General features: G+C 61.5%; 59 protein-coding genes (2 of these 59 running past the window's edge). 24 read left to right on the top strand and 35 right to left on the bottom strand.

Translation table 11 applies throughout. The features are described 5' to 3' along the window. Positions 1 to 275, top strand: partial view of a dihydropyrimidinase gene (gene hydA / locus AC1D3C_RS13655; RefSeq protein ID WP_477483246.1) — the 3' end only. Its footprint begins 1,180 nt before the window's first position; 275 of the gene's 1,455 nt are visible here — the last part of the coding sequence; the start codon falls outside the window, past its left edge; the stop codon is at positions 273 to 275. Between the two features lie 28 nt (positions 276 to 303). Here the strand turns inward: hydA and AC1D3C_RS13650 are convergent, their stop codons facing one another. After that, the gene (locus tag AC1D3C_RS13650; protein WP_477483245.1) at positions 304 to 717 is read right to left on the bottom strand and encodes a cupin domain-containing protein; all 414 of its coding nucleotides are present in this window, start codon (positions 715 to 717) and stop codon (positions 304 to 306) included. A gap of 168 nt (positions 718 to 885) precedes the next feature. Between AC1D3C_RS13650 and AC1D3C_RS13645 the strand changes: the two genes are divergently transcribed. From AC1D3C_RS13645 to AC1D3C_RS13605, 9 genes are all read left to right on the top strand, one after another. Next, a complete protein-coding gene (locus tag AC1D3C_RS13645) occupies positions 886 to 1,266 on the top strand; it encodes a hypothetical protein (RefSeq protein ID WP_477483244.1) in 381 nt (126 codons plus the stop codon). After that, positions 1,263 to 2,054 carry an ABC transporter ATP-binding protein gene (locus tag AC1D3C_RS13640; RefSeq protein WP_477483257.1) on the top strand — a complete coding sequence of 264 codons (792 nt, stop codon included), beginning with the start codon at positions 1,263 to 1,265 and terminating at the stop codon, positions 2,052 to 2,054. Before AC1D3C_RS13645 ends, AC1D3C_RS13640 begins: the two co-directional genes overlap by 4 nt. A gap of 235 nt (positions 2,055 to 2,289) precedes the next feature. Then, positions 2,290 to 2,670: an endonuclease domain-containing protein gene (locus tag AC1D3C_RS13635; RefSeq protein WP_477483243.1), complete on the top strand. Its 381-nt coding sequence runs from the start codon at positions 2,290 to 2,292 to the stop codon at positions 2,668 to 2,670. Further along, positions 2,667 to 3,551, top strand: coding sequence for an ABC transporter permease (locus AC1D3C_RS13630; RefSeq protein WP_477483242.1), 885 nt, complete (start codon positions 2,667 to 2,669; stop codon positions 3,549 to 3,551). The genes AC1D3C_RS13635 and AC1D3C_RS13630 overlap by 4 nt, the downstream gene beginning before the upstream one ends. Then, positions 3,548 to 4,675 (top strand): ABC transporter permease, encoded by a 1,128-nt coding sequence (locus AC1D3C_RS13625; protein WP_247034838.1) that lies wholly within the window; start codon positions 3,548 to 3,550, stop codon positions 4,673 to 4,675. Before AC1D3C_RS13630 ends, AC1D3C_RS13625 begins: the two co-directional genes overlap by 4 nt. A 60-nt stretch (positions 4,676 to 4,735) precedes the next feature. Further along, on the top strand, positions 4,736 to 5,710 hold the full coding sequence (locus AC1D3C_RS13620; RefSeq protein ID WP_038544547.1) for an ABC transporter substrate-binding protein: 975 nt from the start codon (positions 4,736 to 4,738) through the stop codon (positions 5,708 to 5,710). A 293-nt stretch (positions 5,711 to 6,003) separates the two neighbouring features. After that, positions 6,004 to 7,242: an efflux RND transporter periplasmic adaptor subunit gene (locus AC1D3C_RS13615; protein WP_247034836.1), complete on the top strand. Its 1,239-nt coding sequence runs from the start codon at positions 6,004 to 6,006 to the stop codon at positions 7,240 to 7,242. 11 nt (positions 7,243 to 7,253) lie between these two features. Further along, positions 7,254 to 10,589: an efflux RND transporter permease subunit gene (locus AC1D3C_RS13610; protein ID WP_477483241.1), complete on the top strand. Its 3,336-nt coding sequence runs from the start codon at positions 7,254 to 7,256 to the stop codon at positions 10,587 to 10,589. A 196-nt stretch (positions 10,590 to 10,785) separates the two neighbouring features. Next, positions 10,786 to 11,469: a Crp/Fnr family transcriptional regulator gene (locus tag AC1D3C_RS13605; RefSeq protein WP_038549526.1), complete on the top strand. Its 684-nt coding sequence runs from the start codon at positions 10,786 to 10,788 to the stop codon at positions 11,467 to 11,469. A gap of 128 nt (positions 11,470 to 11,597) precedes the next feature. Here the strand turns inward: AC1D3C_RS13605 and ureG are convergent, their stop codons facing one another. From ureG to urtA, 18 genes are all read right to left on the bottom strand, one after another. Further along, positions 11,598 to 12,209, bottom strand: a complete 612-nt coding sequence (gene ureG / locus AC1D3C_RS13600; protein ID WP_038544550.1) for an urease accessory protein UreG — start codon at positions 12,207 to 12,209, stop codon at positions 11,598 to 11,600. A gap of 43 nt (positions 12,210 to 12,252) precedes the next feature. Further along, on the bottom strand, positions 12,253 to 12,885 hold the full coding sequence (locus AC1D3C_RS13595) for an urease accessory protein UreF (RefSeq protein WP_477483256.1): 633 nt from the start codon (positions 12,883 to 12,885) through the stop codon (positions 12,253 to 12,255). Positions 12,886 to 12,927: 42 nt separating this feature from the next. Then, complete coding sequence (ureE, locus tag AC1D3C_RS13590) at positions 12,928 to 13,392, bottom strand: urease accessory protein UreE (protein WP_477483240.1); 465 nt, start codon at positions 13,390 to 13,392, stop codon at positions 12,928 to 12,930. A gap of 14 nt (positions 13,393 to 13,406) precedes the next feature. Continuing rightward, positions 13,407 to 14,078 carry a TIGR02117 family protein gene (locus tag AC1D3C_RS13585; RefSeq protein WP_477483239.1) on the bottom strand — a complete coding sequence of 224 codons (672 nt, stop codon included), beginning with the start codon at positions 14,076 to 14,078 and terminating at the stop codon, positions 13,407 to 13,409. A 25-nt stretch (positions 14,079 to 14,103) separates the two neighbouring features. After that, positions 14,104 to 15,813: an urease subunit alpha gene (gene ureC, locus AC1D3C_RS13580; protein WP_477483238.1), complete on the bottom strand. Its 1,710-nt coding sequence runs from the start codon at positions 15,811 to 15,813 to the stop codon at positions 14,104 to 14,106. Between the two features lie 7 nt (positions 15,814 to 15,820). Further along, positions 15,821 to 16,231, bottom strand: coding sequence for a PIN domain-containing protein (locus AC1D3C_RS13575; protein WP_038544561.1), 411 nt, complete (start codon positions 16,229 to 16,231; stop codon positions 15,821 to 15,823). Beyond that, complete coding sequence (locus AC1D3C_RS13570) at positions 16,228 to 16,488, bottom strand: AbrB/MazE/SpoVT family DNA-binding domain-containing protein (RefSeq protein ID WP_007773816.1); 261 nt, start codon at positions 16,486 to 16,488, stop codon at positions 16,228 to 16,230. Before AC1D3C_RS13570 ends, AC1D3C_RS13575 begins: the two co-directional genes overlap by 4 nt. A 47-nt stretch (positions 16,489 to 16,535) precedes the next feature. Beyond that, entirely contained in the window at positions 16,536 to 16,916 is a 381-nt protein-coding gene (locus AC1D3C_RS13565) for a lysozyme inhibitor LprI family protein (RefSeq protein ID WP_436111714.1), read from the bottom strand. A gap of 29 nt (positions 16,917 to 16,945) precedes the next feature. Further along, the gene (locus AC1D3C_RS13560; RefSeq protein ID WP_038544563.1) at positions 16,946 to 17,251 is read right to left on the bottom strand and encodes an urease subunit beta; all 306 of its coding nucleotides are present in this window, start codon (positions 17,249 to 17,251) and stop codon (positions 16,946 to 16,948) included. An 11-nt stretch (positions 17,252 to 17,262) separates the two neighbouring features. Then, positions 17,263 to 17,514, bottom strand: coding sequence for a DUF1272 domain-containing protein (locus AC1D3C_RS13555; protein WP_477483237.1), 252 nt, complete (start codon positions 17,512 to 17,514; stop codon positions 17,263 to 17,265). 11 nt (positions 17,515 to 17,525) lie between these two features. After that, positions 17,526 to 17,828: an urease subunit gamma gene (locus AC1D3C_RS13550; protein ID WP_038544567.1), complete on the bottom strand. Its 303-nt coding sequence runs from the start codon at positions 17,826 to 17,828 to the stop codon at positions 17,526 to 17,528. Between the two features lie 18 nt (positions 17,829 to 17,846). Further along, positions 17,847 to 18,692: an urease accessory protein UreD gene (locus tag AC1D3C_RS13545; protein WP_477483236.1), complete on the bottom strand. Its 846-nt coding sequence runs from the start codon at positions 18,690 to 18,692 to the stop codon at positions 17,847 to 17,849. Further along, positions 18,629 to 19,786: a CE1 family esterase gene (locus tag AC1D3C_RS13540; RefSeq protein ID WP_477483235.1), complete on the bottom strand. Its 1,158-nt coding sequence runs from the start codon at positions 19,784 to 19,786 to the stop codon at positions 18,629 to 18,631. The genes AC1D3C_RS13545 and AC1D3C_RS13540 overlap by 64 nt, the downstream gene beginning before the upstream one ends. Positions 19,787 to 20,006: 220 nt before the next feature. Beyond that, a complete protein-coding gene (urtE, locus tag AC1D3C_RS13535) occupies positions 20,007 to 20,702 on the bottom strand; it encodes an urea ABC transporter ATP-binding subunit UrtE (RefSeq protein WP_007762131.1) in 696 nt (231 codons plus the stop codon). A gap of 1 nt (position 20,703) precedes the next feature. Next, positions 20,704 to 21,465, bottom strand: coding sequence for an urea ABC transporter ATP-binding protein UrtD (urtD, locus tag AC1D3C_RS13530; protein WP_477483234.1), 762 nt, complete (start codon positions 21,463 to 21,465; stop codon positions 20,704 to 20,706). A 12-nt stretch (positions 21,466 to 21,477) separates the two neighbouring features. Continuing rightward, positions 21,478 to 22,647, bottom strand: coding sequence for an urea ABC transporter permease subunit UrtC (urtC, locus tag AC1D3C_RS13525; RefSeq protein WP_477483233.1), 1,170 nt, complete (start codon positions 22,645 to 22,647; stop codon positions 21,478 to 21,480). Then, positions 22,644 to 24,275 (bottom strand): urea ABC transporter permease subunit UrtB, encoded by a 1,632-nt coding sequence (gene urtB / locus AC1D3C_RS13520; protein ID WP_247137778.1) that lies wholly within the window; start codon positions 24,273 to 24,275, stop codon positions 22,644 to 22,646. Before urtB ends, urtC begins: the two co-directional genes overlap by 4 nt. Before the next feature lie 77 nt (positions 24,276 to 24,352). Next, positions 24,353 to 25,657: an urea ABC transporter substrate-binding protein gene (gene urtA / locus AC1D3C_RS13515; protein ID WP_038544573.1), complete on the bottom strand. Its 1,305-nt coding sequence runs from the start codon at positions 25,655 to 25,657 to the stop codon at positions 24,353 to 24,355. Positions 25,658 to 25,941: 284 nt separating this feature from the next. Here urtA and AC1D3C_RS13510 point away from each other — a divergent pair, with 284 nt between their 5' ends. The 3 genes from AC1D3C_RS13510 (at position 25,942) to AC1D3C_RS13500 (ending at position 29,436) form a co-directional block, all read left to right on the top strand. Beyond that, a complete protein-coding gene (locus AC1D3C_RS13510) occupies positions 25,942 to 27,249 on the top strand; it encodes a flagellin N-terminal helical domain-containing protein (protein WP_038544575.1) in 1,308 nt (435 codons plus the stop codon). Positions 27,250 to 27,375: 126 nt separating this feature from the next. Beyond that, positions 27,376 to 27,684: a putative quinol monooxygenase gene (locus tag AC1D3C_RS13505; RefSeq protein ID WP_477483232.1), complete on the top strand. Its 309-nt coding sequence runs from the start codon at positions 27,376 to 27,378 to the stop codon at positions 27,682 to 27,684. A 90-nt stretch (positions 27,685 to 27,774) separates the two neighbouring features. Further along, positions 27,775 to 29,436 (top strand): alpha-amylase family protein, encoded by a 1,662-nt coding sequence (locus tag AC1D3C_RS13500; RefSeq protein WP_477483231.1) that lies wholly within the window; start codon positions 27,775 to 27,777, stop codon positions 29,434 to 29,436. Position 29,437: 1 nt separating this feature from the next. Here AC1D3C_RS13500 and AC1D3C_RS13495 read toward each other — a convergent pair whose 3' ends face one another. After that, a complete protein-coding gene (locus AC1D3C_RS13495) occupies positions 29,438 to 30,400 on the bottom strand; it encodes a GlxA family transcriptional regulator (protein WP_477483230.1) in 963 nt (320 codons plus the stop codon). Positions 30,401 to 30,513: 113 nt separating this feature from the next. Between AC1D3C_RS13495 and AC1D3C_RS13490 the strand changes: the two genes are divergently transcribed. The 5 genes from AC1D3C_RS13490 to AC1D3C_RS13470 all read left to right on the top strand — a co-directional run bounded on the left by AC1D3C_RS13490 (position 30,514) and on the right by AC1D3C_RS13470 (position 36,967). Beyond that, entirely contained in the window at positions 30,514 to 30,957 is a 444-nt protein-coding gene (locus AC1D3C_RS13490) for a DUF488 domain-containing protein (RefSeq protein ID WP_477483229.1), read from the top strand. Between the two features lie 87 nt (positions 30,958 to 31,044). Further along, complete coding sequence (locus AC1D3C_RS13485) at positions 31,045 to 31,641, top strand: LysE family translocator (protein ID WP_477483228.1); 597 nt, start codon at positions 31,045 to 31,047, stop codon at positions 31,639 to 31,641. Positions 31,642 to 31,799: 158 nt separating this feature from the next. Then, positions 31,800 to 32,531, top strand: coding sequence for an SDR family oxidoreductase (locus tag AC1D3C_RS13480; RefSeq protein ID WP_477483227.1), 732 nt, complete (start codon positions 31,800 to 31,802; stop codon positions 32,529 to 32,531). Positions 32,532 to 32,652: 121 nt separating this feature from the next. Then, positions 32,653 to 36,039: a hybrid sensor histidine kinase/response regulator gene (locus tag AC1D3C_RS13475; RefSeq protein WP_477483226.1), complete on the top strand. Its 3,387-nt coding sequence runs from the start codon at positions 32,653 to 32,655 to the stop codon at positions 36,037 to 36,039. Next, positions 36,032 to 36,967: a response regulator transcription factor gene (locus AC1D3C_RS13470; RefSeq protein WP_038544590.1), complete on the top strand. Its 936-nt coding sequence runs from the start codon at positions 36,032 to 36,034 to the stop codon at positions 36,965 to 36,967. The genes AC1D3C_RS13475 and AC1D3C_RS13470 overlap by 8 nt, the downstream gene beginning before the upstream one ends. A 76-nt stretch (positions 36,968 to 37,043) precedes the next feature. Here the strand turns inward: AC1D3C_RS13470 and AC1D3C_RS13465 are convergent, their stop codons facing one another. The 11 genes from AC1D3C_RS13465 to AC1D3C_RS13415 all read right to left on the bottom strand — a co-directional run bounded on the left by AC1D3C_RS13465 (position 37,044) and on the right by AC1D3C_RS13415 (position 48,593). Then, complete coding sequence (locus AC1D3C_RS13465; RefSeq protein WP_477483225.1) at positions 37,044 to 37,337, bottom strand: hypothetical protein; 294 nt, start codon at positions 37,335 to 37,337, stop codon at positions 37,044 to 37,046. 345 nt (positions 37,338 to 37,682) lie between these two features. Further along, a complete protein-coding gene (locus tag AC1D3C_RS13460; protein WP_247137235.1) occupies positions 37,683 to 38,807 on the bottom strand; it encodes a branched-chain amino acid ABC transporter substrate-binding protein in 1,125 nt (374 codons plus the stop codon). A gap of 139 nt (positions 38,808 to 38,946) precedes the next feature. Continuing rightward, positions 38,947 to 39,300: a DUF6867 family protein gene (locus AC1D3C_RS13455; protein WP_038544595.1), complete on the bottom strand. Its 354-nt coding sequence runs from the start codon at positions 39,298 to 39,300 to the stop codon at positions 38,947 to 38,949. Between the two features lie 39 nt (positions 39,301 to 39,339). Then, the gene (locus AC1D3C_RS13450) at positions 39,340 to 40,068 is read right to left on the bottom strand and encodes an ABC transporter ATP-binding protein (RefSeq protein ID WP_038544597.1); all 729 of its coding nucleotides are present in this window, start codon (positions 40,066 to 40,068) and stop codon (positions 39,340 to 39,342) included. After that, complete coding sequence (locus AC1D3C_RS13445) at positions 40,068 to 40,946, bottom strand: ABC transporter ATP-binding protein (RefSeq protein WP_038544599.1); 879 nt, start codon at positions 40,944 to 40,946, stop codon at positions 40,068 to 40,070. Before AC1D3C_RS13445 ends, AC1D3C_RS13450 begins: the two co-directional genes overlap by 1 nt. Further along, on the bottom strand, positions 40,946 to 42,334 hold the full coding sequence (gene livM, locus AC1D3C_RS13440) for a high-affinity branched-chain amino acid ABC transporter permease LivM (protein WP_038544602.1): 1,389 nt from the start codon (positions 42,332 to 42,334) through the stop codon (positions 40,946 to 40,948). Before livM ends, AC1D3C_RS13445 begins: the two co-directional genes overlap by 1 nt. A 1-nt stretch (position 42,335) precedes the next feature. Then, complete coding sequence (locus AC1D3C_RS13435) at positions 42,336 to 43,238, bottom strand: branched-chain amino acid ABC transporter permease (protein ID WP_038544603.1); 903 nt, start codon at positions 43,236 to 43,238, stop codon at positions 42,336 to 42,338. Between the two features lie 297 nt (positions 43,239 to 43,535). Next, the gene (locus tag AC1D3C_RS13430) at positions 43,536 to 44,084 is read right to left on the bottom strand and encodes a sarcosine oxidase subunit gamma (RefSeq protein WP_477483224.1); all 549 of its coding nucleotides are present in this window, start codon (positions 44,082 to 44,084) and stop codon (positions 43,536 to 43,538) included. A 10-nt stretch (positions 44,085 to 44,094) separates the two neighbouring features. Next, entirely contained in the window at positions 44,095 to 47,052 is a 2,958-nt protein-coding gene (locus AC1D3C_RS13425) for a sarcosine oxidase subunit alpha family protein (protein WP_477483223.1), read from the bottom strand. Beyond that, the gene (locus tag AC1D3C_RS13420; protein WP_477483222.1) at positions 47,049 to 47,330 is read right to left on the bottom strand and encodes a sarcosine oxidase subunit delta; all 282 of its coding nucleotides are present in this window, start codon (positions 47,328 to 47,330) and stop codon (positions 47,049 to 47,051) included. The genes AC1D3C_RS13425 and AC1D3C_RS13420 overlap by 4 nt, the downstream gene beginning before the upstream one ends. Before the next feature lie 12 nt (positions 47,331 to 47,342). After that, a complete protein-coding gene (locus tag AC1D3C_RS13415) occupies positions 47,343 to 48,593 on the bottom strand; it encodes a sarcosine oxidase subunit beta family protein (protein ID WP_477483221.1) in 1,251 nt (416 codons plus the stop codon). Positions 48,594 to 48,831: 238 nt separating this feature from the next. Here AC1D3C_RS13415 and AC1D3C_RS13410 point away from each other — a divergent pair, with 238 nt between their 5' ends. The 3 genes from AC1D3C_RS13410 (at position 48,832) to sciP (ending at position 51,213) form a co-directional block, all read left to right on the top strand. Continuing rightward, positions 48,832 to 49,863, top strand: a complete 1,032-nt coding sequence (locus tag AC1D3C_RS13410; protein WP_477483220.1) for a DUF2793 domain-containing protein — start codon at positions 48,832 to 48,834, stop codon at positions 49,861 to 49,863. A gap of 129 nt (positions 49,864 to 49,992) precedes the next feature. Continuing rightward, entirely contained in the window at positions 49,993 to 50,742 is a 750-nt protein-coding gene (locus AC1D3C_RS13405) for a sugar transferase (RefSeq protein WP_477483219.1), read from the top strand. A 195-nt stretch (positions 50,743 to 50,937) separates the two neighbouring features. Continuing rightward, positions 50,938 to 51,213, top strand: coding sequence for a CtrA inhibitor SciP (gene sciP / locus AC1D3C_RS13400; protein ID WP_018327815.1), 276 nt, complete (start codon positions 50,938 to 50,940; stop codon positions 51,211 to 51,213). Between the two features lie 90 nt (positions 51,214 to 51,303). On the opposite strand, the gene AC1D3C_RS13395 is transcribed toward sciP, so the two are convergent. Then, positions 51,304 to 51,756 carry a paraquat-inducible protein A gene (locus tag AC1D3C_RS13395; protein WP_477483218.1) on the bottom strand — a complete coding sequence of 151 codons (453 nt, stop codon included), beginning with the start codon at positions 51,754 to 51,756 and terminating at the stop codon, positions 51,304 to 51,306. Between the two features lie 106 nt (positions 51,757 to 51,862). On the opposite strand from AC1D3C_RS13395, the gene AC1D3C_RS13390 reads away from it, so the two are divergent. Continuing rightward, positions 51,863 to 52,141 carry a GNAT family N-acetyltransferase gene (locus tag AC1D3C_RS13390; protein WP_038544619.1) on the top strand — a complete coding sequence of 93 codons (279 nt, stop codon included), beginning with the start codon at positions 51,863 to 51,865 and terminating at the stop codon, positions 52,139 to 52,141. A 119-nt stretch (positions 52,142 to 52,260) separates the two neighbouring features. Here AC1D3C_RS13390 and AC1D3C_RS13385 read toward each other — a convergent pair whose 3' ends face one another. Further along, positions 52,261 to 52,611 carry a hypothetical protein gene (locus tag AC1D3C_RS13385; RefSeq protein WP_007769465.1) on the bottom strand — a complete coding sequence of 117 codons (351 nt, stop codon included), beginning with the start codon at positions 52,609 to 52,611 and terminating at the stop codon, positions 52,261 to 52,263. 423 nt (positions 52,612 to 53,034) lie between these two features. Here AC1D3C_RS13385 and ctrA point away from each other — a divergent pair, with 423 nt between their 5' ends. Continuing rightward, on the top strand, positions 53,035 to 53,733 hold the full coding sequence (gene ctrA, locus AC1D3C_RS13380) for a response regulator transcription factor CtrA (RefSeq protein WP_038544621.1): 699 nt from the start codon (positions 53,035 to 53,037) through the stop codon (positions 53,731 to 53,733). Between the two features lie 139 nt (positions 53,734 to 53,872). Here the strand turns inward: ctrA and AC1D3C_RS13375 are convergent, their stop codons facing one another. Then, entirely contained in the window at positions 53,873 to 54,235 is a 363-nt protein-coding gene (locus tag AC1D3C_RS13375) for a response regulator (protein WP_477483217.1), read from the bottom strand. A gap of 104 nt (positions 54,236 to 54,339) precedes the next feature. After that, positions 54,340 to 54,987, bottom strand: a complete 648-nt coding sequence (chpT, locus tag AC1D3C_RS13370) for a histidine phosphotransferase ChpT (RefSeq protein WP_038544625.1) — start codon at positions 54,985 to 54,987, stop codon at positions 54,340 to 54,342. Positions 54,988 to 55,172: 185 nt separating this feature from the next. Between chpT and AC1D3C_RS13365 the strand changes: the two genes are divergently transcribed. Continuing rightward, positions 55,173 to 55,494, top strand: the 5' portion of a protein-coding gene (locus AC1D3C_RS13365; RefSeq protein ID WP_157885158.1) for a DUF1134 domain-containing protein. It continues 272 nt past the right edge of the window; only the first 322 of its 594 coding nucleotides appear in the window; it begins with the start codon at positions 55,173 to 55,175; the stop codon falls past the right edge of the window.

The raw sequence follows: 55,494 nt of genomic DNA, 5'->3' as shown, positions 1-55,494 counted from the left end.
ATCCGAACAAATCGAAGACCATTTCGGCCAAGAGCCAGCAGTCGGCGATCGACTACAACGTCTTCGAAGGCAAGGAAGTGACCGGTCTGCCGCGCTACACGTTGACCCGCGGCGTGGTCGCAATCGAGGACGGGGCGATCAGGACGCAGGAAGGCCACGGTCAGTTCGTCAAGCGCGAGCCTTATCCTGCGGTGAACAAGGCGCTGTCGACCTGGAAGGAGCTGACCTCGCCGCGCAAGGTGGAACGGTCAGGCATTCCGGCCAGTGGAGTTTGAACGGGAAACGATGTCCTTTCCGCAGAGGTTACCCCTTCACCAACCCGTCCAGCTCCGGCAGCAGCACGACGCTTTCCTGTTCGTTCGGGTCGGTGCGGGCGATCACCGCCGAACAGGGCGCGTCGGAAATGTTCGCCGGCAGGTGCGGCACGCCGGCGGGGATATACATCATCTCGCCGGCCGAAAGTTCGGCGCATTCCTCCAGCCGGTCACCATACCAGGTGACGGCGGAGCCGGAGAGCACATAGATGGCGGTCTCATGGGTTTCATGCAGGTGGGCCTTGGCCCGTGCGCCCGGCGGGATGGTGACAAGATGCATGCAAATGCCCTTGGACCCGACCGTTTCCGCCGCGATCCCCTCGAAATAGCTCAGGCCCTGCTTGCCATTGAAGGCCGCAGCGGGTCTGACGACACGGCAGGTGGGCTTTGATGCATTGTCCATTGCCAATTTCCTCTGTCGAACGGGATCTGCCGCCAGCATATCACGACGGTTCGGGAGCGGGAGCCAACGAAAAGAAGATCAGCACATCGCAATGATCGATATCCTGCGCAACGATGGCGTCTATACTGTACGCTTCGCCGACGGACTTGAATGGGGGCCTTTCGAGACATGTCATTGAATAACGTCCGCTTCACCATCGCATCCGCGATGCTTGCCGCAATCTCGGTTGCTGTTCCCGCCGGGGCCGCGACCTTTCTCGACGGCGCCTATGGCAGCAAGGAAGGCTGCACTTACGCCGAGACCGGCGAATCGTCCGGCGCCGACGATTTCCTGCTGCTCAACGACGAAGGCGTGACGACATCCGTTTCTGCCTGCGAATTCAAGGGTGCTCCCAAGAAGACGGCAAACGGTTTTACCATCAAGGCACAATGCGATGCCGAAGGGGAAAAGGGGCCGGAAGACACCGCGACGCTCACCAAATCCGCCAAGGGCTACACCGTCAGTTTCCGCGACGGCACCAAGCTGGGACCGATGCCCAAATGCCGATGAACAATGCTCCATCCTCCGTCGTCTCGGCCAAAAAGCTCGGCCTCACCTTCGAGACCGGTGACGGGCCGGTACACGCGCTGTCGAATGTCGACCTCACGGTGAACAAGGGCGATTTCGTCTCCTTCATCGGCCCGTCAGGCTGCGGCAAGACTACCTTCCTGCGGGTTATCGCCGATCTCGAAAAGGCGACGGCCGGCGAGATCACCGTCAACGGCATGACGCCGGAAGAGGCGCGCAAATCGCGCTCCTACGGTTATGTCTTTCAGGCGCCGGCACTTTATCCTTGGCGGACGATCGAGAAGAATATCGCCCTGCCGCTGGAAATCATGGGCTATTCGGCGGCGGACCGCAAAGCCCGCATCGAGCGCACCCTCGACCTCGTCAATCTTTCCGGCTTCGGCAACAAATACCCCTGGCAGCTTTCCGGCGGAATGCAGCAGCGCGCCTCGATCGCCCGCGCACTCGCCTTCGACGCCGACCTGCTTTTGATGGACGAACCCTTCGGCGCGTTGGACGAGATCGTCCGCGACCACCTGAACGAACAGCTGCTGAAGCTCTGGGCGCGCACCGAAAAGACCATCTGTTTCGTCACCCACTCGATTCCCGAGGCGGTCTACCTCTCGACCCGCATCGTCGTCATGTCGCCGCGTCCGGGCCGTGTGACCGATATCATCGAATCGACCTTGCCCAAGGAACGCCCGCTCGAAATCCGCGAGACGCCGGAGTTCCTGGAGATCGCACATCGGGTGCGCGAGGGATTGAGGGCGGGGCATAGTTATGAGGAGTGAGGGTTTGCGGATGCAGGAGGCCAATCCTCGGTATTGCGGAGGCAAGTCCCCTCCCCACCCCCTCCCCACAAGGGGGAGGGACTTTCCGGGCCGCACCGTCCCGCCACACAACACCTTTGCATCAAGACGTACCGCCGCAAAGAGAATGAGAAGACCGCCGCAGGTTAAGCCCCTCCCCCTTGTGGGGAGGGGTTGGGGCGGGGTCTTCTGCCCAAATGTTCGAGGAGGGATTTGAATGCCTCACTCCAACATCGATTTCAAAACCCGAACACGCGCCAAAACGCTCCGCCGCGAACTTACCAAAGCCGAATCCGCCATGTGGGACATGCTCCGCGACTTTCGCCCCTATGGCGCCCGTTTCCGGCGCGAGACACCGATCGGCCCCTATATCGCCGATTTTGCCTGGCTTGCAGCGCGTATCGTTGTGGAAGTGGATGGGGACAGCCATGAGACCGATCATGGTCGTCGACATGACGTACAGAGAGACGCCTTTCTAGGAGGTCAGGGTTTTACCGTCTTGAGGTTCGACAACGATCAGGTTCTCGACGGCCCGGACTACGTCTTTACGACCATAGAAAAACACGTCACACCTTTTCTGAAGAAGGTGTTCGCATGAAACCCGACTCCCTCAAATCCCGCATCATCCCCGTCCTCGCCATCCTCATCGCCATCGTCGCCCTCTGGTACGTCGCCGCTTATTTCATGAACGCGCCGTTCCAGCGCGATCTCGATCGGCGCGCCAACGTCACCTCCACGGCGATGGAATTCATCGGCAAGACCATGGCGCAGCCGAAGCCTATTCTGCCGGCGCCGCATCAGGTGGTGAGCAACGTCTTCGAGAACACGTTTCTGCGCAGCGTCACGTCGAACCGCAGCCTCGTCTACCATTCCTGGGTGACGCTCTCCTCAACGGTCCTCGGCTTCACCATGGGCACGCTGACCGGCATCCTGATCGCGGTCGGCATCGTGCATCTGAAGGCACTCGACCGTAGCCTGATGCCGTGGATCATCGCCTCACAGACCGTGCCGATCCTGGCTGTCGCGCCGATGGTGATCGTCGTGCTCGGGGCCCTCAACATCACCGGCCTTCTCCCCAAGGCGCTGATCTCGACATATCTCTCCTTCTTCCCCGTCGCGGTCGGCATGGTGAAGGGTCTGCGCTCGCCCGAAATCATTCAGCTCGACCTGATGCGCACCTATTATGCCAGCGGCGCCCAGACCTTCTGGAAACTCAGAGTACCGGCGTCCATTCCCTTCCTGTTCACCTCGATGAAGGTGGCGATCGCCGCGAGCCTGGTTGGCGCGATCGTCGGCGAACTTCCGACCGGTGCCGTCGCCGGCATCGGCTCGAAACTGCTCGCCGGGGCCTATTACAGCCAGACGATCGACATCTGGGCCGCACTGATTGCCGGCTCGGTACTGGCGGCGTTTCTCGTTGCCATCGTCGGGATCATCGCCAAGATCGTCGATCGCTCCATGGGCGGGAGGCCGGCATGACCGCGGTTCTTCGTTCCTGGCAGGGCACCTTTGCCCTGCTCCTCTGTCTCGCCGCCCTCACCTCGCTGCCGCTGATGGCGCGCGACGCCCCTTCGCCGTTCGGCACCGGCAGCTTCACCGTCATCTTCCTGCTCGTCGCCGGTGCGGCGCTCGCCTCGTTCAGCAGGCTTTCTCCGCCTCTCCTTGCAATGACCCTGTTCGTCGCCCCCCATCTCGCCGTCTGGCTGCTGCTCGCGGGCATTGCTGGCAACGAGGGCAAGGCGACGTTTGCCTTCTTCCTGATGGTCGCGGCCTGCTGGCTGATTGCCTGGCGCTGCGTCACGGTCCTGTCCGGCATCCGCGCCAAATCCAAAACCGGAGATACGTTCCTGCGCCTTTTGATCCCCGCGATCTTCGGCGCCTGGATCCTGATCCTCTGGGAGGCGGCGACACGTGGCGCCGGCATTCCCTTCATCATCTTGCCGCCGCCGTCCTCAATCGGCGCAAGGCTCGCAAGCTCGGTGCCGATCCTCTGGGCGGACGTGCAACAGACGATCTTCAAGGCCGTGCTGTTCGGGTATGTCGTCGGCTGCGCCTCCGGCTTCGTCGTCGCCATCCTGGCCGACCGCATCGCCTTCCTGCGCCGCGGGCTGCTACCGATCGGCAACATGGTCTCGGCGCTGCCGATCATCGGCGTCGCGCCGATCATGGTCATGTGGTTCGGTTTCGACTGGCAGTCGAAGGCCGCCGTCGTCATCATCATGACCTTCTTTCCGATGCTGGTGAACACTGTGGCAGGGCTTGGGGCTTCGGGCGCCATGGAGCGCGACCTGATGCGCTCCTACGCATCCGACTACTGGCAGACGCTGATGAAACTGCGCCTGCCGGCCGCCATGCCGTTCATCTTCAATGCGCTGAAGATCAACTCGACGCTCGCGCTGATCGGCGCGATCGTCGCGGAATTCTTCGGCACGCCGATCGTCGGCATGGGGTTCCGGATCTCGACCGAGATCGGCCGCATGAATGTCGATATGGTCTGGGCCGAAATCGCTGTTGCAGCGCTGATCGGTTCGGTTTTTTATGGCGTCGTGGCGCTTGGCGAAAGAGCGACGACGTTCTGGCATCCGTCTAACCGCGGTGGTTAGGCGCTTAAAATCCGGCCCGTTTCGGCGGAACCGGCAACCTCAGAGGGAAGGATAAAAAACATGAGAAAAATTCTCGTTGCGCTGATGGCGGGCGCCATGTCGCTTGCAGCAGCCCAGGCGGCGATGGCCGCCGACAAGGTGACCCTGCAGCTGAAATGGGTCGCTCAAGGCCAGTTTGGCGGCTACTACGTCGCCAAGGACAAGGGTTTCTACAAGGAAGAAGGCCTCGACGTGACGATCAAGCCGGGCGGCCCGGACATCGCCCCCGAACAGGTGATCGCCGGCGGCGGCGCCGACGTCATCGTCGACTGGATGGGCGGAGCGCTGGTCGCCCGTGAAAAGGGCGTGCCGCTCACCAACATCGCCCAGCCCTATCAGAAATCCGGCCTGCAGATGATCTGCCCGAAGGACGGCCCGATCAAGACCGAAGCCGACTTCAAGGGCCACACGCTCGGCGTCTGGTTCTTCGGCAACGAATATCCGTTCTTCGCCTGGATGAACAAGCTCGGCCTGAAGACCGACGGTGGCAAGGACGGTGTCACGGTGCTGAAGCAGAGCTTTGACGTGCAGCCGCTCATCCAGAAGCAGGCGGACTGCATTTCGGTGATGACTTATAACGAGTATTGGCAGGCGATCGATGCCGGCTTCAAGCCGGACCAGCTCGTCGTCTTCAACTTCTCCGCCATGGGCAACGACCTGCTCGAGGACGGCCTCTATGTGATGGATACCAAGCTCAAGGATCCGAAGTTCAAGGAGACCATGGTGAAGTTCGTCCGTGCGTCGATGAAGGGCTGGAAATACGCTATCGCCAATCCTGCCGAAGCAGCCGGGATCGTCATGGACAATGGCGGCCAGGACGAGAACCACCAGAAGCGGATGATGGGCGAAGTGGCAAAGTTGATCGGCACCGGTACCGGCAAGCTCGACACCGCCACCTACGACCGCACGGTCAAGGCGCTGCTCGACCAGAAGATCATCACCAAGAAGCCGGAAGGCGCCTATACGAGCGAGATCACCGACGCGGCATTGAAATAATAATCGCCAGTCGCCCGCTGAGGGAGAACGCGCGGCTATCGGTTGCGCGTTTTCTAAATTTTTCTCACTCAAATCATAACTAAAACTCATTCGTCTCATAACGGCAGCGGATTGATTTGTGCAACGCAAACACGTAGAAGTGGGGCGCTGATGAATCTTTCGCTGCCGGTCTTGTAACTGTTTTATGCGGTTACCACCTTGATCCGGGTTGCTGAGCGCTGAGGGGGCGTAAGGTGGCCGGAGCGGTTCCCAGCGGAATATTTGCCCCTTACCTTCAATTTGAAAGTAGTCGCATGTTTCGCAAGTTCACCCAGTCTGCCGGGAACCCGGCTCTCAAGCTTGCCCTCGGCGCAAGCATCGCCCTTGCCGCAAGCTCTGCACTGAGTCCCAGTTCCGCGTTTGCGCAGGAAGCGGCGGCCAAGCCCGCCCCGGCGCAGACGGAAATCAAGCTGCCTTCCATCGTCGTAACCGAGGCAATCGAGAAGCCGCTGGTTGACCGCGTCATTGCCACCGGCACGGTCAGGCCCGTCGAGGAAGTCTATGTCCAGCCGCTCGTCGACGCCCTGTCGATCAAGACGCTGAATGCCGACGTCGGCGACGAAGTGAAGGCCGACAGCGTGCTTGCGATGCTGAACGACGACGCGCTGCTTCTCCAGAAGAGCCAGCTCCAGGCCAATAAGGCGAAGGCCCAGGCTGCTGTCGCGCAATATCAGGCCCAGGTTATCGAGGCCCAGGCCAACGTCGCCGACACGACGCGCCAGCGCGATCGCCTCCAGAAACTCAGCCAGAGCGGCACCGGCACGGTGTCGCAGCTCGAACAGGCATCCGCCGCCGTCGAGGTCGCTCAGGCGCGGCTGAATGCTGCCAAGCAGGCGGTAGCCGTTGGCGAATCCGACACCAAGGTGGTCGAGGCCCAGATCGAGGATATCAACCTGAAGCTCGCCCGCACGGGCGTGAAGGCACCGGTGGCCGGCGTCATTTCCGCCCGCACCGCCAAGGTCGGAGCAATCGCCAGCGGCACCGGAAATCCGCTCTTCACGATCATCAAGGACGGCGCGATCGAACTCGTCGCCGACTTGTCCGAGACCGATATCCAGAAGATCAAGGCCGGCCAGAAGGCGATCGTCACGGTCGCCGGCGGCAAGGTGAAGATCGAGGGCAAGGTTCGGCTCGTCTCCCCGACGGTCGATGCGGTCACCCGCCTCGGCGCGGTGCATATCGTCATCGACGATGAAACCGGCGCACGCTCGGGCATGTATGGCAGCGCCGAGATCGTCATCACCGAGACCAATGCCTTGGCGCTGCCGCTCTCGGCCGTCACCACCGGGCGGAACGGTTCCACCGCCCGCAAGGTCGAGGACAATGTGGTCAAGCAGGTGAAGATTGAAACCGGCATCCAGGATGGCGGTTTCGTGCAGGTCGTCAGCGGTCTTACGGCCGGTGACATTGTCGTTGCGAAGGCCGGCGCCTTCGTCCGGGACGGCGACAAGATCGCTCCGGTCCCGGCCGAACCCGCCGCTATTGCGAACTGAGGTTGAGCCGCATGAACTTCTCTGCTTGGTCGATCCGCAATCCGATAGCGCCGATGCTCGGTTTTGCCCTGCTGCTTATTGTCGGCATTCAGTCGTTTTACGCGCTGCCGATCACCCGTTTCCCGAACATCGACGTTCCGGTCGTGTCGATCACCGTCACCCAGAGCGGCGCCGCCCCTGCCGAACTGGAAATGCAGGTGACGAAGGAAATCGAGGACGCTGTCGCCTCGATCAGCGGCATCGATGAAATCCAGTCGACGGTGACCGACGGCCAATCGCAGACGGTCGTCGTCTTTCGCATCGAAAAGCCGACGGCCGAAGCCGTGCAGGATACCAAGGACGCGATCGACAAGATCCGCAGCGACCTTCCCGCCGGCATCGAGGAGCCTGTCGTCACCAAGGTCGACGTCGAAGGCCAGGCGATCCAGACATTCGCCGTCTCCTCCCCGAACATGACGCTCGAAGAACTCTCCTGGTTCGTCGACGACACGGTCAAGCGCGCCCTGCAGGGCCAGCCCGGCGTCGGCCGTATCGACCGTTACGGCGGCTCCGACCGTGAAGTCCGGGTGTCGCTGAACCCCGCCAAGCTCGACGCCTATGGCATTACCGCTGCCGATGTCAGCACCCAGATGCGCGGCACCAACGTCGATCTCGGCTCCGGCCGCGGCCAGGTGGCCGGCAACGAACAGACGATCCGCACGCTCGGCGATGCCCGCAGCGTCGCTCAGCTTGCCGACACGACGATCACGCTGCCCAACGGCCAGTTCGTCAAGCTGACCGAGCTCGGCACCATCACCGACACCTACGAAGAGCCGAAATCCTTCTCGCGCTTCAACGGCACGCCATCCGTCACTTTCGCCGTGTTCCGCGCCAAGGGCGCAAGCGAGGTCTCGGTCGCCGAAACCGTCGCGACCAGCCTCGATGGAGTGCGCAAGACCAATCCGAACGTCGCGATCGAAATGGTCGACGACTCCGTCTACTTCACCTACGGCAATTACGAAGCTGCCCTCCATACGCTGGTGGAAGGCTCGGTCCTCGCCGTCATCGTGGTGTTCCTGTTCCTGCGGAACTGGCGCGCGACGCTGATCGCGGCGGTCGCCCTGCCGCTTTCGGCAGTCCCGACCTTCTGGATCATGGATCTCATGGGGTTCTCGCTGAACCTCGTCAGCTTCCTGGCGCTGACGCTTGCGACCGGTATTCTCGTCGACGACGCGATCGTCGAGATCGAGAATATTGCGCGGCATATCAAGATGGGTAAGACGCCCTATCGAGCGGCGCTCGAGGCGGCGGACGAAATCGGTCTCGCCGTCATCGCCACCAGCTTCACGATCATTGCGGTGTTCGTGCCTGTATCGTTCATGCCGGGCGTCCCGGGCCAATACTTTATCCAGTTCGGCCTGACCGTCGCTTTCTCAGTGTTCTTCTCGCTTGCTGTGGCGCGACTGATCACGCCGCTGATGGCTGCCTATCTGATGAGCCCCGAAGACGGGATGGAAGACCATCACGACAACGACGGCTGGATCATGAAGGCCTATACGCGCCTCGTCACAGGCACGACCCGCCGCTGGTACTGGCGATATACGACGATGCTGGCCGCGATCGGCTTCCTGATCGGCTCGGTCATGCTGCTCTCCCAGGTTCCCGGCAGCTTCCTGCCGCCGGACGACTCTTCGCGCGTCGTATTGTCGGTGGAACTCCCGCCGAACGCGACGCTCGACGAAACGGCCACCAGCACTGACGTCGTCTATGATGCGATACGCCACATCGACGGGGTCGAGAGTGTCTTCATCCTCGGCGGTGCTTCGCCGAAGGGAGACCTCGAACTGCGACGCGCAACCGTGCGCGTCATCCTGCAGAACATCGACCATTCGCTGGTAAAGACCCTGGTCAACAAGGGCTTGGGATCGATCCCCCTCGTCCGCGACTTTGTTCCGAAGATCAAGGAAAACGGCCGCACGCGTCCGCAATGGGATGTCGAAAAGGATATCTTTGCAGCCGTCCGATCCATTCCGGATGTGCGGATCTCCAAGGTCAACGACCGCGCGGAGCGTGACCTTTCGTTCAACTTCCTCTCCACCAGCGAAACCGACCTGACCGAAGCTGTCAGCATGCTGGAATCGAAGCTGCGGGCCTCGCCGGTCCTCGCCAACGTTTCTTCGGAAGGCGCCCTGCCCCGTCCGGAACTGCAGATCCGGCCGCGCATGGCGGAGGCCTCGCGCCTCGGCATCACGCCGCAGCAGATCGCCCAGACCGTCCGCGTCGCGACGATCGGCGATGTCGATGCCAACCTTGCCAAGATCTCGCTCGACGACCGGCAGATCCCGATCCGCGTCCAGGCCTCGCTCGACGTCCGCCGCGATCTCGCCTCGATCCGCGCCTTGAAGATCAAGACCGCGGCCGGTGCCAGCGTGCCGCTCTACAGCGTCGCCGACATCGACTATTCGGAAGGCCCGAGCTCGATCAAGCGCAACGACCGCAACCGCGTGGTCGCAATCGGCTCCGACGTGCCCTTCGGCACGGCGCTCGATACCGCATCTGCCGAGTTCAAGCGCATCGTCGCCGAGACCGAATTGCCAAAGACCGTTCGTTTGGCCGAAAGCGGCGACGCCAAGGTGCAGGCAGAAATGCAGCAGAGCTTCGGTAATGCCATGCTGATGGGCCTGATGCTGGTGCTCGTGGTGCTGATCCTGCTCTTCAAGGACGTCATCCAGCCCTTCACCATCCTGTTCTCGCTGCCGCTTGCAATCGGCGGCGTGGCGGTGGCGCTGATCATCACCCAGAACGCGCTGTCGATGCCGGTCCTGATCGGAATCCTGATGCTCATGGGTATCGTCACCAAGAACGCCATTCTTCTGGTGGACTTCGCGATCGAGATGAAGCGTCAGGGCCTCGAACGGGTTCATGCCATGGTGGAAGCCGGCCGCAAGCGCGCCCGTCCGATCATCATGACCTCGATTGCCATGTCGGCAGGCATGCTGCCCTCGGCGCTCGGCGTCGGCGAAGGCGGCTCCTTCCGCGCACCGATGGCAATCGCCGTGATGGGGGGCATCATCGTCTCGACGGTGCTCTCGCTTCTCGTCGTGCCGTCCTTCTTCCTGATCATGGACGACCTGTCGCGCCTGCTCGGCAAGATCTTCGGCCGCATGGTCGGCAAGAAGGAACAGGAGGACTTCGGTCTTTCCAACGAGGAACTCAGCCAGGAGGCACGCAAATACGCTCAGTCGATCGCGGCCCTGGAAGAACGCCTCAACCAGATGGAACGGYAGACGAGCGCCAACGACGATCGTTCTCCCGGCGCCCAAGCCAGCAGCAAGGTGCTACGCCTGCCGCCTCTGGCTGCGGAATAAGTATCATCTCCAGACTATATTTCGGCGACGCCGGGCCTGTTGGCCCGGCGTTTTTCGTTGGAAATAACCGGCTCGCGGAGATTGCAGAAAAATTGCACGGATTTGATCGATGTCAAAATCAGATTTCACGAACCTGTTATTTTAGCAGTATCGGGAATGCGCGGCGGTTCGGGTTATGGAAGAGACGACGGATATGATGAACAGCAATTTGAAGCTCAACAACAGGGACCGGGCCGTCCTCATGAAGACGCCTTTCCTGACCAGCCTGAGCGGCAATTCGCTCGTCCGGATGATGTCGGCCATGAGCGTCGTCAGCCTGACGAACCGCAAATCGATCTTCCGCGAAGGCGAGAACGCGGACGCTTTTTTCTGCGTTCTCAGCGGCTATGTGCGACTTTACCAGCTCAATCGGGACGGCCGCGAGGCGGATATCCGGATCTGCAGCCCGGGCGACACGTTCGCTGAATGTCTTCTTTATGGCGGTACGAAATACCGCTACCACGCCCAGACGGCCGAAGCCACGACGCTTGCCCGTTTCGACATGCAGGCGGTACGGGATCTGGCCGAACAGGAGCGGGATATCGCCAAGGCGGTGATCACCTCGCTGTCGAAACACCTCATCACCACGATGGACTGCGTCGCCAACGACAGGTTGCATACGGCACCGCAGCGGGTGGCCGACTATATACTGAAAAGATGCCCTGTGGATGGCGGCCCGGCCTCCATCCGCCTGCCTTTCCAGAAGAACCTGCTCGCGGGCATGTTGGGATTGGCTCCCGAGGCGCTCTCCCGCGCATTCTCCACTCTCCGGCGGACCGGAGTGACGGTGCGCGGGCGAGTGATCCAGGTCGTCGACGTGCAGGCCCTGCGCGAAATCTGAAGTTCAAGCGAAGCGAGACCGGGCGGGCGGGTCCGGGCTCTCTTTGGATGCATGTTGCGACACGGGCGGCGGGACCGTGACATGCAGATAAGGCCGGTGGCTTCGAGGGGCCACCGGCCTCAATCTTTTCAAAGCCCGCCCTGCTCCTTCAGGAAACGGACCACATGGTCCACGCCGACGCCGCGCTTCAGATCGGTGAACAGATGCGGCTTGGCCTCGCGCATGCGGTACGCGTCGCGGTCCATCACGTCGAGATCGACGTCGACATAGGGAGCCAGATCCTTCTTGTTGATGATCAGCAGGTCGGAGCGGGTAATCCCCGGACCGCCCTTGCGCGGGATTTCCTCGCCCTGGCAGGTGGAGATCACATAGATGGTGATGTCGGCAAGATCGGGCGAAAAGGTCGCCGCGAGATTGTCGCCGCCCGATTCGATGAACACCACGTCGAGATCCGGGAAACGCTCGTTCAAACCCGCGATCGCCTGCAGATTGATCGTCGCGTCCTCGCGGATGGCGGTATGCGGGCAGCCGCCGGTCTCGACGCCGACGATGCGGTCCGAGGACAGCGCTTGGCAGCGCACCAGCGCTTCGGCATCCTCCTTGGTATAGATATCGTTGGTGACGACCGCGACGGAATAATCCTCCCGCATCGCCTTGCAGAGCTTTTCGGTCAGTGCCGTCTTGCCGGAGCCGACAGGCCCGCCGATACCGACGCGCAAAGGTCCGTTCGCCGATTTCATGTGTCGTCCTTTCATTCTTCCAGACTTCAGCTTAGGCCCGCTTTCAGGAGCGGAAAAGCCGCGAATGTTGCGTTTCATGCCGAAGCGAAGCTATTTCCGCCTGCACTGCCGCGCCGCCCAGATCATCGAGAGTGGCAAGGCTCGCCTTCTCCGCAATCTGGCTGATCAGGTTCTCGATGTCCGCAAGCACGGCCACCCCTTCCACCTGTCCGGAAACCCCAAGCCTGATACCGGCAGACACCGATTGCGAGACGGCGGCATGCAGATAGGCGGCAAGCGCCTGGGCTGCCGGCACGCCATGCCCTGCCGCAATCGCACCGACTGCGACGGGGAACGGCACGGCTGGCGGCAGGCGGTCGAGAACCGGATGCGGCCATGCGGATGCCGCCGCAGCGAATGCCTTGCCGAGCGACAATGTCTCCGCGTGGCGCTCTGCGGAGCCGGCAAGCGCCAGCCCCAGTTCGGCTATCTCCTTCAACGCAGCCCCGTCCTCATACCGCCGCCACGCTTCGCCGAACAGCACGGCGTCGTTCCACAAGGCGCCGTGCCGCAGCAGGCTCGTCAGCCAGGCGATCAAACCTGCCGCATCCTTGACGAGGCCATCGTGCACTGCCCGTTCGAGCCCGCCCGAATAGGCAAAACCGCCGATCGGAAAAGCCGGCGAAAGCCAGGCCATCAGCCTCAGAAGCACCTTGGTATCGAGATTGGTCACGAAGGCTCAATGTCCATGATGGTCGTGGCCGTGGGAACCATGCGAATGGTAGGCTCCACGGGCCGGCTGGAACCCTTCCTCGACCTCGGTGACCGTGGCGCCCAACCCTTCCAGCATGGCGCGGATCACATGGTCGCGCAGGATGAGGATACGGCCCTCCTCGATCTGCGCCGGCAGATGCCGGTTGCCGAGATGCCAGGCGAGTTCGATCAGGTGCAGCGTGTCGCGCCCCTTGATCTCGAAGAGTTTTTCCGGGGCCGCATGTACCTCGATCGTATCGCCGTTCTCAAGCACCAGCCGATCGCCGTGATGGAAAAGCACAGCCTCCTTGAGGTCAAGCATCACCATCTCGCCATTGGAGAGATGCAGCAGCTTGCGGCGCAGATGCCGCAGGTCATGTGGCAGCGTAACGATGTCGATCGGCGGATCGGTGACCACGCCGGCGGGGTGATAGGAGTGGACGTGCTGCATGGAATACTCCGAGGTCAATTGAAAAGCTTGAGTGAGAGGGTAAGCGTCTGCGGCAGCGGATTCCAGAGGCCGGTTCGTATTCCGGCTGTGCGAAGTGCGGCGGCGGTCCAGGTATTGCAGCCAACAAATGCGTTGAAATAGCCGTTTGCCTCGAAGAACCGGTCATTATCGCCATAGCCCGCCTCCGGCACCACAGCCACCTCGCCTGCCTGACGGATGAAACTCGTCTGGATGAACGCCAAAAGCCGCTGGAATTCCGCCGCCTCCAGGTCGAGCGGCATCACCGCCGGATGGCTTTCGTCGATCCCGCCGGCAACGTCCACATGCATGACCGAACTGTCGATCGTCAGTGCGCGCAACACCGGAAGCGGCTTCAACTCTGCCCAGGTCGGCGTTTCAAGATAGAAGGCCCGCCCACCCCAACCGAGCACCAGCCATTCCGCACCGGGGTCGGCAACCGGGATTCCGGACCGCTCCAGAAAAGCGAAGGCGGTGCGGGTGTCCTCAGCCAGCGGAATGGCAATGTCCGTGTGGATCGGGTTGGACAGAACCAAGATGCGCCTTTGCGCCGCCGGTTCCGCCGCTCGGCTCGGCGCAAACAACGGTCGCGGGATGAACGTCCCGACGGCCACCGCGACAACCACGAACAGAACCGCAGCGAGGAGCCAGCGCAAAAACGTCTTCATTCAGGGGCTCCGAGGTGCCAGCGCCTCAGAACAGGAAATAGCGCTGCGCCATCGGCAGCACCGTCGCGGGCTCGCAGGTCAGCAGCTCGCCGTCGGCGCGCACCTCGTAGGTCTCCGAGTTGACCTCCACATGCGGCGTCAGCGAATTGTGGATCATCGAGGCCTTGGAGATGCCGCCGCGGGTGTTCTTGACTGCCACCAGCCTCTTGGCGACCCCGAGGCGCTGGGCAAGACCGCCATCCAGCGAAGCCTGGCTGACGAAGGTGACGGAGGAATTGGTGCGCAGCTTGCCGTAGGCCGCAAACATCGGCCGGTAATGCATCGGCTGCGGCGTAGGGATCGAGGCGTTCGGATCGCCCATCGGTGCGGCCGCAATCGAGCCGCCGAGCAGCACCATTTCCGGCTTCACGCCGAAGAAGGCCGGGCTCCAGAGCACGAGATCCGCTCGCTTGCCGACTTCGACCGAACCGATCTCATGGGAAACGCCCTGGGCGATTGCCGGATTGATCGTGTATTTGGCGATGTAGCGCTTGACGCGGAAATTGTCGTTATTGCCGGTTTCTTCCTTCAGGCTGCCGCGCTGGCGCTTCATCTTGTCGGCGGTCTGCCAGGTGCGGATCGCCACTTCCCCGACACGACCCATGGCCTGGCTGTCGGAGGAGATGATCGAGAAGGCGCCGAGATCGTGGAGTATGTCTTCGGCAGCGATGGTTTCCTTGCGGATGCGGCTTTCGGCAAAGGCGATGTCTTCCGGGATCGACGGCGACAGGTGATGGCAGACCATCAGCATGTCGAGWTGTTCGGCAAGCGTATTGATCGTGTAGGGCCGGGTCGGGTTGGTCGACGACGGGATGACGTTCGGGTTGCCGCAGATCTTGATGATGTCGGGCGCGTGGCCGCCGCCGGCACCTTCCGTATGGAAGGCGTGGATGGTGCGGCCCTTGATGGCCGCGACCGTATCCTCCACGAAACCGCTTTCGTTCAGCGTATCGGTGTGGATCATCACCTGCACGTCGAACGCGTCGGCGACCGTCAGGCAGTTGTCGATCGCCGCCGGCGTCGTGCCCCAGTCCTCGTGAAGCTTCAGCGACGAGGCACCGGCGAGGATCATTTCCTCCAGTGGTGCGGGAAGCGACGCATTGCCCTTGCCGGCGAGCGCGAGGTTCATCGGGAAGGCGTCGAAGCTCTCGATCATCCGCTCGATATGCCAGGCGCCGGTGCAGGTGGTGGCAAGCGTGCCATGTGCCGGGCCTGAGCCGCCGCCGAGCATGGTCGTGACGCCGCTCATCAGCGCCTCCTCGATCTGCTGCGGGCAGATGAAATGGATATGCGCATCCATGCCGCCGGCCGTCAGGATCCTGCCCTCGCCGGCGATCGCCTCGGTGGACGGGCCGACGATGATCGTCACGCCCGGCTGGGTATCCGGGTTGCCGGCTTTGCCGATCGCGTGGATGCGGCCGTTCTTCAAACCGACGTCGGCCTTGTAGATGCCCGAATGATCGACGATCAACGCATTGGTAATGACCGTATCGACCGCCCCTTCGGCACGCGTCGCCTGGCTCTGTCCCATACCGTCGCGAATGACCTTGCCGCCGCCGAACTTCACCTCTTCGCCATAGACGGTGAAATCCTTCTCCACCTCGATGAACAATTCGGTATCGGCAAGCCGCACCCTGTCGCCCGTGGTCGGACCGAACATGCTGGCATAGGAGGCGCGGGACATCTTGTGGGGCATGGACGGTCTACCTTGTAAGCTCGGTAAAATGGGAGGATTTCGATGCGGCTTTGTCGAACGTCATTGTGGTGCGGCAACCGTTGCGGCTGTTGATTTCTCCAATCAAATGATCGGAGAAGTCGCCGGGAAACTCGGAATAGGCTTGAAGCGCAGCGCTCAATATGTCTCGGTCCTTCACGACCGCATTTTCCAAATTCAGCAGACCCCAGATGATCTCGGCGATCTGGGTCTTTGGTAGGCGGGCGCGCTGTTTCAGGACCCAGGCAATTTCGACGACAACAATCTCGTTGATGAAGAATGCTTCCTCGCTCTTATCGAAGAGCGCAGACAGCGCCTCACTCTGCGCCAATGCCGGCTCCCCGATCAGCTGATCGCGCACGAGCCAACGAAGGAGGACATTCGTGTCGATCCCGATCATAGGTCGTTGCCGCCTTCAGGAATCCGGCCACGTGCTTCGGCAACCCATTCATCCAGTTCGCCCGCGGTAATCGGCCTATCCAGCTTTACGATCCCTTTCAGGTCCGCGAATGTCCAACGTTTCGGCCGGATCTCCAGATGGCCGTCCTGACTCGGTACGATATCCACTTGGTCTCCGGCCTTGACGCCAAGCAAAGCGAGCGCTTCGGCAGATAGGGTTATCTGGTTTTCAGGGCTGATCTTGACTGTTTCGGTCATGTCGCTCTCCTTCCCGCTCCCGTAACTACCACAAACACGCTCAACGTTCAGTTCCCCATCGCCTCGGTCAGCTCTTTGAGTTCCGTAATGCGCTTGCGTGTCAGGTCCGCCTGGCATCCGGAAATCAGCATCGGCTCCATCGAGCCGCCATGGGCCTGGAAGCCGGAGGAGATGCATTGCGCGTCGCGATAGGCGACCCAGGCCCGTTGCGCCTTGACGAGCGCATCCTCGGCGCCTTTGAGATCCGCGGAACTATCCGCATCCCATTTTTTCATCGCCTTGCGGGTCGTCTGGTACTGGGCATTAAGCGCCTTGTCGGCGGCTTCGTAGTCGCGCTGCGAGCAGATGTTCATCTCCAGCTGCGTCTGCGGGTTCTTGCAATTTGCCTTCGGCTCCTGCCCCGCCGCCGGCAGGGCAAGAAGCGGCATGAACGCGGCGGAAAACGCCAATGCGGGCTTCACAGCGCACCCATGATCTTCTGCTGGAAACCATAGACTTCGCGCTTGCCCGAAAGCGGGATCAGCGTCACTTCCCGCATCTGGCCGGGTTCGAAACGGACGGCCGTACCGGCCGGGATATCGAGCCGCATGCCGCGCGCCTTGTCCCGGTCGAAGGAGAGCCCGTTATTGGTCTCGAAGAAATGGTAGTGGCTGCCCACCTGCACCGGTCGGTCGCCGGTGTTGGCGACCTTTATGGTCACCGTCGGAAGACCTGCGTTGAGCTCGATTTCGCCTTCTGCGGCAATCACTTCACCGGGAATCATGGCATTCTCCTTCAAGCCGCCTTGGGCGCGCAGCCCTCGGCCTTCAGTACGCGTTTGGTGGAGGCCGGATGGCGGGCGAGCGCGGCCGCCGGACGCACGGGCCGGCACACCAGTTCGCCGGCGCAATTGGGGCAGATGCCCTTCAGCACGTCGGAGGCGCAGGTGGCGCAGAACGTGCACTCGAAAGTGCAGATCATCGCCTCCCGGCTTTCCGGTACAAGGTCCTTGTCGCAGCACTCGCAATTCGGGCGCAGTTCCAGCATTGCAGGCCTCCTCAGCGGATCGGTTCGTGGACGGTGACAAGTTTGGTGCCGTCCGGAAAAGTCGCCTCCACCTGCACGTCGTGGATCATCTCGGCAATGCCGTCCATCACTTGGTCGCGGGTGACGACATGAGCTCCGGCCTCCATCAGGTCGGAGACCGCGCGGCCGTCGCGCGCACCTTCCACCACGTAATCGGTAATCAGGGCGATCGCTTCCGGATAGTTGAGCTTGACCCCGCGATCCAACCGGCGTCGGGCGACGATCGCCGCCATGGAAATCAGCAGTTTGTCTTTTTCTCGTGGGCTCAGGTTCATGGGAATCCCGCTGTAAGATCAGATGTTCCAGACTTTCGGCACTGGCGCGCCGTTACGCAATACGGAAATTGCCGGTGTCAGGATTTTTCTCAAGTCGAAGCCGGTCGGGGCCACCAGCCGGGCGATCAGCTTGCCGTTCCAGTGACTGGCTCCGCCGGTCCAAAGGCTGGCGCCGCGGGGCGTGCCGTCGACAATTTGGCGGAGTTTCGGGAAGAGCATTTCGGCCAGCGGGCCGGTATAAAACAGCGTCGCGAAGGCGACCTGGCCGGAGAGCACCGCGGCAGCCTGCGAAAGCTGCTCGATCTCGCCCTCGAACTTCATCTCTTCCGCATGGATCAGCTGGCCGGAGCGGCGCACCCGCCAGCGGTCGCGGAAGAAACCATTCGCGACCGCTTCGCCCATCGCCTTGCGGCCGAGCAGGACCGCCTCGACAGCCAGAAATTCGGACCTTTCGGAAAGATCGACGTCAAGCCGGCGGGTCAGCGAGGACTGGTCGAAAAGGATGGTTTCCTGGGGAAGCCAGTGGACCGATGCGTCCTCGCCGACGGTGACATGGGTGGAGACGGAGGCCGTGCCGGACGAGGCCTTATAGATCTTCTCGTTCGCCTGGGTGGTGACCGACAGTCTTGTGGAAGCGGCAGCGGCGACGGACCATTCGATCACGTCGCCGCCCGTCAGTCCCCCCGACGTATTGATTAAAATCGCCTCCATTTCAGGCGAAAATGTTTCCGGAAGGCGAATTTTTGCGCAGCCTTCCTGGTAGAATTCGGCGAGCCGTGTCCGCCCGCCGAAAGCCTTGGTTACAAGGCGTCCTGCACCCCTTGCCCGCTGCGGCGCATATCGATCGGCTGGTTGCTGTTGCACGTCGTCCCCTGAAGATCGGCTTCGGTTCCGCAACCCGATGCAACGCCCGTGCCAGACTTGRCCGTCGAACCGATCTTGGCCGGCGTTGCAGTGGCGATCACGTCGGTGCTGTCGGCCTTGCCGAAGAACTCCCACATCCGCGAAGCCGGATCAACATTGGCGTCGAACGCCGGTTTGGCAACGGTCACCGCAGCCACCTTGGTGACGCTCGCTGCCCCGTCCTTGGCGGCGGCGATCACGGCTTCCGTAGCGGCAACCGGCTTCGGCCAGTCATGCGTACCGTTGGCGAAGACGTAGGATGCGACGCGTGCACCGTTCTTGCAGGTGCCGTAGAGACTGAAGGTCACACCGTCGACGGTCTTTACATCGCCGTTGCCCTTGCAGCCGTCGAGTTCCGTCCAGCGTTGGATCGCGGTCTTGAAGCCGTATTGCCAATAGGCGCTGCCGCCGCCAGCGTAAGGATTTGCCGCATCCTTGACGCCGGCAAAGGCCATGATCGAGATGGGCCTGGCCGGATTGCAGCCCTGCATATCCGGGCCCCATTTCCCGTCGGCCTCGACCGGACGTCCGGCGCGCAGCGAATGCACGAAGCCGGCGGCTGCGAAATCGTCATGACCCGAGCAGAGATAAGCCGACAACATGCGGCCGCCACCCGAATAACCCGAGGCATAGATGCGGGCCGGATCGACACAGAATTGCTGCTTGGCGGTCGCTATAGCCTGCCGGATATAGGCGATCTCGTCGAGGCCGCCCTGCTGCACGGTGACGAAAGGCACGTTCCAGGCATAGGTCCCCGCGGAGCTTCCGGGCAGGCTCCCCTGCAGCGCCAAAACGATGAAGCCGTTTTTCTCGGCAACCTTGTCCCAGGAGCTTCTGTTCAGCTGCCCTTGAGGGTTGCTGTGGCTGCCATGGAGATCGAAAACCAGCGGAACCTTGTCCTTGCCGGTATAGGACGAGGGAATGAAATAGACTGCCGAACGGGCAACACCGTCGGTTTCGATGGTGATTGGGTGGCGACCCGCTTCCATCGGCTGGCCGCAGCCTGCGGCAAGGGCGCTGCCGGTCATCGACCCCAGGAAAGTCGTGGCGCCCAAAAAAACCGCTCCTACCGTAACCATGCGTGTAAGAGCGGAACGAGAGAAGAAACCGGCAACGCGTGCAAAGACCATCAGCGCCTCATCATGGGGTGCGGGGGTTGTCAACAATTATGCGGAATGCCCTGAAAACGCAGTGTTGTTAACATATATTAGCGGCCTTTGAAACGCACGAAGTGCTGCGAAACGATACAAACATTCACCAGTAAAAATACTAGTCTCAGACGGTCAGATGCCGCCTTGCTTCTGCCGTATCCAGAGTCTCTGCCGCCCCTTCGTGCACAATCTCGCCACGATCCATGATGTAGACCTGGTCGGCAAGCTCCCGGCAGAAGTCCAGATACTGTTCCACAAGCAGAATGGCCATGCCGGTTGAATCCCGCAGGTAGCGGATCGCCCTGCCGATATCCTTAATGATAGACGGCTGGATGCCTTCGGTCGGCTCGTCGAGGACGAGGATCTTCGGACGGGTGACCATGGCACGGCCGATTGCAAGCTGCTGCTGCTGACCGCCGGAGAGATCGCCGCCGCGCCGGCCGAGCATCGATTTCAGCACCGGAAACAGCGAAAATATCTCGTCGGGAATGAACTTGTCCTTGCGGGCGAGCGGCGCGTAACCGCTTTCGAGATTTTCCTGAACTGTCAGGAGCGGAAAGATTTCCCGGCCCTGCGGCACGTAGCCGATGCCGTGCTTGGCGCGGTTATAGGGCGCAAGACCGTTCAGGACCTCTCCTTGGAAGCTGATCGTGCCGGCGCTGACCGGATGCTGGCCGGTGACGGCGCGGAGAAGAGAACTCTTCCCCACGCCGTTCCGCCCCAGCACGCAAGTGATCTTGCCCATATCCGCGTGAATGGAGACACCGCGCAGCGCCTGCGCGGCGCCGTAATGAAGATTGACGTTATTGACTGTCAGCATCTTAGCGCCCCAGATAATTCTCGATCACCTTCGGATCGCTCGAGACGAAATCGATCGAGCCTTCAGCAAGGACCGAACCTTCCGCAAGGCAGGTTACCTTGACGCCGAGTTCGCGGATGAAACCCATGTCGTGCTCGACGACGACCACCGACCTGGTCTTGGCGATTTCCTTGAGCAGCACCGCCGTCTCCGCCGTTTCCGCGTCCGTCATGCCGGCGACGGGTTCGTCGACCAGCAGAAGTTTCGGCTCCTGGGCGAGCAGCATGCCGATTTCCAGCCACTGTTTCTGGCCGTGGCTGAGATTGGCGGCATACTCGTTCTTGCGATGCGTCATGCGGATCGTCTCGAGGATCTCCTCGATGCGGGCCTTGTCCTCTGGCGACAGCGTGTAGAACAAGGTAGCGAACACGCCGCGCGACCGGTTAAGCGCCAGTTCCAGGTTGTCCCAGACGGTGTGGCTTTCGAACACGGTGGGCTTCTGGAATTTGCGGCCGATGCCGAGCTGGGCGATATCAGCCTCGTCCTTTTTGGTGAGGTCGATCGTATCCTCGAACAGGACCGTGCCGGTATCGGGCCGTGTCTTGCCGGTGATGATGTCCATCATCGTCGTCTTGCCGGCGCCGTTCGGGCCGATGATCGCCCTGAGTTCCCCGGGCTCGACGACGAAGGACAGCGAGTTGAGCGCCTTGAAGCCGTCGAAGGAAACCGAGACGTTTTCGAGATAGAGCAGGCTTTTCTGACGTGTTTCGGAAATCATGTTCATGGTTGCGTGCCCCTATTCCGCTGCCTGGGCCTGGGCCACCGCCGCGGCGTCGCCCCTGCCCTTTTCCGCATCCGCCGCAGCCTTCAGCGCCTTGCGGGCTTTGAAGCCGTGCTGGATGGTTCCGACGATGCCCTTCGGCAGGAAGAGCGTCACGGCGATGAACAGGCCGCCCAGCGCAAACAGCCAGATTTCCGGAAAGGCGCCGGTGAAGAAGCTCTTGCCGCCGTTGACGAGGATGGCGCCGATGATCGGGCCGATCAACGTGCCGCGGCCGCCGACCGCCGTCCAGACGACCACTTCGATCGAGTTGGCGGGCGCGAATTCGCCCGGATTGATGATGCCGACCTGCGGCACGAACAGCGCGCCGGCAATCCCCGCCATCATGGCGGAAACGACGAAGGTGAAGAGCTTGATGTTCTCGACCCGGAAGCCGAGGAAGCGCACCCGGCTTTCCGCATCACGCACCCCGACCAGCACCTTGCCGAATTTCGAGCGGACGATGGCCGAGGCAAGGATGAGGCAGAGCGACAGCATCAGCGCCGACATGAAGAACAGAACGGCACGCGTGCCGTCCGCCTGGACGGAGAAGCCGAGAATGTCCTTGAAGTCGGTGAGGCCGTTATTGCCGCCGAAACCCATGTCGTTGCGGAAGAAGGCGAGCAGCAGAGCATAGGTCATCGCCTGGGTGATGATCGACAGGTAGACGCCGTTGACGCGGGAGCGGAAGGCGAACCAGCCGAAGATGAAGGCGAGCAGGCCGGGCACGACGATCACCATCGCCATGGCAAAGATGAACCAGTCGAAGCCGTGCCAGAACCACGGCAGTTCCTTGTAGTTCAGGAACACCATGAAGTCCGGCAGGATCGGGTTGCCGTAGACGCCGCGCGGGCCGATCTGGCGCATCAGGTACATGCCCATCGCATAACCGCCGAGCGCGAAGAAGGCGCCATGGCCAAGCGAGAGGATGCCGCAATAACCCCAGACGAGATCGAGCGCCAGCGCCAGCAGCGCATAGCAGAGATATTTGCCGAACAGCGACATGGCATAGGTCGGGATGTGCAGGGCACTGTCTGGCGGGGTCAAAAGGTTGAGTGCCGGCACCAGGATGCCGATGCCGAGAAGGATGCCGACGGCAGCGACGATGCGGCCCTCGAGGGCGCGGAAGACAAAGCCGGAAATCATGCTTCCACCGCCCTTCCCTTGAGCGCGAAGAGACCGCGCGGACGTTTCTGGATGAACAGGATGATCAGCACCAGAACCAGGATCTTGCCGAGCACGGCGCCGACCGATGGTTCGAGGAACTTGTTGAGCACCCCGAGCGACAGCGCGCCGACCAGCGTGCCCCACAGATTGCCGACGCCGCCGAACACCACGACCATGAAACTGTCGATGATGTAGCTCTGGCCGAGATTCGGCGAGACGTTGTCGATCTGGGAGAGTGCGACACCGGCAATGCCGGCGATGCCGGAGCCGAGGGCGAAGGTGAAAGCGTCGACCCAGGGCGTCTTGATGCCCATTGACGACGCCATGCGGCGGTTCTGGGTGACGGCGCGCATGTTGAGGCCGAAGGAGGATTTTTTCATCACCACCAGCAGCGCCACGAAGATCGACAGCGAGAAGGCGATGATCCACATGCGGTTCCAGGTGATCGTCATGCCGCCGACCGGGAACGAACCGGACATCCACGACGGATTGCCGACTTCCTGGTTGGTGGGGCCGAAGATCGAGCGGATCGTCTGCTGCAGGATCAGCGAGACGCCCCAGGTGGCCAGCAGCGTTTCGAGCGGCCGGCCGTAGAGGAAGCGGATGACGCCGCGTTCGACGACCAGGCCGACGGCGCCGGTGACGAGGAAGGCAACCGGAAGCGCGATCGCCAGCGACCAGTCGAACAGGCCGGGCGCATGGTCGCGGATGACCTGCTGCACCACGAAGGTGGAATAGGCGCCGAGCATGACCATTTCGCCATGCGCCATGTTGATGATGCCCATGACGCCGAATGTGATCGCAAGCCCGATCGCCGCCAGAAGCAGGACCGAGCCGAGAGAGACGCCATACCAGACGTTCTGGCCGATATCCCAGAGCCTCTGGCCGCTTTCGATACTGGCGATGGCCGCATCGACATCGCCCTTGAGGCTCGGATCGAGCCCCGCGGAAGCGCCCATCAGGATGCCGATCGCGTTGCGGCCGCCATAGTTCTTGATCGTCTGGATCGCGGTGCGCTTTTCATCGATGGAGCGATCGGAGGAGAGCAGCGACACGGCGCGCGCCTCTACCATGCGGGCCTTGACCTCGCCGTCTGTCTCCTTGGAGATCGCGGTTTCGAGGAGTTCGAGGTTTTCGGCGCTCGGCGAGCGAAGCACCGCATCGGCCGCCTGCAGCCGGACCTCGCGATCCGGGCTCATCAGCGTCAGGCCGCCCATGGCCGAGCGGATGACACGGCGAAGGCTGTTGTTGATCTTGATCTTCGTGACGGCGTTCTTGGCGGCCTGGCCGGCAGAGGCGCCGGTGACCGGATCAGTCAGTTCGTAGCTGGAGCCGACCGCCTTGCCGATGAACACCAGGCCGTCCGACTTGCGGAAATAGAGATCGCCCTCGGAAAAGGCATTCAGCGCCGGCACGAGCCGCGCATCGCCTGTGGCGGCGAGTTGGCCGATCAGTTTTTCAGCTTCGCCGAAATCCGCCTTGGAGAGCGCGTCGATCAGCGGCTTGGGATCGGTCTGCTGCGCGAACGACGGCGCGGCGAGAGAAAAGATCAGGCAGAGCAGAAGACCAAGGCTCTGCAGAACGCGGAAAGCAACTTTGCTCGTCATTGGAACCCCCTTGCGAGATCGCGGGCGACTGAACGCCGCCCGCGATGATGTCGATGAACATCTAGAAGGCAATCGGATCAGCTGCCCTTGCCGCCGCACTTGCCGGAAGCAACGTTGAAGTTGCCGCAGGACATCGGCTTGCGCCAATCGGAGATCAGGTTCTTGCTGTCCGGCAGGTAATCGGACCACTCGTCGCCGACCACAGGCGCGGTTTCCTGAACGATGTCGAACTGGCCGTCAGCCTGGATTTCACCGATCAGCACCGGCTTGGTGATGTGGTGGTTCGGCATGACGGTGGACGTGCCACCCGACAGGTTCGGAACGGAGACGCCGATAATGCTGTCCAGCACGGCATCGGTATTGGTGGTGCCGGCGGCTTCGACGGCCTTTACCCAGGCGTTGAAGCCGATATAGGCAGCTTCCATCGGGTCGTTGGTGACGCGCTTGTCGTTCTTGGTGAACGCGTGCCATTCCTTGATGAATTCGGCATTGACGTCCGCATCGACGGACTGGAAGTAGTTCCAGGCGGCCAGATGCCCGACCAGCGGCTTGGTGTCGAGACCGGCGAGTTCTTCTTCGCCGACCGAGAAGGCGACGACCGGGATGTCTTCAGCCTTGATGCCCTGGTTGCCGAGTTCCTTGTAGAACGGCACGTTGGCATCGCCATTGATGGTCGAGACGACGGCGGTCTTCTTGCCGGCCGAGCCGAACTTCTTGATGTCCGAGACGATCGTCTGCCAGTCGGAATGACCGAACGGCGTGTAGTTGACCATGATGTCGGATTCGGCAACGCCCTTCGACATCAGATAGGCCTTGAGGATCTTGTTGGTCGTCTGCGGATAGACGTAGTCGGTACCGGCGAGAACCCAGCGCTTGACGCCTTCTTTCTTCGCCAGATAGTCGACGGCCGGGATGGCCTGCTGGTTGGGAGCAGCCCCTGTGTAGAAGATGTTGCGCGAGGATTCCTCACCCTCGTACTGGACCGGGTAGAACAGGATCGAGTTCAGCTCTTCGAAGACCGGCAGGACCGACTTGCGCGAAGAGGAGGTCCAGCAACCGAAAACAGCCGCAACCTTGTCCTGCGAAATCAGCTGGCGGGCCTTTTCGGCAAACAGCGGCCAGTCGGACGCCGGGTCGACGACGACGGCTTCGAGCTTCTTGCCGAGCACGCCGCCCTTCTTGTTCTGCTCGGCGACGAGCATCAGCATGACATCCTTGAGGGTGGTCTCAGAGATGGCCATGGTGCCCGAAAGCGAGTGCAGAACACCGATCTTGATGGTGTCGTCAGCGGCGAAAGCACCCTGCAGCGCCGTCGCTGACATTACGGCGGCGAGCAGCGCGCCACCCAGTTTGGATTTGCCCGATTTGGACTTGAATGTCATTGGTTCGAACCCCTCTTCTCGTTCGTCCGCAACGAAGAACTTAACCGTTGCTTAAGCGACTATCGGTTGCTGCATCGCAAAACCGTATACGTCGAATGACGTACCGGTGGGGGAGAAGGGGGAAGAAGGATGCCGTGGGTAGAAATCCCCACCCCGCTGGCGTCTTCAGCCAAACAGAACCGGCGCGGCCAGCATCGAGCGTACTTATTGATATCTTAACCATATTTGGATTTTATAACCGAACGCTCATGTAGGGCGGGGGGAGTTGTTTCGGTGTAGATCCCATGAGTAGCATCCTCACGAATGCTGGAGCTGCCTCCGCGCTCCAAATGCTTCGCTCCCTTGACAGCCAGATGTTTGGCACGCAGCGGCAGGTCTCGACCGGCTTGCGTATCGAACAGGCCTCCGACAATCCCGCTTACTGGTCGATCGCCACCACCATGCGGTCGGACAATGGTGCCCTCTCGACCGTGCACGACGCCCTTGGCCTCGGAGCAGCAAAAGTCGATACGGCCTATGAAGGCATAGCTGCGACGACCGATATCCTGGCGGCGTTCATGGCCAAGGTCGTTTCCGCCCAGCAGGACGGAATAGACAAGAACAAGATCCAGGAAGAACTGGAGCAGCTGAAGCAGCAGATCGTCTCGATATCCAACTCCGCGACTTTCGCCGGCCAGAACTGGTTGCGGTCGGACATGTTGGGCCAGGCCAGCGAAGCAGGCGCCAAGACTTCTGTCGTATCGTCGTTCGATCGCAGCGAGGACGGAACCGTCTCCGTCAAGACCATCGACGTCGATCTGTCGAAACTCGTACTGTTCAAGAATGGCGGCGGCGGAATTTTGCAGAAAGAACCTGATCCGGATCTGGGTTATGGCCTCGGCACGATCGGTGGATTGCTCGGATTTTCGACATCCGGTTATGGCGACGTACCGGGTCCGGTATTCGACCAACCCTTCACGATTACGAAATTCGACGTCGTCACGGTCCCCTTCTCAGTGGGTACGTCCAACGATACGTTCGTCATCACCAAAAGTGTCGTCGACCAGGCGCTCGGAGGCCAGATAGGATACGGCTTCGACGGAGATATCGAAAGCACGGCCGATTGGGCGAAAGTCCTGCTGCAGGCAACGTTTCTCAACAAGGCGCCCCCAGACATCCTGTTTGCGGCTCAGGGTGGAGCGCCGAATATCTTCTTTCGCGCCACCATTCCTCTCGCCGCGGAGCTGATCACGGTACAGCCGCCAGTTCACACCCGGACGCTGCCGCCGGAGGGTATCGATATTCTCGATATCGACGTCACCGATCCCGACATCGACTTTCCGACGATCACCTTGGTTCTCGACGAGATGCAGCAGAAGGTCATATCGGCCGGTGCTTACCTTGGCTCGATCAGGTCGAGGATCGAGATGCAGGAAGCATTTGGAAACAGTCTCGCCGACAGTCTCGACAGAGGCATTGGGCGCCTCGTCGATGCCAATATGACCGAGGCGTCGAGCAGGCTCAAGGCACTGCAAGTCCAGCAGCAACTCGCGACCCAGTCGCTTTCCATCGCCAATTCGGACGCGCGAAACATCCTGTCTCTCTTCCAGTAACGAGACCGTCGTCCTTGCCGGCAGGCGCGCATTGCGCACGCGATATATGACCTCCGAGGTAATCGACCCGGCGGCGGATGGCATCTATCCCAAGATCCAGCTTTGCAGCGCCAAAGGATCAGCCCCATGGCAGTCACCTATGTCATTCGTTTCGATATCCTCCCAGGCCAGCGCGACCGCTTCCTGACGCTTCTGAACGGCGTGCTCGATGCCATGCGGCGCGAGCCGATGTTCCACAATGCCATGCTGCACGCCGATCCCGGGAACGAGAACCGCATGATGCTCTATGAGACATGGGAGGATCATGGCGACGTGCTGGAGGTCCAGTTGAAGCGCCGCTATCGCGAGGAATGGCACGCGGCCCTGCCGGACCTGCTCGCCAGCCCGCGCGACATTTCAGTCTGGCATCCGCTGCGGGAAGACCGCGCCGCGTAAATCTTCGGCCAGGCCGTTCCCCCGTGGGAACATTTCTGCGCCTCACGCGCTTGCCTCCCCGGATCCGCCAACCATCCGAGGAGCTGCCCCGTGATCAACGACCTCTGGTACAAGAACGCCATCGTCTACTGCCTTTCCGTGGAAACCTTCATGGATGCCAATGGCGACGGGATCGGGGATTTCCAGGGGCTGCAGCGGCGGCTCGATTATCTCTCGGGCCTCGGCGTCAGCGCCATATGGCTGATGCCATTCCAGACCTCGCCAGGTAGAGACGACGGTTACGACGTCTCCGACTATTACAATGTCGACCCGCGTTACGGCACGCTCGGCGATTTCGTCGAATTCACCCACGGAGCCCGGCAGCGCGGCATCCGGGTGCTGATCGATCTCGTGGTCAACCACACCTCCAACCAGCATCCCTGGTTCCAGGACGCCCGAAGCAACCCGGACTCCCGCTATCGCGACTGGTATGTCTGGTCCGACAAGAAGCCGGCGAACGCCGACGAGGGCATGGTGTTCCCGGGCGTGCAGAAGACTACCTGGACCTATGACGAAAAGGCCAAGCAGTATTACTTTCATCGCTTCTACGATTTTCAGCCGGATCTCAACACCTCCAACCCGCATGTGCAGGCGGAAATCCTCAAGATCATGGGGTTCTGGATCCAGCTCGGTGTTTCCGGCTTCCGCATGGACGCGGTGCCCTTCGTGATCGCCGAAAAGGGTGCCGAGGTGAAAAAGCCGAAGGAGCAGTTCGACATGCTCCGGGTTTTCCGCGAATTCCTGCAATGGCGGCTCGGAGATTCGATCATCCTTGCCGAAGCCAATGTCGTGCCGAAGGAGAACCTCGCGTATTTCGGCGATGACGGCGATCGCATGCAGATGATGTTCAACTTTCACGTCAACCAGGCCCTGTTTTATGCGCTCGCCTCCGGAGACGCCCGGCCGCTTGCAAAAGCGATCGTCAATACCAGCGATCGGCCTGAAACGGGACAGTGGGGCATGTTCCTGCGCAATCACGATGAACTGGATCTTGGTCGCCTGACCGAAAAACAGCGCCAGAAAGTGTTTTCAGAATTCGGGCCGGACAAGAACATGCAGCTCTACGACCGCGGCATCCGACGGCGGCTGGCGCCGATGCTGGAGAACGACCGGAGGCGCCTGGAACTCGCCTACAGCCTGCTGTTTTCGCTGCCCGGCACGCCGGTCCTGCGTTATGGCGACGAGATCGGCATGGGTGACGACCTGTCGCTGCCGGAGCGCAACTGCGCCCGCACGCCGATGCAATGGTCGGCCGAGCCGCATGGAGGCTTCACCAAGAACGACAAGCCGGTCCTGCCGGTCATCAGCGGCGGACTATTCGGTTTTGAGCACATCAACGTCGCTGAGCAACGGCGCGACCCGAACTCGATGTTGAACTGGACGGAGCGCCTGATTCGGATGCGCAAGGAAGCCCCGGAGATCGGCTGGGGCGCCTGTACCGTCATCAACACCGGGGATACCGGCGTGCTGGCACTCCGCTACGACTGGCGCGACAATTCCGTGCTGGTAGTCCACAATCTGAATTCGAAGCCGGTCGAAGCAACCTTCGTGGTCGGTATCGGAGAGCACGGCGACCTTCTCATCGATATCGCAGACGGCGGTAACAGCGAGGCGGATGCGAACGGCCGGCACCGTCTCCTGCTCGACGCCTATGCCTATCGCTGGTTCCGGGTCGGCGGTCTCGATTACCTGCTGCGGCGCAGGGAGGTCTAGCCTAACCGCCCGCCCTCACCTCGCGCACGCCGCGGCCAGTCTTTTGCCGCAACAATGCCCGCAGCGTAACGCCATCCGCATAACCGACGAGTCCGGCGATTTCGTTGGGGCTCTTGTCGCTGGTCTTCAGGAGATGCACCGCACGCTCGACACGCAGATCCTGGAAATAGGAGAGCGGCGTCTTGCCGAGCACCTGCTGCATGCGCCGGGCCAGCGTTCGCTTGCTGGCGCCGACCGCATCGGCCGCGTTGTCCAGCGAAAACCCCTCCCCGAGACGGCCGCGTGCCCAGCGCTCGAAACGCTGCACCAGGGGATCGGCATGCGAAAGATGGTCGGTGATCACGTAAGCCGACTGCGACGGCCGGTTGTCGACGATGAGATAACGCGCCACCAGGCCGGCAAGCTCCGGGCTCACCTGCCGCACCAGCCAGAGCGCCATATCCATGTGACCAAGTGCGGCGCCCGCCGTCACCAGAGAGCCGGATTTCACCAGCATCTGACCGTCCTCCAACTGCACGGAGGGATAGCGCTGGCGGAAGAGCGGCGCGAGCCACCAACTGGTCGTCGATTTCTCCCCGTCGAGAAGGCCGGATTCGGCGAGCACGAACGTGCCGATACAGGCGGCGGCGATATTCATGCCCGCCGCGTTGGCCTCGCGCAACACCGCCCCCGCATCGCGGATGTCGGGACGGTCGAGAGCGGGCACCAGCACGTCCGGCATCTTACAGGCAATCGCCGGCACGACCAGCCAGCCGCCGGCCTTCGGATCGAAACTTCCGGAGATCGGCACCGCAAGCCCATGCGCCGTCTTCACCTGTTTGCGCACGCCGACGACCAACACATCGAAGGCCGGCACATCGAGCGACAGCATCGCCGCAAGCTCGTTTGCCATGGTGAACACGTCGAGCATGGTCGACAGGCCGGTATCGAAAACGGGATCGAGGGCAAGGATCTGCAGCTTCATGGCAAGAACACTATCAAAAATGTCAATATTGACAATAGGCAAACGGGCTGGCGTGGCGGAATATCGGGCTTGAAAGAGGTGCCTGACGAGCCCGTTGCGATAGGAAGAGAAGCATGAGCATGGACGTCACCACGATCGGCTTCACCAAAACGACCGCCGAAGATTTCTTCGGCCGCATCAAGGCGGCCGGCGTCAAACGGGTCCTGGACGTTCGCCTCCACAACACCTCGCAGCTTGCCGGTTTTGCCAAATCCGACGACCTCGCCTTCTTCCTGAAGACGATCTGCGGTGCCGGCTATGTGCACGAACCGCTGCTGGCGCCGACCGAGGAGATCATGACCGCCTTCAAGAAACAGAAGGGCGACTGGAATGTTTTCCAGAACGATTTCATGGGGCTGATGGCGGAACGCAAGGTGGAAGATCACTTTAAGGCCGAGCAGTTCGACGGCTCCTGCCTGCTCTGCTCGGAAGACAAGCCGCACCATTGCCATCGCCGGCTCGTTTGCGACTACCTGAATAGCAAATGGGGCGGCAAGCTCAGCATCCGCCATCTCTAGAATACAACCACCTCCAGAATCTCGACTGAACAACCAGACGCCCTAACGCCGCCGGGAGCAGCCTCCCCGCGTGGGAGACCCTTTGCCATGGCCTATGAAACCATCCTTGCAATCGCCCTTTTTTCGCTTGTCGGCTCGGTCTCGCCGGGGCCGAGCAATTTCATGCTGCTTGCCTCGGGCACCAATTTCGGCTTCCGGCGCACCGTGCCGCAGATCCTCGGCATTACGATCGGCCTTTCATCGGTGCTCCTGGCGGTCGGCTTCGGCCTCGGCGCCCTGCTGACGGCCTATCCGCCGCTCGCATTGGCATTGAAGATCGCCGGCGGCGCCTACCTGCTCTACCTTGCCTGGCGGATCGCCATGTCCCGCTCCGTCCCGAGCGGTGATGCGAGCGCCGCCAGGCCGCTCACCTTCCTCGAATCCGCCGCCTTCCAGTGGGTCAACCCGAAAGCCTGGGTCGCCGCGCTCACCGCCATGGCCGCCTATGCCAGCGCCGATAACCCGTTCGTTTCGGTGGTGCTGATCACACTCGTCGTCGCCATCATCAACCTGCCGAGCGTCGCCGTCTGGGCCGGCTTCGGCGTAGCGCTTCGGCAGTTCCTGTCCGATCCGGCCCGGCTTAAATGGTTCAACATCGTCATGGCGCTGCTGCTGGTCGCAACGCTCTGGCCGCTCTTGAAATAGCGGCGACCGGAAAGGCTCTCACTTTCCCGTCAAACGCAGGCTCGGACGATCGTGCAAGAACTGCGGAGAACCTTGATACCGCTTTCCTGCGCATCCGTTCCATAGATCCCATGCCCGCAGCGGCATCCCGCCGCTGCCTGCCACAGAGGATCAGCAACATGACTCAAATCACTGAAAAGGTGGTTCTTATCAGCGGCGCCAGCAGCGGCATCGGCGAAGGCACGGCGCGCATTCTCGCCGCCGCCGGCGCTAAGATCGTTCTCGGAGCCCGCCGCACCGACCGGCTGGAAGCATTGGCCGAAGAGATCGCCGCTGCCGGCGGCACCGTCCGCATCCGCCGGCTCGACGTCACCGATCGGCAGGACTTTCAGGCCTTCGCCGAATTCGCGCTGGCCGAATTCGGCCGCATCGACGTCATCATCAACAATGCCGGCCTGATGCCGCTGTCGCTGATGTCATCGCTGAAGGTCGAGGAATGGGATCGGATGATCGACGTGAACATCCGCGGCGTGCTCTACGGCATCGCCTCGGTTCTGCCGATCATGAACGGCCAAGGGTACGGCCAGATCATCAACATTTCGTCGATAGGCGGCCTCGGCGTGGTGCCGACCGCGGCGGTCTATTGCGCCACCAAATACGCGGTGCGGGCCATCTCCGACGGGCTGCGCCAGGAGAACGACAAGATCCGCGTCACCTGCGTCTATCCCGGCGTGGTGGAATCCGAGCTTGCCGGCACGATCACCGACCCGGTCGCGGCGGATGCGATGAAGACCTATCGCAGCGTCGCCCTCACGCCCGATGCGATCGGCCGCGCCATCCTGCATGTCATCGACCAGCCGGAAGACGTGGATACCAACGAGATCGTCGTGCGCCCGACCCGCACCCTGTAACCAGGTTCCAGGATGCGGTGGGGATTTACCGCACCGCATCATACTTTGCTTGCAAAACGCCGCGTCACAGCCGAAAGTGCACAATTGACGGTCTTCCCTCAAAAGGTGCTAGAAATTAGGCATGGCAGCGCGGCAACGCATCATTCCCGTTCGGCGTGAATACAATCGTTGGGTCGCCAACCAGACGCTGGAGGACTACGCCCTCCGTTTCACCGCCAAGAGCGCCCGCCGGTTTTCCTCCAGCCGCATTTCCCAGACCGCCATCGGTGCCATCTCCTTCCTGGCGCTGGAGGCGATCGGCGGCACGATTACCCTCTCCTACGGCACCACCAACGCAATTTTCGCGATCATCGCGGCTGCCGTCGCAATGCTGGCGATCGGCTGGCCGATCAGCCGTTACGCGATCCGCCACGGCGTCGATATCGACCTTCTGACCCGTGGCGCAAGCTTCGGTTATATCGGCTCGACCATCACCTCGCTGATCTATGCGAGCTTCACGTTCATGCTGTTTGCGATCGAGGCGTCGATCATGACCGGCGCGCTAGATCTCGCCTTCGGCATTCCGCCCTGGATCGGCTACATCATCAGCGCCGTGGTGGTCATCCCGCTGGTCATCTACGGCGTGCAGCTCATCTCTCGCTTCCAGCTGATCACCCAGCCGTTCTGGATCGTGCTGAACATCCTGCCCTTCGTGTTCATCGCCTTCATGGACTGGCAGAAGTTCGATCTCTGGCGTGCCTTTGCCGGCATCGGCCATTCGAACGCCCAGATCGGCGGCCCGGCCCCTTTCAATCTGGTCGAGTTCGGCGCAGCCTCGGCCGTCATCCTGGCGCTGATGCCGCAGATCGGCGAGCAGGTCGACTTCCTGCGTTTCCTGCCGCCGGAGGGGCTGCAGAAATGGCGCCACCGGTTCGCCGTCTTCCTCGCCGGCCCCGGCTGGGTGGTGGTCGGCGTGCCCAAGCTGCTGGCGGGCTCGTTCCTCGCTGTCCTGACGCTCTCGACCGCCGTGCCGATCCGCGAGGCGGCAGACCCGGCGCATATGTATTTCGCCGCCTTCGGCTACATGATCCCCAACGATACGGCCGCGCTGCTGCTGATGGCAGCCTTCGTGGTCGTCTCGCAGTTGAAGATCAACGTGATGAACGCCTATGCGGGCTCGCTCGCCTGGTCGAACTTCTTCTCGCGCCTCACCCACAGCCATCCAGGCCGTGTCGTCTGGCTGGTGTTCAACGTGGTGATCGCGCTGCTTTTGATGGAGCTCGGCATCTACCGGCTGCTCGAAGCGACGCTCGGCATCTTCTCGATCATCGCCATGGCCTGGCTCTGCACCATCTCGGCCGATCTCATCATCAACAAGCCGCTCGGCCTGTCGCCCGAAGGTATCGAGTTCAAGCGCGCCCATCTCTACGACATCAACCCGGTGGGCTTAGGCTCGATGTTCGGTTCGGCGGCGATAGCGCTCGCCGCCCATTTCGGCCTGTTCGGCCCGTTGATGACCTCGCTAGCCACCTATGTGACGCTGATTGCCTTCCTGCTGTCGCCGGCGCTCGCCTTTGCGACCAAGGGCAAATTTTACCTCGCCCGAAAACCGCGCCAGAGCTGGAAGACGGTCGGCTCGATCACCTGTTCCATCTGCGAACACCCGTTCGAGCACGAGGACATGGCGTGGTGCCCCGCCTATGCCGCGCCGATCTGCTCGCTCTGCTGCTCGCTCGATAGCCGCTGTCACGACATGTGCAAGCCGCATGCGCGGCTGAACACCCAGGTTGGCGCGGTCGCTCGCTCCTTCCTGCCGGAAAGCGTCATCACCCGGCTGACGACGCGCCTCGGGCGTTATGCCACCACGGCGGTATTTTCGATCTCGATGATCGGCGCGATCCTCGGCATGATCGCCTACCAGGTCAGCCATGCAACCCCCGTCAACGCCGAGGTCATCTATGGCACGGTGCTGATCGTCTTTTTCGTCTTCGCGATCATCGCCGGCATCGTTTCCTGGTTCTATGTGCTCGCCCATGACAGCCGGGTGGTGGCGGAAGAGGAATCTTCCCGCCAGAACACGCTGCTCCTCAAGGAAATCGCCGCCCACAAGAAGACCGACGCGGCACTTCAAGACGCCAAGGAAACCGCCGAGGCCGCCAATCGCGCCAAGAGCCGTTACGTCGTCGGCCTTTCCCACGAGCTGCGCACACCGCTCAACGCCGTGCTCGGTTACGCCCAGATCCTCGAGCGCGACGAGACCATCCCCGCCCCGCGCCAGTCGGCAATCAAGGTCATCAAGCGCTCCGCCGACCATCTGTCGGGCCTGATCGACGGGCTGCTCGACATTTCCAAGATCGAGGCGGGCCGGCTGCAGGTCTATTCCAACGAGATCAACATCCAGGATTTTCTCGACCAGATCGTCGAGATGTTCGGCCTGCAGGCACAGGCCAAGGGCCTAGCCTTCGAGCACGAGCGCGCCCGCGCCCTGCCGCAATATGTCCGCACCGACGAGAAGCGGCTGCGCCAGATCCTCGTCAATCTTCTCTCGAACGCGATCAAGTTTACCGACGAAGGCACGGTGAAATTCGACATCGCCTATCGCAGCCAGGTCGCTACCTTCACCGTCTCCGATACCGGCCGGGGCATCGCCGAAAAGGATCTCGGCCGCATCTACGAACCCTTCCAGCGCGGCGAGGCGGAAAGCATCAGGCCGATGCCCGGCCTCGGTCTCGGCCTCACCATCACCCAGTTGCTGACCAATACGCTCGGCGGCGAGATCGCGGTCGCCAGCACCAGGGGCGAAGGCTCGATCTTCAAGGTGCGACTGATGCTGTCCGCCATCGAGCGGCCCAACACGACACCGGCGGCGGAAAAGAAGATCGTCTCCTATACCGGCCCGCGCCGCACCATCGTCCTCGTCGACGACAACGAAGACCACCGCGACCTGATGCGCGAAGTGCTGGTACCGATGGATTTCGTTGTGCTGACCGCCAATAGCGGGCCGGACTGCCTGACCCTGATCGAGGGCGTAACGCCGGACCTGTTTCTGGTCGACATCTCCATGCCCGGCATGAGCGGCTGGCAGCTCGTGGCCAAGCTGCGCGAGAACGGCCAGGTGGCGCCGATCGTCATGCTCTCGGCCAATATCGGCGACGGCGTCGCCACCCATTCCGGCGACGAAGGCCATAACGACGCGATTGCCAAGCCGGTCGACATCCGCAGGCTTGCCGACAAGCTCGCCGCCCATCTCGGCCTCGTCTGGATCTACGAGAACGAAACGGTTATCCCGGCGGTCGTTGGCCCGAAAAAGCCGATCAAAAGTCCGGGGACGAACCACGTCCAGGACCTTTTGCGGCTCGGCGAAATCGGCTACGTCCGCGGTATCGAAGCGAAACTCGCCGATCTCGCCCGGGAGGAGGAACACCGCCCCTTCACGGAAGAACTCGGCGCCTACGTGCAGGCCTTCGACCTCGCCGGTTATATGAAATTCCTGAGCCGCCTTGAGGCAGAAAGGACGAGTGATGGCTGAAACTGCTCTGCCGCGCGATATCGTCCTTCTCGTGGACGACAGCCCCGAAACGCTGGGCTTCCTCACCGAGGCCCTCGAAAAATCCGGCTTTTCGGTGCTGATCGCCACCGCCGGCCAGTCGGCGCTCAACATCGTCGAGCGCATCACCCCGGACCTCATCCTGCTCGACGCGGTGATGCCCGGCATGGACGGTTTCGAGACCTGCCGCAAGCTGAAGACCAATGGCGCCGTTGCGCAAGTACCGGTCATCTTCATGACCGGCCTCACCGAGACCGAACATGTGGTCAACGCGCTCGATTCCGGCGGCGTCGACTATCTGACCAAACCGATCAACATCGACGAACTGCGCGCCCGCATCCGGGTGCACCTTTCCAATGCCCGTTCGGCCCAGAGCGCCCGTGTGGCGCTCGACGCCGCGGGCCGCCACCTGCTGGCGGTCAAGGCGAGTGGCGCCATCCACTGGTCGACCCCCCAGGCGACACGGCTGATCAACGCGGCCACCAACAGCGACGATGGGCTCGACATCGTTTCCCGCCGGATTTCCACCTGGATGGCCGAGCGTGACAAGCCCGGTTTTGCCCGCGACGTCGCCTTCGCCCTCGTCCAGAACGGCCAGGCGAGCCTACAGTTCTCCTTCCTCGGCGCGATCGGCGCCGACGAACATCTTTTCCGCCTGACGGCCGCCAACAAACGCCCCGACGACGAAGTGTTGCGCCAGCATTTCCCGGTGACCCAGCGCGAATCCGAAGTGCTGCTGTGGATCGCCAAGGGCAAATCGAACCGCGACATCGGCGACATCCTCGGCCTCTCGGCACGCACGGTGAACAAGCATCTGGAACAGATCTATGTGAAGCTCGGCGTCGAAAACCGCGCATCGGCCGCCGTTAAGGCCGCGCACGTGCTGCATGGCGAGGAACGGTCAGCGTAGCCGACAACGATCCGGCGAACCGTTTCGAGCGGCGAACAAGCTTCTCTGCGTGGCGACGACAGACGCTTCGCTGCAGTCAGGCTTTTTTGAAAAACTTGTTGATGACCAGACCAACGACGATCTGAACAACAAGCCCGGAAATACCGCCCCCGACCAGCTGACCAGCGAGCGCCGCAAAATCGACGCCTCCAGCCGCTGCGCCGCCGGCTCCAAGAAGCGAGCCAAGGATTGAACCACCGCCAACTCCACCGACCGCGCCGGCTATGATATTTCCGATCTGACCGAGATCGGCATCCTTCAGGATTTTCCCACCCGCGGCCCCGCCGACGGCACCGCCAATGACCTGGGCAATAACGGCACTCAGATCCATAACATCACCTCTCCTCAAATTGGATTATCCAGGCTTAGGACCTGTTGAATTCATCCAATCCAAGTGACGGATTTCGTACCCGGTTAGGAGGGAAAATGCAGGAAATGCTCGCACATTTTCAAATCTTCCCGACGCAGTCTTGGCGCGAAACCCGTCTCGTCCTTCGGGTTCGGCTGAATTTAACAGGCCCTGACCCTTGATATGCCAGATAGTGGAGATTTCCAAGTCCGGAATTCAGCTGCCAGTTTAGTGAGACTCCGGCGTGCCGCCTATAAGTGCTCCCAAACGCAAAGAAGCCCGGCTTTTGACCGGGCTCCCTTCTAAGATACGGTTGCCGATAACGGCTCAGCCCTGCGGGAAGTAGCTGTACTTGCCGTCCGGACCCTTCTTCCATTCGTACATGATATAGCCCGGAATCTTCGGGTCGCCCTTTGCGTCGAAGGCAATGTCGCCGAGAACGGTCTTGAACGGACCCTTTGCATGCAGCGTCTTGGCAACGGCTTCGGCGTCGTCGGCCTTGCCGGTTGCCTTGATGCCGGCAGCGATGACCTGCACGGCTGCGTAGGAATACAGCGTGTAGGCTTCCGGGTTGAAGCCGGCTGCCTTGAACTTGGCAACCAGGTCCTTGTTGGCCGGGTTCAGCGTCGGATCGGGGCCGAAGGTGTTGAGCGTGCCTGCGACGGCGTCGCCAGCGATCGAAGCCAGTTCGTTGGAGACGATACCGTCACCCGAAACGAGCGTGGCCTTGAGGCCCTGGTCCTTGGCCTGGCGGATGATCAGGCCGGCTTCGGTGTGGAGACCGCCCCAGTAGATGATCGTGACGCCAGCTTCCTTCATCTTGGAGATGAGAGCCGAGAAGTCCTTGTCGCCGACGTTGACGCCTTCGCGGATGACTTCCTTGAGGCCCTTGGCGTTCATTGCCTTCTTGGTCTCTTCGGCAAGGCCCTGACCGTAAGGCGTCTTGTCATCGATGATGGCGATCTTCGCGCCCTTGAACTTGTCGGCGAGGTAAGCGCCGGCAACACCGCCCTGCTGGTCGTCACGACCGCAGGTACGGAAGACGTTCCACAGGCCACGCTCGGTGAAGACCGGGTTGGTCGCAGCCGGGGTGATTTCCAGCATGCCGTTTTCGGCATAGACTTCCTTGGAAGCCGGAATGGACACGCCGGAGTTGAAGTGGCCAACCACGTACTTGACGCCGTCGGATGCAAACTTGTTGGCAACCGAGATGCCCTGCTTGGGGTCCGATACGTCGTCGCCGAGGACGATCTTGATCTTTTCGCCGTTGATGCCGCCGGCGGCATTGATGTCGGCTGCTGCCTGTTCGGCACCCTTCTGGAGCTGCGCACCGAAGGCGGCGTTCGGACCCGTGAGCGGACCGCCGACGCCAATAACGATGTCGGCCCATGCGCTACCGCTGAAGGCGACCATGGCCGTCAGCGCAACCGCGGAAAGAAGAGACTTCTTCATCGAGTTACTCCCAATTTTTTAGGTGAGCTGATTTTTCGAGACCGGACGCAATACCCACCATCACTGCGCCGGAAATGTTCCACTCTAGGTTACTTATGATTTCAACCCGAGCTAATCTGAGGACAGAAAAGTGCGGCTGTCAATCTTTCTTCTTGAAGGAGAAAGCCGAAGTCGGCTCGTAGAGCCAATAGTAATTCTGCACCATCTGGCGTGTCCGGCGAATGCGGAATCCGGCGCCCGAAAAGACGAGCAGGACGATCACGTCGAGGACGTAGTAGAACGGGCTGATGAACGGCCCCTGGAACAGCGCATAGTGCAGAAAACGCATCGCCACGCCGAGTAGCAGCGTATAGACCACCACCGTCGGATAGCCGTTCCAGCCCTCGGCGGCGGCCTTGCCCGACCGCCAGGCAGTCCAGAAACCGATCATCAGCACGAGGAAACGCAAGAGGTAACGCACGCCGCTGTCGCTTTCGAAAAACAGTCCCTGCATCCTAAATTCCTCCGGTCGTCAAAATCACAACCTTTGCGATCAATGCCGTCCACCTTCAAGGTAAGCGGCGCGCACTTCCGGATTGGCGAGAAGTTCTTTTCCGGAACCGCTCATCGTCACCTTGCCGTTGACCATCACATAACCGCGGTCGGAGAGCTTCAAAGCCGCGAACGCGTTCTGCTCGACGAGGAAGACGGTCAGGCCCTCTTCCTGGTTCAGCTTCTTGATCGCCTCGAAAATGCCCTTGACGATCAGCGGCGCCAGGCCCAGCGAAGGTTCGTCGAGCAGGAGCAGCTTCGGCCGGGCCATCAGCGCGCGCCCGATCGACAGCATCTGCTGTTCACCGCCCGAAAGCGTCCCTCCGCGCTGGCTCTGGCGTTCCTTGAGGCGCGGGAAGAGCGTGAAGATCTTCTCGACGTCCTCGTTGAAATATTTGAGGTTGTCGAGGCCGGCCCCCATCTGCAGGTTCTCGTAGACGGTCATGCGCGGAAAGATGCGCCGGCCTTCGGGAGACTGGGCGATGCGGCGCCGCGCGATCAAATGCGTCGGCAGCTTGGTGATGTCCTCGCCGTCGAAGATGATCGAGCCGGCTCGGGCCTGCGGGCTGCCGCAGATGGTCATCATCAGCGTCGACTTGCCGGCACCGTTGGCACCGATAAGGCTGACGATCTCGCCCTTGTTGACTTCGACATCGACGCCTGCGAGTGCACGGATATTGCCGTAATAAGTCTCGACAGCCTCGACTTTCAGAAGGTTCTCGGCCGCCATCAGTGATTGCCCCCCTCGAGTTCTACCGCAATCACCTCTTCCACCTCGTCATCCTCGACGCCGAGATACGCGGCGATCACTCGTGGGTCGTTCTTCACATGGTCCGGCGAGCCGTCGGAAATCTTCTGCCCATATTCCAGCACCACGACATGGTCGGAAATCTCCATGACCACCGACATGTCGTGCTCGATCAGCAGGATCGAAGCGCCCTCGTCACGGATCTGATGCAGGAGCGTGTTGAGAGCCGCCGATTCGCGCGGGTTGAGGCCGGCCGCCGGCTCGTCGAGGCATAGCAGTTCCGGATTGGTGCACATCGCGCGAGCGATTTCGAGCCGCCGCTGAGCGCCATAGGGAAGATCGCCGGCGGGATCGTCGGCGCGATCGGTCAGATCGGCCTTGTCGAGCCAGTACTTCGCCTTCTCGATCGAGGCATCGACGGCCCTGCTATAGGCCGGCAGGCCGAGAAGCCCGAGGATCGTGTAGCCCGATGCCTTCATCAAGGCATTGTGCTGCGCGACCAGCAGGTTTTCGAGCACCGTCAGGCCCGAGAACAGGCGGATGTTCTGGAACGTGCGGGCGACGCCGGCCAGCTTGGGGATCTCGAAGTCGCGCAGGCGTTCCAGCAGGAATTCCTTGCCGTCCCTGCGCTGCAGGGTGAGCATGCCCATGGTCGGTTTGTAGAAGCCGGTGATGCAGTTGAACACCGTCGTCTTGCCGGCGCCGTTCGGGCCGATCAGCGCGGTGATCTCGCCGCGCCGCACTTCCAGCGACAGATCGTTGATGGCCATCAGGCCGCCAAACTTCATCGACAGATGCTCGACCTTGAGGATCGTATCGCCAGCAATGCCACTCGTCATAGTCGTCGTTCCGGGAGCCATCAGCCGTGGCCCTCCTTGGTAAAGCTTCCTGAAACCGCCCGGCGCTCCTTGAGGAAGGCAGTCGGTTCTCGCGATCCGACGAAGCCGCGCGGCTTGAACAGCATGACGATGATCATCGCCAGACCGAAGAGCAGCATGCGGTAGAGTTCAGGGGTGAAGTCCGGTCCGAACACGGCCTTGAGGAAGGACATTTCGCGCAGCACCTCGGTACCGCCCACCATCACCACCGCGGCGATGGCAATGCCGGTCAGCGAGCCCATGCCGCCGAGAACGACGATTGCCAGGATCACGGCCGATTCCAGGAAGACGAAGCTTTCCGGCGACACGAAGCCCTGGCGGGTGGCGAAGAAGGAGCCAGCCACCCCTCCGAACATCGCGCCGGTCGCAAAGGCGGTCAGCTTGGTGGTGACGGTATTGATGCCGAGCGAACGGCAGGCGATCTCGTCCTCGCGCAACGCTTCCCAGGCTCGGCCGATCGGCATGCGCCGAAGCCGGATGGTGACGTAGGCGGTGAGCATGCAGAGCGCCAGGATGATGTAGAACAGGAATATCTTGTAATAGACCGAGGAAGCCGACAGGCCCCAGGCCTTGACGAAACTGTTCGCGCTGCCGGTATCGAAGGACCAGATGCCGAAGAACGAAGCCTTGGCGATACCCGAAATCCCGAATGTTCCCTTGGTCACGTCGGTCCAGTTGATCAGCACAAGGCGGATGATTTCACCGAAGGCGAGCGTCACGATGGCGAGATAGTCGCCCCTCAGCCTCAGAACCGGGAAGCCGAGAATGATCCCCCAGAGTGCTGCAAGAATACCCGACATCGGCAAGAGCAGCCAGAAGGACAGGCCAAAATAGGAGGACAGCAGCGCATAAGAATAGGCGCCGACCGCATAGAAGGCGACATAACCGAGGTCGAGCAGTCCGGCGAGGCCGACGACGATGTTCAGGCCCCAGGCGAGCATCACGTAGATGAGGATCTGGATGCCGAAATTGTCGACATATTTCAGCGAGCCCTGCTTGCCGACGATCAGCAGCGACAGGAAGGGATAGACCAGCAGGAAAACCAGCGCGATCTTGAGGAAATGCCGGTGGAAGAAGCTCTTGTTCTCGGAAATTTCCAGAACGCCGCTCTTCGCCTTGGCGAGCTTGCGACGGTCGACATGCGGCTTGATGACACCGACCGTCAGGAAGCGACCGACCGCCGCAACAACCACGAAGATCGCCAGCAGGCCCCAGCGGGTGCGCCAGACGAGCGCGTTGTTGATGTCCTGATAGGTCTCGATGCCGACGAACAGCAGGAACATGAAAAAGGCGATGACGCCGGCGAACAGTCCTTCCCGTACCGCCTTGGCAAGCACGTTCGGGTGACCGGTTTCGGTGGAAGCTGTCATGTTACACCTTCTCCACTTCCGGCCGGCCGAGAATGCCGGTCGGCTTGAAGATCAGCACGAAAGCGAGGATCGCAAACGTGGCGACGTCCTTGTAGGCGATGGAGAAATAGGCCGACCACAGCGACTCGATGAGACCGATCAGAAGCCCGCCGAGAACGGCACCCGGCAATGACCCGATACCGCCGAGAACCGCTGCGGTGAACGCCTTGACGCCTGGGATGAAGCCGTCGTTGAACGAGGCGACGCCATAATACATCAGATACATGCCACCGGCGACCGCCGCGAGCGCTGCACCCATGATGAAGGTGATCGAGATCGTCCGGTCGACATCGACGCCGAGCAGTGCCGCCATCTTGCGGTCCTGCTCGGTCGCCCGCTGGGCGCGGCCGAGCGGCGTCTTGTTGACGATGTACCAGAAGGCGAACAGCAGCACCGCCGTGATGATGACGATGAGCACCTGCTTCAGCGAGATGGTGATGCCGCCGATATGGAAGACGTCGGTCACCATCGGCGGGATCGGCTTGTTGCGCGGCCCCTGCGTCACCTGGATGAAGTTGGACAGCACGATCGACATGCCGATCGCGGTGATCAGCGGCGCAAGCCGGAACGAACCGCGCAAAGGCCGGTAGGCGACCCGCTCGATCGTCCAGTTCCACAACCCCGTCATCAGCATGCCGACAAGCAACATCAGCAGCAGAAGCAACGCCACCGGAATGCCGGCGAAGAAGGAGGTTGCGATCAGGAAGACGATGAGAGCGGCAAAGCCGCCAAGCATGAAAATATCGCCATGGGCGAAGTTGATCATGCCGATGATGCCATAAACCATCGTATAGCCGATTGCGACAAGGCCATAGATGGATCCAAGAGTCAGCCCGTTGATGAGCTGCTGGATAAAATACTCCATATATTTTCCCCTGGATGCGATCCCGGAAGGGTCACATCTCGTTTATTTGCCCCTTGCGGGTTCTTACGTTCTTTGGCGCATTCCATAACGTTTTCGTAAGGAATGGGAAGACAAAAAGCCACGAGACCGACAAAATCGCAGCACTTCTCAACAATCTGGCAACACAAAGATCAGAAATTCCAAAAAACCGGCAGCTTCTGTCGAAAAATTAGCCAAGGCGCCCGGTTTTCGAAATTAAAGATCGTCCCGCGGTTAACGTTAAATTCAGATTCGACCCTCGCCCTGCAGGCTCGGCGCTCAGTCCACGAAGCCGCGGGTCAGTGCATGCTCGCGGCCCATCTCCATCAGCTCCTCGAAAACCGATCCGGCAAGCGAGCGCGGCACGATGATCTCGAACGTGTCGGCACCGGTGCGCGCGACATTTACCTCAGCGTGGCAGCACAACATCGCGCCGGAATGCCCCTCCTCGAACACCTCCGGATGCAGATCGATCGCCACGCATTTGGCCAGTATCTTTCGCACGCTCGGGCCGGAGATTTCCATCAAGATCCGGCCGTCGCTCTGGTCGACCACGGATGCGCCCGCGATTTCGGACAGCATGCCGGCGACCGTCTCGGCCCCGACCGTCCGCGACACGGCAAGCCATTCGGACGGGCTGCAGAAGCGCGGCGCCACATCCGGAGCATTCCACAGGGCCTCGGCGACGGCGGCCTCCTGGCCTGTATGGGCGAGAACGGTGAAGATCACCGGCCGGCGAATGATGGCGAGGTGGTTCGGATTGGGATCCGTCTCGAAACCGGAAATATGATCCTCGAGGATATGCCGGTGGAGAAGGTCGATCGACATCAGGTAGCCCTCAGAGATGCAGTTTGCTGTTTTCGGGATCGACGAAGACCGGCGGACAGACTTGCGCGAGCACTTCCGAACCGCGCAACCCGTCCCAGACCATGATCCGTTCGCCGATCCGCTCGCGCCCGGATTTCAGCATGGCGAGCGCGATGAAATGCCCGAGCGTTGGCGAAAAACAAGCCGAAGAAACAAAGCCCTGGTCGTTGGCGAGGGAGGGCTTTGCACCATCCTTCAGGAGATGCGCACCGGCCTTGATCTCCTTGTCGGCCTCGACCGGCTTCAGACCCACGAGCTGCAGCCGGTCGGCGGCCGTCAACCCGAATCGCGTGGAGAGCCGCTTGCCGATGAAATCCGGCTTCTGCATCGCCATCATCCGGCCGAGCCCGACATCGTCCGCCGTGGTGCGGCCATCGAGCTCGCTATGGGTGACATGCCCCTTCTCGACGCGCAGCACGTTGAGCGCCTCGACGCCATAAGCGCAGATCCCTTCCTCATGCCCTGCATCCATGACCGCATCGGCAACGGCCTCGCCGTAGCCGGCCGGAACCGCAAGCTCGTAGGCGAGCTCGCCCGAGAAGGAGATGCGGAAAAGGCGGGCCTTCAGGCCGCCGCGGAGCGTCACGTCCCGGGCAGCCAGGAAGGGGAAGGCCGCGTCGGAAATATCGTCCTGCACCACGCGGCTCATGATGATTCGCGCCTTCGGCCCGGCAAGCGACATCTGCGCCCATTGATCCGTCGAGGAGACGAAGCGCACGTCGAGTTCCGGCCAGAAGGTCTGCGCCGAGAATTCCAGATGTGCGAGCACGTCCGCGGCATAGGCCGTCGTCGTGGTCATGACATAGTGGTTTTCGGAAAGCCGGCTCGCTGTTCCGTCGTCGAAGACGATACCGTCCTCGCGCAGCATCAGCCCGTAGCGGGCCCTTCCGACAGGCAGCTTGAGAAAGCCGTTCGAATAGATGCGGTCGAGGAATTCCGCCGCCCCTGCGCCAAAGATCTCGATCTTGCCGAGGGTGGAGACGTCGCAGAGCCCCGCGTTGGAGCGGACGTTCAGGACCTCGCGATCGACGCTCTCCCGCCAGGTCTTTTCGCCCTCCCGCGGGAACCAGGCGGAACGGTACCAGAGGCCTGAGTCCACGAAGGTCGCACCATTCTTCCGCGCCCAGTTATGCAGCGGCGAGGTGCGCACCGGAGCCGCATGTTCGGCCCGCGCAGTGCCGGCGAGAGCGCCGAACGAGACCGGTGTGTAGAACGGCCGGAATGTGGTGGTGCCGATCTCGGCAGGCGACACCCCGCGCATGCCGGCGACGATTCCGGCCGCGTTGACGTTGCCGAGCTTGCCCTGGTCGGTCGCCATGCCGGCGGTCGTGTAACGCTTGGTGTGCTCGATATGGCGAAAACCTTCCCGCTGGGCGAGGCCGAGATCGCCGACATGCACATCGTTCTGGAAATCGACGAAAGCCTTGTCCCGGGCACCCGGCACGTACCAGAGCGGCACGAAGGACGGATCGTATTCGCCCTCGACCTCGGGCGTTTCAAGCGCGCCCACCAGCCTGCCCAGCGCCTCGAGTGCGGCATGCGCCTTGGCCGAACCGTCCTTCAGACAATCCCCGATCGACGCATGACCGGCAGCCGAACCCGCAGCCAAGAAAGCGCCGCCGACGTCAGGCGCCAAGAATGCCTGTTTCTCGTCCGACCACACCGGCTTGGCGCCGCGCTGGCACATCAAATGCACGATCGGCGACCAGCCGCCCGACATCGCCAACGCATCGCAGCCAATCACCTCCTCGAAGCCGGAACGCTCGGCAATCAGCCCCTCGATTCGGTGGCGCCCCTTGGTAGCGATGACCGAGCCGTTGCGGATGATGCGGATGCCGTCCGGCACCGGATCGGCCGATTGCGGCCGCGCATCGATGATCGCTGTGACATCAATGCCCTGGGCAAGGAGATCGGCCGCGGTGCGGTACCCGGAGCCGCCATTGGTGAAGACGGCGACCTTGCCGCCGACAGCGACGCCGTAGCGGTTGAGATAGGTGCGGGCAGCCCCTGCCGTCACCACGCCCGGCTTGTCGTTACCGCCGAAGACGAGCGGCCGTTCCTCCGCTCCAGTGGCGAGGATCGCCTGCTTGGCGACGACGCGCCACAGCCGCTCCATCGGCAGGTCCGGCGATGGCGAGGCCACGTGTTTCTGCACCCGCTCGACGGCACCGAACACCATGTCGTCATACCAGCCGAACACGGTCGTACGCGGCATCAGAGTGACATTCGGCAGCGACGCCAGTTCYGCGACGATATCAGCCGCGAATTCCGCAGCCGGCCGACCGCCGATTGCGGAGCTTTCCGACAGCAGCGAACCGCCCAGCCGAAACCCCTCGTCCGCCAGAATGACCCGCGCCCCTGCCCTGCCCGCCGCAAGCGCCGCCATCAGACCGGTCGGCCCTGCGCCGATCACCAGCAAGTCGCAATGCGCCCAGGACTTTTCGTAACGGTCCGGATCAGCCTGCATCGTGGCCTTGCCGAGCCCGGCGGCGCGACGGATCAGCGGCTCGTACAGCTTTTCCCAAAGCACGCCCGGCCACATGAAGGTCTTGTAGTAGAAACCGGCGCCGAGGAACGGCGAGAAGAGATCGTTCACCGCGCCGAAATCGTGTTTCAGCGACGGCCAGCGGTTCTGGCTTGCGGCGGCAAGGCCGTTATAGAGCTCGACCACCGTCGCACGGGCATTCGGCTCGGCCCGCGCGCCGGACCCGATCGTCATCAGCGCGTTGGGCTCGGCGGAGCCTGCCGTCACCACGCCGCGCGGGCGATGGTACTTGAAGCTGCGGGCGATCAGCATCTGATCGTTGGCAAGCAGCGCCGAGGCGAGCGTATCGCCCTCGAACCCCTTGTAGGTCTGGCCGTCGAAGGTGAAGCTGAGCGACTGGCCGCGATTGATCGCGCCGCCGGATCCGAGGCGGTAAGATGTCATTCGGCAGCTCCCGCCCACTCGAACTCCGAAACGTCGGTCACGCCGAAAACCTCATGGGTGAAGTTGTCGCGCTCGACCACCAGAAAGCGGCGGCAGCCGGCGACATGGTGCCAATACTCCTGATAGCGCCCTTTCGGATTGTCCCGGATATAGACGTAACGGTGCCAGGCCTCGTCCTTGGCGGTCGGCGAAGGGCGTTTCGGCGCGGCGGCACCGCGGATCGAAAACTCTTCCTTGGGTCTGGTGCCGCAATGCGGACAGGTGATCAGGCTTGCCATGGGGGATCTTGCTCAGTGGAGGTTCGGCTGAGGGCCGCGGCCCGCTTCGTCGATCGTGTAGCCGCGCTCGAACCGGTCGAGCCGCATGAAGCGGGTGACGTGGTGCGTCTCGTTTTTGGCGATCAGGTGGGCAAAACAGAAACCGGAGGCCGGCGTCGCCTTGAAGCCGCCGTAACACCAGCCGCAGTTCAGATAGAGATTGTCGATCGGCGTGCGATCGATGATCGGCGATCCATCCATCGACATGTCCATGACACCGCCCCAGCTTCTGAGCACCTTGGCGCGCGACAGGCCGGGGATCAGCGACACCCCCTCCTCCATCGTGTGCTCGACCGTCTGCAGATTGCCACGCTGCGCATAGGAGGAATAGAAATCGATCTCGGCGCCGAACACCAGCCCGCCCTTGTCCGACTGCGATATGTAGAAATGGCCGGCGCCGTAGGTGATCACGTGGTCGACCACCGGCTTCAGCCCCTCCGAGACGAAGGCCTGCAGCACATGCGACTCGATCGGCAGTTCGAGATCGGCCATCCGCCCGACGGTGGTCGTATTACCGGCAGCCGCGAGCGCCAGTTTGTTGCAGCCGATGAAGCCCCTGGTCGTCTCGACACCAGTGACGAGACCGTTCTCGCGGCGGATACCCGTCACCTCGCAATGCTGGATCAGGTCGACGCCGCGGGCGTCCGCTCCCCGACCATAACCCCAGGCGACCGCATCGTGCCGCACCGTGCCGGCGCGCTTCTGGTAGAGAGCGCCCATGATCGGGAAACGGGCGTGGTCGAAATTGAGATAGGGCGCTTTCCGGCGCACCTGTTCGCGGTCGAGCAGTTCGGCGTCGACGCCGTGGATGCGCATGCCGTTGCCCTTGCGGGCATAGGCGTCCCGCTGGCCGTCGGAATGGAAGAGGTTGAGCATGCCGCGCTGCGAGACCATGGCATTGTAGTTGAAATCCCGCTCCAGCCCTTCCCAGAGCTTCAGCGAGAACTCGTAGAACGGGTTGTTGCCTTCGAGCAGGTAGTTGGAGCGGATGATCGTCGTGTTGCGCCCGACGTTGCCGGAGCCGAGATAGCCCTTTTCGAGCACCGCGACATTGGTAATGCCGAACTCCTTGGCGAGGTAATAGGCAGTTGCCAGCCCGTGCCCGCCGCCGCCGACAATGATCACGTCATAATGCGGTTTCGGCTGCGGTTCGCGCCAGGCCGGCTTCCACATCCGATTGCCGGACAGCGCTTCCTTGAAGATCGAATAGGCCGAATAACGCATGCTTTTCCCTGTCTCTCGCCGCGCTCACATTCGCATATGCGAGAGAAAGGACAAGCGCAATCAGGACATCCAGAAGCCTGCATGCGGCGAAACGCCCATCCGTTGCTTCAAAGGCACGCAGTGTTGAAGCGGGTACGTTTCAGCAGGCCCCTGTCAGGCTTTTCAAAGGCTTGGCCGCCTCCGCCTCCCCGTCTCTGCGATAGGCCTTAGACTCCCGGGCGACCGAATGGAGACAGCCATGGCCGACACGACCGCGAACCTGAACATGCCTTTCATCCTGCCCTCGCAGGCCCAGAAACACGTGACGCACAACGAGTCGCTGCTGCGGCTCGACGCGCTGGTGCATCTGACGATCACCGAGGAACTCGAGAACCCGCCCGGCGCACCCGCCGAGGGCGCCTGTTATCTGGTCGCGACCGCGCCGACCGGCGCCTGGGCCGGCAAGACGGGACACATTGCCTCCTGGCAGGATGGCTATTGGGCATTTACAGAGCCACGTGTCGGCTGGCGCGCCTGGTTTGCCGCTTCCGAAAGGCTGAAAGTATTTTCCGGCACGCTCTGGCAGGACATCCCTCTGCCCGCGACCGGCCGCCTCGACGAACTCGGCATCAATGCGACGCCCGACAGCACCAACCGGCTTGTCCTCGCCTCGCCGGCAAGCCTGTTCAACCACGCCGGCAACGGTCACCAGATCAAGGTCAACAAGGCCACCTCGACCGACACGGCCTCGCTGCTCTTCCAGTCGAACTGGACGGGTTATGCGGAAATGGGCCTGGCCGGCGACACCGAGTTCTCCGTCAAGGTCAGCGACGGGACGACATGGAAGACCGGGCTGTCGATCTCGCCCGGCGGCCGTGTTTCGCAACCGAACCAGCCGGCCGCCCGCGCTTACCGCACCGGCACCAGTTTCACTCCGACCACCGGCCAGCAGAGTGGCTTTACGACCCTCGCCCTCGCACACGGCGGCCTTTCGCTGGGCACCGCGGCTGCCGGGGGCGGCAACCGGGTCGTCGTGCCAGCCGACGGCCTGTACATCGTCGCCCTCAATGTCGCGGTCCTGTCGTCGTCCGGCCATGCGACCAGCCTGATGCAGAATGCAACGCAGCCGCTTATTCTGTTGAACGGCATCGCCGGTGGAGCACAAATGCAGTCCGCAACGGGAATCTTTTCCTTTTCCGCTGGAGATTACCTGACACTCGGGCATGCAGGAACCGCACAACTGGAATTGGGCGCGGGAAAAACAGAGCTATCCTTGGCAATGTTGTCATAACAGCAACCTCTAAAGTTCTTTTCATTCTTAATGCCAGGTTAACTTGGCTGATGACTCATCTCGGGAGGTGTTCTATTAAAGGCCACCGCTGCCTTCGAGGCTTCGGGGGGTAGACTACGGGTGGCTGGTTTGAGTGTTCCTGATCTGCATGACGACGCCGCCGACAGGTCGAGCGCCAGGCGGCGTGGCGAGCCGCCAACTCGCAATTGGCAATCCATCGCACCACCTAAATCCTGCCCTGGATCCACCCGCCTTGCATCCAGCGGCAGCCATCGGGTGCAACTCGCGGCAAAGCGCGCAATCGACATCGGCGTCTCGCTTTCGGCACTGGTCCTGCTCCTGCCGCTGATGCTGGTCGTCGCGCTGGCGATCCGCATCGACAGCGACGGCCCGGTGCTTTTCACACAGACGCGCTGGGGCAAGGACGGCTGCAGGTTCCGGGTCTACAAGTTCCGCTCCATGCGCACCGACCTCGGCGACGCGAAGGGGATTGCCCAGACAGTGCGCGACGATCCGCGCATCACCCGTGTCGGCGCTCTCATCCGCAAGGCCAATATCGACGAACTGCCCCAGCTTCTGAACGTCCTGAAAGGCGACATGTCGCTGGTCGGACCGCGTTGTCACGCGATCGACATGCTCGCTGCCGGCATTCCTTACGAGAACCTGGTTGCAGATTATCATCGCCGCCATTCGATGCGACCCGGCATGACCGGCCTGGCACAGATGCGCGGTCTTCGCGGACCGACGGATCGCCCCGGCAAGGCGCGCGCCCGTATCGCATGCGACCTCTATTACATCGACAATTTCTCTATTTTGCTCGACCTGCGTATCATGTTCGGCACGCTGCTCGCCGAATTTCGTGGCGGCGAAGGCTTCTGATCGCCGCCTTCGCCGAGGCTGCCCAACCATCGAAACACCGCCTTTTCAGCGGCCGGGAAGCCTTTTTCGTCCTGCCTTGGGACACGCAATGCGATTGTTGCCACAGTGGGAACAAATGCTGCGGCCTGTTTAGTCAAATATTAAAACTGGGCGGCTAGGCTCACCGACGTGGTCTTGCGTTGTGTAGAGAGTCCAATGACCGAAATGATACGTCCCCGAGTAAAATATGTCATCGGCCCCGATGGCAGCCCCTTGACGATCGCCGATCTTCCGCCGGCCAATACGCGCCGCTGGGTCATCCGGCGAAAGGCAGAGGTGGTAGCCGCGGTTCGCGGCGGCCTGTTGAGCTTGGAAGAAGCCTGCGAGCGGTACACGCTCACCGTCGAGGAATTCCTGTCCTGGCAGTCCTCCATCAACGATCATGGCCTTGCCGGCCTGCGCACCACGCGCATTCAGCAATATCGTCACTGACGCCGAATTCGCGGGCGCCAAGCCCGCACCGGAAAACAAAAGGTGCCGCTGCAACGGATGCAACGGCACCTTTCGGTTTCTAAAATTCGGTCAGCTCTGCCCCGATCCGATCCGGGACATTGACGGCAGCAGTCCGGCGATGATGGCCGAGGCGGCGTAGAACCAGAGGCCAGGCTGCGAGACCGCAACAGCCAGGCCACTGCTCTTCGCGGCGAAGACGACGATCGCCACCAGCATCACGTCCATCATCGACCATTTCGAAAGATGCGGCATCGCGCGGCGGAAAAATCCCGCCTCCGCCGCCCGTCCGGACAGTTGCACCGTCAACCCGACGAGCTTGCCAATCGGGAAAACGATCGAAAACAACCCGACCACCATCGACAGTGCCACATCTCCCTCCCGGAACAGCGCCGCGACGAGTTCCAGCAGAGACGGAGTCTCGGTGAAGAAATAGAGCCGCTCGAAACGGATGATCGGCAGGAAGAGCCCGAGCGCCAGGAAGATCGTGGCCAGCGCGAGAAGAAGCGGCCGCAGCCAGTTCATCGCTTTCTCCGTTGACGATGTGTCACCCTTGGGAGGGCGTCTAAGCTATTTCCCTCCGGCCCTCCCCGTATTACACCATTGGCGAACGGACAAAAGCGGGACAATCATGAATATCACCGATGAAGAGACGCGGTCGGGCGGGCGCTACGTAGCCGAGGTCGAAGGTCATTATGCGGAAATGACCTATTCGCGCGCCTCCCCGGAACTTATCATCGTCGATCATACCGGAGTTCCCGACGAGCTTCGCGGCAAAGGGGTCGGCCAGGCGCTGGCATTGCATGCGGTGGAAGAAGCCCGCAAGGGCGGCTGGAAGATCATCCCGCTCTGCCCATTCTTCAAGGCCCAGACGGAACGCCATCCCGACTGGCAGGATATTCTTCGTTAACGCGGGATGCGGAGCCCGAATCACAAACGTTAACGGAAGACTAAAAACGGAAATGGGGCCCGGCACCGCGGCACCGCCCCAGATTATGACATTCCGTCGTTGATGCCGCCCGGCTTTTGTTAAGCGCGGGCGCGCATTCCGCCATCGCGCTCTTCGAGCGCCGAAGCCTTGGCAAATTCTGCTTCCGCTTCCTCGAGCGCCAGTTCGGCACTCTCCTCCTGGACCTTCAGTTCGCGAATCGAGACCTGAAGGTTGTCCGCGCGCTGGCGGGCTGCCTTTGCGAAGGTCGGATAAGCGAAGTGATTCCGGTCGGTAATCCCGGATTTCTTCTCTTCCAGAGTGATCTGATGCTCGAGTTCTTTAGACATTCTCTCGAATTCGGCCATCATCATCTGCAGCTGCTGCAGTTGACGACGCTTTTCGGTGACCTGAAAACTTTTCAGGCGAACCAGGCTGTCACGCGACTTCATACGCAATACTCCGTGGATAGCGAGACCCAGGCCCGTGTATCCGGATTGGTACACTCCGGATCAAAAAATTCCCGCGACGTTAATAAATTAAGCTTCGCGTTAACCTTTCGTTTACGGGCATCATTAATGATAAACCGGATCGTTTAAGGGTCGGTAAATGCCAGGGCCTAAATTGGCCGCGACAATGTATGAGTCGAATGAATCACTTAGCGGAATTTCCTCATCCGCTGATTCAGTCTTGGTGATGACCAATCTTAAAGGGAAATCAGGTTGCTACTAATTTTGCTTAACGAAATCATGAACCTTGCCAGGTTGAATCATAATTTGTTAACCATTTAGTGGCAGCTTCCAAATCAGGCTCAGTCTGGATCCGTATCGAGTAAGGGGGCAAAGATACCTTACGCGGCGGTAAAGGGGAAAAATATGCGGGTTCTACTCATCGAAGATGACAGCGCGACTGCCCAGAGCATCGAGCTGATGCTGAAATCGGAAAGCTTTAACGTCTATACGACCGACCTCGGTGAGGAAGGTGTCGATCTCGGCAAGCTTTACGACTATGATATCATTCTCCTCGACCTCAATCTGCCCGACATGTCGGGCTACGAAGTGCTTCGCACTCTGAGGCTTTCGAAGGTCAAAACACCGATCCTCATCCTGTCCGGCATGGCCGGCATCGAAGACAAGGTCCGTGGTCTCGGTTTCGGCGCCGATGACTATATGACCAAGCCCTTCCATAAGGATGAACTGGTCGCTCGCATCCACGCGATCGTCCGCCGTTCCAAGGGTCATGCACAGTCGATCATCATCACCGGCGAACTGATCGTCAATCTCGACGCCAAGACCGTCGAAGTCGGCGGCCAGCGCGTTCACCTGACGGGCAAGGAATACCAGATGCTGGAGCTCCTTTCGCTCCGCAAGGGTACCACGCTCACCAAGGAAATGTTCCTGAACCACCTTTACGGCGGCATGGACGAGCCGGAACTGAAGATCATCGACGTCTTCATCTGCAAGCTGCGCAAGAAGCTTGCCAATGCCGCTGGCGGCGCAAACTACATCGAAACCGTCTGGGGCCGTGGCTACGTGCTGCGTGAACCGGAGGCGGAATACGCCGAAACCGCCTGAGCCGCCTGAAACTCCCCTTTTAGAACGCCCGCCTGGCTTGCCCGGCGGGCGTTTTGTTTTGAGCCTGTTTGCGGACTTCAAACGAAAAGCGGCGGCCATGCGGGCTGCCCTGGGTCGAACGGATGTATCGGTTCGTGGATCAGGCCGCCTGTGCCAGGGCCGAGAATACCGAAGTCAGGATCTTGCGGTCGAAGGGCTTCAGCAGGAAATCGTCCGCACCGGCGCGCTTGCCGGCCATCATTTTCTTCAGGTCCGCCTCTATGACGCAATAGAAGATACGGATGCTCTTGCCGTTCGGCATCGCCCGGATGGTGCCGATGAGTTCGAGCGCGCCCTCCAGGCCAGCGTCGACGATCAGGAAATTGGGAAGCTCGGCATTGCAGCGCGTCACCGCCTCGCGCGCGGTGCCAGCCTCGACGACGAGAAAGCCCAGTTCCGACAGGATCCGCTTGCCGACCGTCCGTACGATGTCCGATCCGTCGGCGATCATTAAACGCTGCATCGTGTCCCCCTGACGCTGAACCCGCTCTGGTTCCAAGCGTCTATCATTAGGAGGATGGCACTAATGAATGGTTACCCTTGGGCAGCAATCAACCGGAGATCGTCTCAGGCAGCCACAGTTTCGGCGATGAAGACGATCTTGTCTTCCGAAACCACGTGCCTCAGCTCCATGCCGGACTCTTCCGCGAGCAGTACTGTATAATAGGGCTGGATCGAATGGGCATCGATCGGCTCTTCAAGCGTGCCGCTGGCGATTTCGACGAACTTGGCCGGCACGCGCATCATCCGTCCCTTGATGGTGAGGATGAATTTCGCGTCGTATTCCGGATTTTCCAGCGTCACGTCCATCGAGCCGCCGCGAGGAATGCCCGCATAGGCGACAAGGAAGAGGTTGAGGAGCAGCTTGACCCGGTTCTTGGCGATGATAGCCCGCGGGCCGTTCCAGGTGACCTCGGTCTTCTTTTCGGCGATCGCGAAATCCTTGGCAGCCTTTTCGGCCTCGCCGGTGTCGATCGAGGCGCCGACCGAGCCGGAAGCACCGAATGCGAGGCGGGCAAACTTGAGGCGCACAGAGGCGTTGAGGGCCGAGGTGCGGATGAGGTCGAGCGCGTCGCCGTCGGCGGCACCTTCGTCGAGAAGCTCAAGGCCGTTGTTGATCGCGCCGACCGGGGAGATCACGTCATGGCAGACACGGCTGCACAGAAGTGCCGCGAGATCTGGCCCGGCAAGGGTAAGATTCGGATTCTTCGGCATGTAGGTCTCCTGTTTGGGAAATGCTCCCCCCGCGTTCGCCTTGCCATCTGAAGGTTGCGCGGGGATGAAGCAATGTTCCTGGTCATAATGACACCATATTTGGTAAACCGATTGTTAAGATCATGGCCTCAAAATGGCTGGGCCTTAAGCATGATGCAAAAGGCATGCCCCTGGATGATACAATCATGGATCTGACAATGCGCATCCACACCCCTTCGGCCCTCGCACGTTTCGCAGCGACGGTGTTTGCCGTGATCGCGATCTTCGCAGGCCCGGCATCAGCCCAGCAGGGCGCCAACCAATATTCTGCCCAGGAAATCGTCGATGCCGGCCACGGCTTCTTCGGCTCCACCAGCGGCGGGCTTGCCAAGGTCGTCGAGAAGGCCTTTTCGCAATACGGCCTGCCGAACGGCTATATCCTAGGCCAGGAAGGGTCGGGCGCTTTCATCGCCGGCCTGACCTATGGCGAGGGTGAACTCTACACCAAAAACGCCGGCCAGCACCCAG

Source organism: Neorhizobium sp. P1_A6 (assembly GCF_056406795.1).
The sequence above is the reverse complement of the archived record's forward strand: the minus strand, read 5'-3'. Positions and strand labels throughout refer to the sequence as shown.

Excerpts from the sequence above, each read along its gene's own strand:
- AC1D3C_RS13650 (WP_477483245.1), bottom strand. The coding sequence starts at position 717 with ATGGACAATGCATCAAAGCCCACCTGCCGTGTCGTCAGACCCGCTGCG.
- AC1D3C_RS13645 (WP_477483244.1), top strand. The coding sequence starts at position 886 with ATGTCATTGAATAACGTCCGCTTCACCATCGCATCCGCGATGCTTGCC.
- AC1D3C_RS13640 (WP_477483257.1), top strand. The coding sequence starts at position 1,263 with ATGAACAATGCTCCATCCTCCGTCGTCTCGGCCAAAAAGCTCGGCCTC.
- AC1D3C_RS13635 (WP_477483243.1), top strand. The coding sequence starts at position 2,290 with ATGCCTCACTCCAACATCGATTTCAAAACCCGAACACGCGCCAAAACG.
- AC1D3C_RS13630 (WP_477483242.1), top strand. The coding sequence starts at position 2,667 with ATGAAACCCGACTCCCTCAAATCCCGCATCATCCCCGTCCTCGCCATC.
- AC1D3C_RS13625 (WP_247034838.1), top strand. The coding sequence starts at position 3,548 with ATGACCGCGGTTCTTCGTTCCTGGCAGGGCACCTTTGCCCTGCTCCTC.
- AC1D3C_RS13620 (WP_038544547.1), top strand. The coding sequence starts at position 4,736 with ATGAGAAAAATTCTCGTTGCGCTGATGGCGGGCGCCATGTCGCTTGCA.
- AC1D3C_RS13615 (WP_247034836.1), top strand. The coding sequence starts at position 6,004 with ATGTTTCGCAAGTTCACCCAGTCTGCCGGGAACCCGGCTCTCAAGCTT.
- AC1D3C_RS13605 (WP_038549526.1), top strand. The coding sequence starts at position 10,786 with ATGAACAGCAATTTGAAGCTCAACAACAGGGACCGGGCCGTCCTCATG.
- ureG (WP_038544550.1), bottom strand. The coding sequence starts at position 12,209 with ATGAAATCGGCGAACGGACCTTTGCGCGTCGGTATCGGCGGGCCTGTC.
- AC1D3C_RS13595 (WP_477483256.1), bottom strand. The coding sequence starts at position 12,885 with ATGGCCTGGCTTTCGCCGGCTTTTCCGATCGGCGGTTTTGCCTATTCG.
- ureE (WP_477483240.1), bottom strand. The coding sequence starts at position 13,392 with ATGCAGCACGTCCACTCCTATCACCCCGCCGGCGTGGTCACCGATCCG.
- AC1D3C_RS13585 (WP_477483239.1), bottom strand. The coding sequence starts at position 14,078 with ATGAAGACGTTTTTGCGCTGGCTCCTCGCTGCGGTTCTGTTCGTGGTT.
- AC1D3C_RS13575 (WP_038544561.1), bottom strand. The coding sequence starts at position 16,231 with ATGATCGGGATCGACACGAATGTCCTCCTTCGTTGGCTCGTGCGCGAT.
- AC1D3C_RS13570 (WP_007773816.1), bottom strand. The coding sequence starts at position 16,488 with ATGACCGAAACAGTCAAGATCAGCCCTGAAAACCAGATAACCCTATCT.
- AC1D3C_RS13565 (WP_436111714.1), bottom strand. The coding sequence starts at position 16,916 with ATGCCGCTTCTTGCCCTGCCGGCGGCGGGGCAGGAGCCGAAGGCAAAT.
- AC1D3C_RS13560 (WP_038544563.1), bottom strand. The coding sequence starts at position 17,251 with ATGATTCCCGGTGAAGTGATTGCCGCAGAAGGCGAAATCGAGCTCAAC.
- AC1D3C_RS13555 (WP_477483237.1), bottom strand. The coding sequence starts at position 17,514 with ATGCTGGAACTGCGCCCGAATTGCGAGTGCTGCGACAAGGACCTTGTA.
- AC1D3C_RS13550 (WP_038544567.1), bottom strand. The coding sequence starts at position 17,828 with ATGAACCTGAGCCCACGAGAAAAAGACAAACTGCTGATTTCCATGGCG.
- urtE (WP_007762131.1), bottom strand. The coding sequence starts at position 20,702 with ATGCTGACAGTCAATAACGTCAATCTTCATTACGGCGCCGCGCAGGCG.
- urtD (WP_477483234.1), bottom strand. The coding sequence starts at position 21,465 with ATGAACATGATTTCCGAAACACGTCAGAAAAGCCTGCTCTATCTCGAA.
- urtC (WP_477483233.1), bottom strand. The coding sequence starts at position 22,647 with ATGATTTCCGGCTTTGTCTTCCGCGCCCTCGAGGGCCGCATCGTCGCT.
- urtB (WP_247137778.1), bottom strand. The coding sequence starts at position 24,275 with ATGACGAGCAAAGTTGCTTTCCGCGTTCTGCAGAGCCTTGGTCTTCTG.
- urtA (WP_038544573.1), bottom strand. The coding sequence starts at position 25,657 with ATGACATTCAAGTCCAAATCGGGCAAATCCAAACTGGGTGGCGCGCTG.
- AC1D3C_RS13510 (WP_038544575.1), top strand. The coding sequence starts at position 25,942 with ATGAGTAGCATCCTCACGAATGCTGGAGCTGCCTCCGCGCTCCAAATG.
- AC1D3C_RS13505 (WP_477483232.1), top strand. The coding sequence starts at position 27,376 with ATGGCAGTCACCTATGTCATTCGTTTCGATATCCTCCCAGGCCAGCGC.
- AC1D3C_RS13495 (WP_477483230.1), bottom strand. The coding sequence starts at position 30,400 with ATGAAGCTGCAGATCCTTGCCCTCGATCCCGTTTTCGATACCGGCCTG.
- AC1D3C_RS13490 (WP_477483229.1), top strand. The coding sequence starts at position 30,514 with ATGAGCATGGACGTCACCACGATCGGCTTCACCAAAACGACCGCCGAA.
- AC1D3C_RS13485 (WP_477483228.1), top strand. The coding sequence starts at position 31,045 with ATGGCCTATGAAACCATCCTTGCAATCGCCCTTTTTTCGCTTGTCGGC.
- AC1D3C_RS13480 (WP_477483227.1), top strand. The coding sequence starts at position 31,800 with ATGACTCAAATCACTGAAAAGGTGGTTCTTATCAGCGGCGCCAGCAGC.
- AC1D3C_RS13475 (WP_477483226.1), top strand. The coding sequence starts at position 32,653 with ATGGCAGCGCGGCAACGCATCATTCCCGTTCGGCGTGAATACAATCGT.
- AC1D3C_RS13470 (WP_038544590.1), top strand. The coding sequence starts at position 36,032 with ATGGCTGAAACTGCTCTGCCGCGCGATATCGTCCTTCTCGTGGACGAC.
- AC1D3C_RS13465 (WP_477483225.1), bottom strand. The coding sequence starts at position 37,337 with ATGGATCTGAGTGCCGTTATTGCCCAGGTCATTGGCGGTGCCGTCGGC.
- AC1D3C_RS13460 (WP_247137235.1), bottom strand. The coding sequence starts at position 38,807 with ATGAAGAAGTCTCTTCTTTCCGCGGTTGCGCTGACGGCCATGGTCGCC.
- AC1D3C_RS13455 (WP_038544595.1), bottom strand. The coding sequence starts at position 39,300 with ATGCAGGGACTGTTTTTCGAAAGCGACAGCGGCGTGCGTTACCTCTTG.
- AC1D3C_RS13450 (WP_038544597.1), bottom strand. The coding sequence starts at position 40,068 with ATGGCGGCCGAGAACCTTCTGAAAGTCGAGGCTGTCGAGACTTATTAC.
- AC1D3C_RS13445 (WP_038544599.1), bottom strand. The coding sequence starts at position 40,946 with ATGGCTCCCGGAACGACGACTATGACGAGTGGCATTGCTGGCGATACG.
- livM (WP_038544602.1), bottom strand. The coding sequence starts at position 42,334 with ATGACAGCTTCCACCGAAACCGGTCACCCGAACGTGCTTGCCAAGGCG.
- AC1D3C_RS13435 (WP_038544603.1), bottom strand. The coding sequence starts at position 43,238 with ATGGAGTATTTTATCCAGCAGCTCATCAACGGGCTGACTCTTGGATCC.
- AC1D3C_RS13430 (WP_477483224.1), bottom strand. The coding sequence starts at position 44,084 with ATGTCGATCGACCTTCTCCACCGGCATATCCTCGAGGATCATATTTCC.
- AC1D3C_RS13420 (WP_477483222.1), bottom strand. The coding sequence starts at position 47,330 with ATGGCAAGCCTGATCACCTGTCCGCATTGCGGCACCAGACCCAAGGAA.
- AC1D3C_RS13415 (WP_477483221.1), bottom strand. The coding sequence starts at position 48,593 with ATGCGTTATTCGGCCTATTCGATCTTCAAGGAAGCGCTGTCCGGCAAT.
- AC1D3C_RS13410 (WP_477483220.1), top strand. The coding sequence starts at position 48,832 with ATGGCCGACACGACCGCGAACCTGAACATGCCTTTCATCCTGCCCTCG.
- sciP (WP_018327815.1), top strand. The coding sequence starts at position 50,938 with ATGACCGAAATGATACGTCCCCGAGTAAAATATGTCATCGGCCCCGAT.
- AC1D3C_RS13395 (WP_477483218.1), bottom strand. The coding sequence starts at position 51,756 with ATGAACTGGCTGCGGCCGCTTCTTCTCGCGCTGGCCACGATCTTCCTG.
- AC1D3C_RS13390 (WP_038544619.1), top strand. The coding sequence starts at position 51,863 with ATGAATATCACCGATGAAGAGACGCGGTCGGGCGGGCGCTACGTAGCC.
- AC1D3C_RS13385 (WP_007769465.1), bottom strand. The coding sequence starts at position 52,611 with ATGAAGTCGCGTGACAGCCTGGTTCGCCTGAAAAGTTTTCAGGTCACC.
- ctrA (WP_038544621.1), top strand. The coding sequence starts at position 53,035 with ATGCGGGTTCTACTCATCGAAGATGACAGCGCGACTGCCCAGAGCATC.
- AC1D3C_RS13375 (WP_477483217.1), bottom strand. The coding sequence starts at position 54,235 with ATGCAGCGTTTAATGATCGCCGACGGATCGGACATCGTACGGACGGTC.
- chpT (WP_038544625.1), bottom strand. The coding sequence starts at position 54,987 with ATGCCGAAGAATCCGAATCTTACCCTTGCCGGGCCAGATCTCGCGGCA.